This window comes from Komagataeibacter sp. FNDCR2 (assembly GCF_021295395.1).
Lineage (GTDB): Bacteria > Pseudomonadota > Alphaproteobacteria > Acetobacterales > Acetobacteraceae > Komagataeibacter.
In genome coordinates, this window is sequence record NZ_JAIWOU010000001.1 from 1092319 (window position 1) to 1148777 (window position 56459).

Consider the following 56459-nt stretch of genomic DNA (forward strand, 5'->3'; position numbering starts at 1 on the left):
GCCGGGGGGGCGTCCCCCCTTTGGCATGAGTGCGGACAGACCCTGACGCATCAGCCCCTTCACTCCCAACTTGCTGAACCGCTTCATCATGGAGGCCATCGCGTCGTACTGCTTGAGCAGACGGTTGATCTCCTGCACGGTCGTACCGGACCCGGCGGCGATACGCTTCTTGCGCGACGCCTTGATGATGGAGGGCGTGCGCCGCTCCTTGCGGGTCATGGATGAAATGATGGCCTGATGGCGCTGCAGGACGGAGGTATCAAGCTCCTTGTCCCCCAGCGCGTCCTTGAGCTTGCCCATGCCGGGCAGCATGCCGAGGATGCCGGAAATGGAGCCCATCTTGTTGATCTGACGGATCTGCGCCGCGTAATCATCAAGATCGAACTTGCCCTGCATCATCTTGAGGGCGAGCTTCTCGCTTTCCTCATGATCCAGGGTGTCGGCGGCCTTCTCGACCAGCCCCGCGATGTCGCCCAGCCCGAGGATGCGGCCCGCCACGCGCTCGGGGTGGAATTCCTCCAGCGCGTCCAGCTTCTCACCCGAGCCGGTCAGCTTGATCGGCGCGCCGGTGATGGCCCGCATGGACAGGGCGGCGCCGCCACGGGCATCGCCATCCATACGGGTCATGACAACGCCGGTCACGCCCACGGCCTCGTTAAACGCCTTGGCGGTGTTGACCGCGTCCTGCCCGGTCATGGCGTCGACCACCAGCAGCGTTTCCGCCGGGCTGGTCTCGGCGCGGATGGCGCGCACTTCGTCCATCAGGGCTTCGTCGATCGACAGGCGGCCGGCGGTATCGAGGATGACGATGTCATACCCCTCGCGCCGTCCCGTCTCCATCGCGCGCTTCGCGATCTCGACCGGGGTCTGCCCCGCGATGATGGGCAGCGAGGCAACACCCGCGCGCTCGGCCAGCTGGGCAAGCTGCAACTGGGCCGCGGGGCGCTGCGTATCAAGGCTGGCCAGCAGCACCTTCTTGCGTTCACGCTGCGCCAGGCGGCGCGCGATCTTGCCCGAGGTGGTGGTCTTACCCGAACCCTGGAGCCCGACCATCAGGATCGGCACCGGCGGCACGGCGTTCAGGTTGAGCGGCACCGCACCCGCGCCGCCCAGCGCGTCGATCAGCGCGTCATTGACGATCTTGGCGACGGCCTGACCGGGGGAGATGCTTTCCAGCACCTCGTGCCCCACGGCGCGTTCGCGTACCTTGTTGACGAAATCCTTGACGACAGGCAGCGCCACGTCGGCGTCCAGCATGGCCAGACGCACTTCGCGCATGGCTTCCGTAACATCCGCTTCCGACAGGGCCCCGCGCTTGGCGAGGCCATCGAACACACCGGAAAGCTTGCCTGACAGCGTCTCGAACAACGTATTTCCCCAAAAGAGGACGCGCCACTGCGCGAACCCTCGCGAAGTGACGTGCCTGATTGTCGGGCGGATTTATCCCGCGCGCCGCGCGAAGTCAAGCATTGCACGCGCCCACATAAAAAAACGGCTGCCCGACACCGCCGGACAGCCGCCTTTCAGCCTGCGCCGCGCGTGGTGGCGGCGGTGGTGGCGTAATCTTACTTGTGGTCGTCGTCCGACGGCGGCGGCGGCGCGGTCAGCGCGCGAAGCTGCTCGTGCAGGCTGGCGACCTTGTCCTGCGTCTCACGGATCTGGTTGAGCTGGTCCGCGGTCAGGATGTCGTGGATGCGGATGGCCGTCTGCAGGTGGGCGGCCTCATGCTGCTGGTGCAGGGTCGCGATCTGCTGCTGGAGGCTGGTGATCTGGGCTTCATCCACCTTGCCCGGCGTCGCCAGCAGGTCCTGGATCTGCTTGTGAAGCTGGTGTTCCTGCTCCATGTCGGCATGGAAATCGGGATGGCTGTCGTTCAGGATGGCCTTGAGCTTCTTCTGCTGCGCAGTGGTCAGCTGGACATTCGTCAGGAACGGCATGCCGCCGTAGCCGCCCGGCCCACCGGGGAAGCAGCCCGGACCTTTCTGGGGGGCATGATGGGCGGCAAGAGCCTGTCCGGACAGGCCCGCCAAGCCACCAACGAGGGTGGCGGCCAGAATCATTTTCTTCATCATGGGAACCAAGTCTACTCCTGTTATAACTTATTCCATACCCTGCCTGCCCCCGGAAGGTCATGCAAGGCCTGCAAACATAACGCTATAACAGCCGATGCGTTCAATGTGGGCAAACTTGCTACAAAGTGTAAGGAGACCGGGCCGCCCCTATCCGAAACGGCCGGTGATATAATCCTGCGTGCGCTTTTCACGCGGGGCGGTGAACATGCGGTCGGCGCTGTCCACTTCCACCACCTCGCCCATATAGAAGAAGGCGACCTGATCGGCGCAGCGGGCGGCCTGTTGCAGGTTGTGGGTAACGATGGCGATGGTGAAATCGGCCTTCAGTTCATCCAGCAGTTCCTCGATCCGCGCGGTCGAGACGGGATCGAGCGCACTGGTCGGCTCATCGAGCAGCACAACTTCGGGGCGGGTTGCGATCGTGCGTGCGATGCATAGCCGCTGCTGCTGCCCGCCGGACAGGGCCGCGGCCGAATCGTGCAGCCTGTCGCGCACCTCCGGCCACAGGGCGACGCGCCGCAGCACGTCCTCCACCCGCGCATCCATCGCGCCACGGTCCAGACGTTCGTGCAGGCGCACGCCAAAGGCGATGTTGTCGTAAATCGACATGGGGAATGGCGTGGGTTTCTGGAACACCATGCCCACGCGTGAGCGCAGGACGTTCAGGTTCACCTTCGGCCCCAGGATGTTGCAGCCGTCAAAAATGACCTCTCCCGTCGCGCGCTGGCCGGGATAGAGGTCGTACATCCGGTTCAGCACACGCAGCAGGGTGGACTTGCCGCAGCCCGAAGGCCCGATCATGCCCGTGACCTGGCCCTGCGGAAAATCGATGGAGATGTTCCGCAGCGCGTGGTTCGCGCCGTAATAGAAATCCAGGTTACGCACGGCAATCGCCGCGGGCGCCGGGTTCTTTTCCGCGACTGTCATATTCATTTCCTGTTACGTCCCAGCCCCAGCCGCACGGTTATGTTAATCATCAGGATACCCGTCGTAATCAGCAGCGCACCCGTCCAGGCCAGCGCCGTCCAGTCCGCATAGGCCGCGCCGGCGTACTGGTAGATGGTGACCGGCAGGCTGGCCATGGGGGCCGTGGGCGAGACCGACCAGTTCATGTTCCCAAGCGAGGTGAACAGCAGCGGCGCCGTCTCCCCCGAGACGCGGGCAAGGGCGAGCAGGATGCCCGTCGCCACCCCATCGCGCGCCGCGCGCAGGCAGACGGACATGATGACCCGCCACCGGGGCGCGCCAAGGGCGAACGCCGCCTCCCGCATGGAAAGCGGCACGAGGCGAAGCATGTCCTCCGTGGTGCGCACCACAACCGGCACCACCAGAATGGACAGGGCCAGCGCCCCGGCCAGACCGGAAAAATGCCCTGTCGGCACCACCACGATCATGTAGATGAACAGCCCCACCAGAATGGATGGCGCCGACAGCAGCAGGTCGGACACGAACCGGACGGCATTGATCAGCCACCCGTCCGTGCTTGTGAATTCGGCAAGGTAGATACCGGTCAGCAGGCCCACGGGCGCGCCGATCAGCACGGCCAGCCCGGTCTGGATCAGGCTGCCCACAATGGCGTTGGCAAGCCCCCCATCCTGGCCCGGCGGCAGGGTGACATGCGCGAACGTGACCCAGCGCAGCCCCCCGATCCCGTTGCGCACCAGCACGAACAGGATGGAAAACAGCATGAGCAGCACCAGCGCGGTCGCGGCCCAGCACAGGCCTGTGGCGACCCGGTCCACCATGCGCCTGCGCATGTCGGACAGGCTGTTACCCTGCCAGCGCCCCGATGTGCAGCCCGTCTCCACCGGCGCGGCCGCGACCGTCACGTTCTCCGGACCCGTCATCTAGCGACCCGCCGCCTTGCTGCGCAGCAGCAGCCGCGAACAGACCAGCGTTCCAAGGGAGATCAGCATAAGCAGGAAGCCCACCGCCATCAGAGACGAGAATTTAAGGCTGCCCACCGCGCTTTCGGGAAATTCGAGCGCGATCAGCGAAGCGATCGTGTTGCCCGGCGAAAACAGCGACCAGCCGATATGGTTGGCGTTGCCGATGACGAAGGTGATGGCCATCGTCTCCCCCAGCGCGCGCCCAAGCCCGAGCATGACCCCGCCCACCACCGATGTCCGCGACCACGGCAGGATGATGCGGCGCACCACTTCCCACCGGGTCATGCCCAGGCCATAGGCGCTTTCCTTCAGCACGGCGGGCATGGACAGGAAGACATCGCGCATGACGGCGGAAATGAACGGCGTGATCATGACTGCCAGGATCATGCCCCCCGTCAGGAAACCGGTGCCATAGGGCGCGCCACGGAACAGCGTGCCAACACCCGGCAGCCGCCCCAGCGTATGGCCCGCCAGCGGTTCCACGTAATGGGCCATGAACGGCACCAGCACCGCGAATCCCCACATGCCGAAAATGATGGAGGGCACCGCCGCCAGAAGCTGGATCAGCGTGCCGATCACGCCCGCGATGCGCGAGGATGCTATTTCGGTCAGCCAGACCGCGATACCGAAGGCCAGCGGCACCGCCATGGCGATGGCCAGCAGGGACGTGACCAGCGTGCCGAACATGGGGGCGGCCGCGCCAAAGTGCTGGGTGACGGGATTCCAGGCCTTGTCGAACAGGAAACCCGGCCCGAACGTGCCGAACGCGCCGCGCGCGCCCCACGCCATGACCGCCACCATCCCGCCCAGCCCGAGCAGGATCAGGACCGCGCTGCAACGGACAATGGTGGCGAACACGGCATCACCGTTCCCCCTGACCGCCCCCGTCAGGGCTGAAGGGGATGTTGCAGACCGATCCATACAGAAGACCTCCGTGCCGCCACACGTCTCACAGTTTCCAACATTCGCGCCCGCAGGCACACCGGGTTGCCGGGACCAATACTGGACCGGGCGCCGGTTCCGCAACCGTCATGATCGCCCAAGGCCAAAGTTTGCACCAAATCGTTGTATTTTTATGCGGTTCCGCTGGTCCCGCCACTACGCCCGGCCAGCAGCAGTTCGCGCAGCACGCCGCGCCCGGCCTCGACCGACATGCGCTCCAGCACCAGTGCATTGGGCTGCACGCCCGGGGCGCCGAGATGCCGGGCCACCGTCATCCCGCGCGTGAACGTGCCACGGCATTCCACATCCACATGGGCCAGATGCCCGCTGAAGATGCCGGGGCTGAGCAGCGCCAGCAGGGGGGCTGCCGCGCGCAGCGAAATATCCACCCCGCTACCCCGCGCCCCCCCGGTGCGGGCGGCGGCCAGCAGGGCATGCACCCGCCCCGCGACGGAAGCGGGCATCGCGCCCATGGGGGCAAGCTGCTCCATCCATACGGCATCGGCGTTCAGGCGGGCGGTGCAGTCCAGCGGGATCAGGGTAACGGGCACGCCCATGGAAAGCACCGTGGCCGCCGCCTCCGGATCCGCCACCATGTTGCGCTCCGCCACCGTCGTCGCATCCCCGGGGGAAAGGAGCGCACCGCCACTTATGATCACGCCATGCAGGTGCGTGCGGATGTCCGGGGCCTGTATCAGCGCCAGCGCCAGCGTGGTGAGCGGGCCGGAACAGCATATGGTCACGCTGTCCGGCGGGCAGGCCCGAATCGCCTGCACCAGGTACTGCGCGCCCAGACCGTCCTCGCCCTGCGGCGCGGGGCCGGGCATGCCCGCCGGGACCAGCGCGCCGGGACAGCCCGCATGCACGCCCACCCCCGCCATGCCGTACTGGTGCAGCAGGTCGCGCGCCTGCCTGACCGCCCCTTCAACCCGTGACGCCCCGCCACTGAACAGCACCTGCACCGGACGCACATGATCGGGAACCTGCATGGCGGCGAACAGGGCCGCCATGTCCTGCGCATCAGGTGTCAGATCGAGAATGATGGGCCGAGTCATGGGCTTCCTGTCCTGCATGGTTGCGTGGTTCATGGGTGGTGGTGATCTGTTGCAACAGTTCAGTCAATATCCTCGTGCCGGGGCTGCCAGTACAGCGCGCGCACCAGCAGCCAGTCCACGCCCCACCACAGCAGCACCGTCATGGCCGCCAGCACGGCAAGGGCCGCGAACATGAGATCCGTCTGGAAGCGGGTATTCGCGGTTTGCATGAGAAAGCCCAGCCCGGAGGAAGCCCCGACCCACTCCCCCACCACCGCGCCAATGGGCGCGATGGCGGTGGCCATCCGCACCCCCGATGCAAAGGACGGCATGGCGGCGGGCAGGCGCACATGCGCCAGAACCCGCAGCCGGGTCGCCCCCATGGTGCGGGCCAGATCCATCCATCCGGCCTCGGTCTGGCGCAGGCCGTCGCCCAGGGCGGAGGTGACGGGGAAGAAGATGACCAGAACCGCCATGACCACCTTGGACGCCATGCCGAATCCGAACCACAGCACCAGCAGCGGCGCCAGCGCGAAGACCGGCACCGCCTGGCTGAACAGCACCACCGGCATGATCCAGCGCCGCAACGGCGTCCATAACGCCATGGCCACCGCCAGCGCGCTCCCCGCCCCGATCCCCAGCACGAGACCGAGCAGCGTTTCCTCCCCCGTGGTCAGTGCGGCGGGAAGCAGTTGCGCCCGCCCCGTCCACAGCGCGCGCGCCACGGCGGCGGGCGGGGGCAGCATGTAGGCCGGGATGCCACCCCACCGCCCCAGCCCCCACCACAGGGCCACCAGCCCCGCCAGCGTGATGAGCGGGCGCAGGATTTTCCCGGTTCGGGCAGCAGCCACGCCGGTCATTGCAGCATCCGCCGCAACAGGGCGGACTGCGTGGCCAGAACGGCGGGGTCGTCCACCGCGCGGGGCACGCGCCCCCCGGGCACGGTCATCGCGCTGATCATGGCCGGATGGCCCGCCATGAGCAGCATGCTATCCGCCAGGCGACAGGCCTCCAGCGGGTCATGGGTGATCAGCACGACGGTACGCCCCGCCAGCATGCGCCCGGCCAGATCCTGCATGCGGGCGCGGGTCACGCTATCAAGTGCGGAAAACGGTTCGTCCATCAGGATGACCGGGCGGTTCTCATACAGCACGCGGGCCAGCGCCGCGCGCTGGCGCATGCCGCCGGACAGGGTGGCGGGCAGGGCCGCGGCATGGGCCGCCAGCCCTACGCAGTCCAGCAGGTGAATCATGCGCGCGCGATCCGGCGGCTCACCGCGCAGGCGCGCGCCCAGCATGACGTTCTCGGCTATGCTGGCCCATGGCAGCAGCAGATCCTGTTGCCCCATCCATGCGATGCGCCCCGACAGCGGCAACCCGTCATCCGCGACGATACGCCCCCGGCCCGGCGCCACCAGCCCCCCCAGCATACGCAGCAGCGAGGTCTTGCCCACCCCGCTCGCGCCCAGCAGGACGGTCATGATCCCGCCCCCGATCCGCAGGTCCAGGTCCCGGAACAGGGGGGCGCCCCCGAAATCCAGCCCGACGCCTTCAAGATGGATGGCGGGCGCCGCCTGCATCATTTCCTGCGGGTGGGATAGGGAATGCCCAGCGCGTCGCGCGCGCTCGTGGCCAGACGGTCCACGCGTTCGTTGTTCTCATCGCCCGAATGGCCGCGCACCCATTTCCACTCGATCTCATGCTTCGCGCTTACATCAAGCAGGCGACGCCACAGATCCATGTTCGCCACCGGGTCGCCCGAGGCATTGCGCCAGTTGCGCCTGACCCAGCCCGTGCTCCAGCGCATGATGCCGTTACGTACATATTCGCTGTCGGTATGCAGCACCACGCGGCAGGGACGCTTGAGGGCTTCCAGCGCCTCCGCCGCGGCGGTGAGTTCCATGCGGTTGTTGGTGGTTTCCGCCTCGCCGCCGGACAGTTCGCGTTCCTGCCCGCGACAGCACAGCAGCGCGCCCCATCCACCGGGGCCGGGATTGGGCTTGCAGCCGCCATCGGTCCAGATCTCGACCACATCGCTCGTCGCGGCCGGGGTGTCCACCGTGGTCGTGTTCTCACTCATGGCAGAAACCTCTCGCCCATACGGGCGGCGCAGAATTCCATCCGCGCCAGATAGTCCAGTGGATCCTTGCGCGTCACCAGCGCATCGGGCGGGGTGTTGATCCAGTCGTACAGCCGCGTCATCGTGAAGCGCAGGGCCGCGCCGGTGGCAAGCGTGGCCAGGGCCGCTTCCTCCGCCACTTCCAGCGGGCGGACGCTGTTGTAGCCCGCCACCATGGCGGTCGCGCGCGCGGGCACGAAACGCTGCGCGTCGTCAAAGCACCATGCATTGAGGGCGATGGCCAGGTCATAGGCGTACCAGTCGGTACAGGCGAAATAGAAGTCGATCAGCCCCGACAGCCTGCCATCGCGGAAGAACACGTTATCGGGGAACAGGTCGGCATGGATCTGCCCGCGCGGCAGGGAGGGATTGTTCCCCGTGCCGGGCCATGCGGGCAGGACGCGCGCCAGTACATCGCCAATCTCGCGCACCAGGCCGGGGCGTACCTCATCCCCCCGCGCCCGGCAGGCTTCCAGCAGCCCGGTCCATGACTGCGGCCCCATGGAATTGGGACGTTCGGCCACGTAGCCTTCACCCAGCAGGTGCAGGCGCGCCATGGCCGCCCCCACCTGCGCGCACATATCCACATCCACCCGCCGCGACCATGCGCCGGGCAGGAAGGTGGTGATCGCCGCGGGCCGGCCCGACAGCATGCGCAGGGTCCGCCCCTGCCTGTCCGCCACCGGCAGCGGGCAGGACAGCCCGTGTTCGGCCAGATACTGCATGAGCCCGAGGAACCACGGCAGTTCATCGGGGTTCACGCGCCGTTCGTACAGCGTCAGGATAAAGGTGGCCTGGGTGGTCTTCAGCAGGAAATTGCTGTTTTCCACCCCTTCCGCAATGCCCTGGCAGGCGACGGGCCTGCCGATGTCATAGCCTTCCAGAAACGCAGCCAGCGCATCTTCCGGCACTTCGGTATAGACTGCCATGCCCTGATACGGTTCAGCCCAGCGGCGCCGGCAGGCGGAAGGCCACGTTTTCTTCCTTCACGGTGATTTCCTCGATCTCAAGCGTGAAACGCTTGGCAAGGGCGGCCACCATTTCCTGCACCAGCGATTCCGGCGCGGACGCCCCGGCGGTGATGCCCAGCGTGCCAACCCCGTCCAGCGCCGACCAGTCCAGCGCGTTGAGCCGGGGCACCAGCAGGGCGCGCGGCGCGCCGCTGCGCTCGGCCACTTCGCGCAGGCGCTGCGAATTGGAGGAGTTGGGCGAACCGATCACGATCACCAGGTCACAGCCGGGGGCGATGGCCTTGACCGCTTCCTGCCGGTTGGTCGTGGCGTAGCAGATGTCCTCCCGCCGGGGGCCCTCGATCTGGGGGAAGCGGTCACGCAGGATATCGACGATCTCGGCCGTATCATCGACCGACAGCGTCGTCTGGGTAATGAAGGCGAGCCGCGTGGGGTCGGCGGGCTGCACCGTGCGGGCTTCCTCCGCATCGTTGATGAGCGTGACGGCGCCGACGGGAAGCTGGCCCATCGTGCCCACCACCTCCGGATGGCCCGCATGGCCGATCATCAGGATATGGCGGCTTTCCGGCCCGCCATCGGCAAAGTGGCGTTCGGCCTCGCGGTGCACCTTCGACACCAGCGGGCAGGTCGCGTCCAGATAAAGCAGGTTGCGGCGCTCGGCTTCCGCCGGGACGGTCTTGGGCACGCCATGGGCGGAAAAGACGACGTGGCCATCGGCCGGCACTTCATCGAGTTCCTCGACAAAGATCGCGCCCTGCGCCTCAAGCGCCTCAACCACGGTGCGGTTGTGGACAATCTCGTGGCGGACATAGACCGGCGCGCCGTAGCGGCGGATCGCTTCCTCCACCACGCGGATGGCGCGGTCCACACCGGCGCAGAATCCGCGCGGACCGGCAAGCAGTACTTTCAGGACACGGGGCGGTGCCTCGGCGGGGGCAATGTTATCGGGTGTATGAATCATCTGGTCGGGCATGGTGTTCCCCAAACGTCCGGCGAGCGGTATAGGATACGGACCGCGATCTGCTAGAGTTCCGGCGCCGGTATCCCGTGCGATGGTCCGGCCCTACGCAAACCGTGGCAATGACGCAAGCCATTTTCCCGTTGACCCTAACGTATTCTGCCATGCCTGTCCTCCCCCGTTACCCGGCCATCTGCCTGTCGCCCCCCGCCGCATCTGGCCCGGCGGGATTCTGTCCACCCCTGAACGACCCGGAATAGCCGCATGAGTCCTGCCCTACCGCTGGCGCGCCTGCGCCGCATGGCCCTGAAATTCTGCATGGTGCCCACACTTGCCGCGGTTGGCGGGTGTTCCAGCGCAACCGATTCGATTGATTTCGCGCCAGCCTGCCCCGTTGTGGAAATTCCCAGCGAGGCAGCCGATTACTACCAGTATTCCGGCACGGACCACGACATCACCCACCTGATCGCGCGCGCCAGCCTGACACGCGTGGTCGGCTCGTGCGAGGCCGGGTCGCAACGTAATGTGATAACGGGGCTGAAAATCGGCCTGCATGTGGAGCGCGGCCCGGCCTCACGCGTCAATTTCGTCAATATTCCGTATTTCGTGGCGGTCGTGTTCAACGGGGACATCAAGAGCAAGAAGGAATTCGTGGCCCATGTCTCCTTCGAGGACGGGCGGATGCAGGACCTGACCCATACGGGCAACATCCCCATCGCCCTGCCCGTCTCGCGCCGCGTGCATAGCGACCAGTACCATATCGAGATCGGCTTCCAGTTGACCAAGGCGCAGCTTGACTTCAACCGCGCCCATCTGGTCATGCCCACCTTCCACAAGATGTAAGGGGGCGCGCGCTTTTGGCCCCGCACCCGCCCCCCCGGGAGCTGACATGGCGCGGCATGGTGATCGGCGCGCTGATCACGGTGGTCTTCACCGCGTCCAATGTCTATCTGGGCCTGCGGATCGGGCTGACGGTCGCGACATCCATTCCCGCCGCGGTCATTTCCATGGCCGCGCTGCGGCTGCTGGGCGGCGGCACGATACTGGAGAACAACCTGGTCCAGACCCAGGCATCGGCCGCGGGCACGCTGGCCTGCGTGTTCGCCAGCCTGCCCGCGCTGGTCATGGCCGGAGCCTGGCGGCACTTCCCCTACCTGCAGACCGCGGTCCTGACCGCTGCCGGTGGCATGACCGGCGTCCTGTTCACCATCCCGCTGCGCCGGGTCATGCTGGCGGATCCGGCCCTTCCGTTCCCCGAAGGGGTGGCGGCGGCGGAAATCCTGCGCGCGGGGGCGAACCGGGAAAATACGGGCAGCATCCGCGCCCTGCTCCATGGGGGGGGACTTGCCGCCCTTCTTACCTTCGCCTCAGCCGGGCTGCGGGTGCTGGGGGACGGTATCAGCGCCACCGCGACATGGGGGCTGTCCGCCTTCCGGCTGTCGCTCGGGTTCTCGCCCGCCCTGCTGGGGGCGGGGTATCTGGTCGGCCTGCCCGGCGGGATCGCCATGGTCGCAGGCGCGGTGCTGACATGGGAAGTGGCCATTCCCGTCATGGCGCAGATCGTGCCGCACCCCGCCGGGATGGAGGCGGGGGATTTCGCTACCCTTATCTGGAAGGACAAGGCCCGATTCATCGGTGCGGGGCTGATCGGGGTCGCGGCGATCTGGACCGTGCTGCGCATGGGCCGCCCCCTGCTGTACAGCGTGCGCGCCCTGCTGGCGCGCCCTGCGGCGCATCTGCGCCCCGAACGCACCGAAACCGATCTTTCACCACGCGCCATACGCACCGTCGCGGCCCTTGTGATGGTGGTGATCGGCGGCATGTTCTACCTGTTCGCGGCGGGCCGCGTCGCCCCCCTGCCCGCACTGGCCGCGACACTGGCGGGCCTTGCGTGGTGCGCGGTCCTCGGGCTGCCGATGGCGGCGGCGTGCGGCTACATGGCGGGACTGGTGGGGTCGTCATCCTCCCCCATTTCGGGGGTGACGATCCTTGCGGCCATCGGGCTGTCGTGCCTGTTCGTGCTGGTGCGGGCGACGGGGCTGTTCGCCGGGGCGCAGGGGCAGCATTTCGCCATCGCCTTCTGCCTTTACGCGCTGACGGCGGTCACCGCCTCCGCCGCGATCGCGAATGACAACCTTCAGGATCTCAAGACCGGCAGGCTGGTCGGCGCCACACCGTGGAAGCAGGAAGCCGCACTCCTGATCGGCTGCGTGAGCGGGGCCATGATCATCCCGCCCGTGCTGAACGTGCTGTACCAGACTTACGGCTTTGTCGGCACGATGCCGCGCGCGGGCATGGACGCGACACAGGCGCTGGCCGCGCCACAGCCAGCCCTCATGCTCATGATCACGTCTGGCATCTTCCTCCATCAGCTTGACTGGAGCATGCTGCTGCTGGGCGCGGGGGCGGGATGCGTACTGATCGGGCTGGACACCGCCCTGCGCCGCGCGGGACGGGGCGCGCTGCCGCCGCTGGCGGTGGGCATTGGCATCTACCTGCCCATGGGCATTTCCATGACACTGGCCACCGGCGCGATCCTGGGGCATGTCGTAACGCGCCTGAACCGGGGCGCGCCAGGCCATCGCGGCACCATGCTGGCGTCCGGCCTGATCGTGGGGGAGAGCCTGACGGGGGTGGTGCTGGCCTGCCTGTCCGCGCTGAGCGGGCGGGACGCGCCGCTTTCGCTCCTGCCGCCGGGCATGGGCGCCATGGTCCCCCAGCTTGCCGGGCTTGCCGCCTTTGGCGCGCTGTGCCTGTGGTTCTGCCGCGCCCAGTACCGCCCGCACGGCAGATAAGTGGCGCGGGGCATGGACGGGGGGCGGAGTCCCGTGGCACCCTGCTGGCATGCCCCGCCATTTTGACAGCCTTGTTTTTCCGCGCCCCGCGCAAGATGCCCTCGCCCTGCGTTTTGGCCAGGTCTCGACCCTGCTGGACCAGGGCAACGTGCCGGACGCGGCGCGCCTGTTCGATGCGATCCGCCGCGATTATGAAAGCTGGTCCGCGCTGGTCAACCTGCGCTTCGCGCAGGACACCACAAGTGTCGAAGCCAAAGCCGAACGTGACTACGCCGATGCCCTGACCCCGCATGTCACCGCCCATGAAGTCGCCCTGAAACGCAGGCTGCTGGAATATCCCGATCCCGTGGCGGTGGGGCAGGTCATCACGCCGCACACGCTTGAACTATGGCGCACCGACATCACCACATTCGACCCCCGCATTGCCGATGCGCTGGAGGAAGAAGCCCGGCTGAGCGGAACCTATACCGCGCTGCTGGCCAGCGCGCGGCTGGAGATCGGGGAGGAATGCGTCAACCTGTCCGGTCTCGCCCCCTATGCCGAAAGCACGGACCGCGCGGTGCGCAAGGAAGCTGAACGGGTCCGGTGGGCTTTTTTCGAACGCAATGCCGGACAGCTCGACGCGCTGTTTGACCAGATGGTCCACCTGCGCCACGGCATGGCCAGAACGCTGGGTTATGACTCTTACATCCCGCTGGCCTACCGCCGCATGCGGCGCTCCGATTACGGACCGGCGGATGTGGCGCGATTCCGGGATAATGTACGCACCCATGTCGTCCCGCTGGTGCATGACATCCTGCGCCAGCGGTGCGAAACCATGGGGTGGGACGTCCTGTATTCATGGGATGAACCGCTGATCGACCCCCACGGCAACCCGCGCCCCGCAGGCGGGCATGACCTGCTCATGACCCGGGCGCAGACCATGTTCGACCGCATGGGCGGGGATCTGGGCGCCTTCTTCGGGCTGATGCGCGATGGGGGGTATCTCGATCTGGTCAACCGGCCCGACAAGGCGGGGGGCGGGTTCTGCACCTCCTTCCCCACGGTGGGCATGCCGTTCATCTTCGCCAGTTTCAACGGCACGCAGCACGACATCAATGTCTTCACCCACGAAATGGGCCATGCCTACCAGAACTGGAAAAGCCGCGACCTGCCCGCCATCGACCTGTTATGGCCGACCATGGACGCGGCCGAGGTCAATTCCATGGCGCTGGAATTCCTTACATGGCCGCATATCGACCTTATGGTCGCACCCGGTCAGGGCGAACGCTTCCGGCGGATGCACCTGATCTCATCCCTCTCGTTCCTGCCCTATGGCGTGTGCGTCGATCACTTCCAGCACGAAATCTATGCCCGCCCCGACATGACCCCCGCCCAGCGGCATGAAACATGGCGCGAGATGGAGCGGCGCTACCTGCCATGGCGCGATTATGGCGGCCTGCCGCATCCCGCGCGGGGGGGCCGGTGGCAGGCGCAGGGGCATATCTACCGCTCCCCCTTCTATTATATCGACTACGCGCTGGCGCTGTGCTGCGCCATGCAGTTCTGGATCCGCAGCCGCAGCGACCCGCGCGGCGCGATGGACGCCTATGTCGCGCTGTGCGCAAGGGGCGGCGCGCAACCTTTCACGCGGCTGGTCCGTTCAGCGGGACTCAACTCCCCCTTCCAGCCGGGCGCGCTGGCCGATGTCGTGAGCACGGCGCGGGATATCCTGAACACCTGAGGCCGCGCCTCTCCCGCAACCCGCATCCATGGGCAAGAGCATGACCACACATCCCGCCCCGACACCTTCGGTCGCGCGCACGCTGTACAAGACGCTGGCCGTTGTCGTGCTGAGCGCGCTTTTCATGCTCAGCCTGCGCTTCAGCGCCACGGTCGCGGGGCTGGTGGACCGGATGGCGGGCACCGGCCTGTGGCTGGCGGTCTACCGCCTGGCCGGGGCCAACGACGCCACCGGACAGGAGCGGCTGATCGTGATGGCGGTCGCCCTTGTATGCTGCCTGCTGGCCGTTGGCGTGGTGGAAGTGGCGGACAGGCTGATCAGCCGCCGCAACACCCCGTCATGACGGGTCACGCTGCCAGAAGAAGGTCAGTTCATGCTTGTTGTGCCACAGATGCAGCACATGGCCGCCGGGAATGGCGGCGAAGGCATCCGCCGTATCGTGATCGGTCTCGCCCTGGAATTTGATGGTCATGACAATGCGCGCCGCCCGCCCCGATGCGATCCAGCGCCGCGCGAGCGCCAGCAGGCGCGCGGGATAGGCGATGATATCGGAAAAAAGCCAGTCCACCGGCGCGCAGCTTTCGGGATCAAGCCCGAAGGCGCTTTCATACCGGCAGGTGACATTGGGCAGGTCCGCGACATTCTGCGCCAGGGGTGAGCGGTCTATGGCCGTGACATGCGCCCCGCAGCCCGCCGCGACCCAGGTCCAGCCACCGGGACAGGCCCCGAGATCAAGACACGTCTCCCCCGCGACGGGCCACTGGCCAAGGCGCAGGAGCGCTTCCCACAATTTGAGATAGGCGCGTGAAGGGGGATCGGTACGGTTCTCGACAAACGGAACCTCCCCATTCACGAACGGCGAGGACTTGGTGCGTGAAAACAGCATCCGGTCCGGCGCAAGCAGCGTCCATGCCCCCAGATGCGCATCGGGGGCGGTATCGGGAAAGGTGAAGGATCTGGGCCGCAGCGGTGGCAGCGCCGCCGTTATCAGCGCACTGCGGCGGTGAAGCATGGGCACATACCCCGCCCAGTTGCGCTGCACCGCGCGCAGGATGCGCGCCGCCCCCTTGATGGATGGAACATCGTGCATTTCCGGCTCTTGCCACGTTTCAAGCGCCCACAGGCAGGGCACCGGCGGCTCGGCGGACAGGGCCAGACGCCCATGCCAGCACAGTTCCCCCGCATTCCTGCGCGCCAGTTCCTGCGCCATGACGGACTCGAAACCGGGGGCTGCCAGATAGGCCGCGCGCACCGTCCATGGGGGCAATATGACCTCCGCCTGCGTCATGAGCGGATCACGCCCACGGCCAGAAGCAGCCACGCCAGCATGAGCAGGCTGCCCCCGCTGGGCGCGATCGGGCCGGGATGGATGCCCCAGAAGGCGGTCAGCCCCACGCCCACGCTGAACAGCACGGTCCCCACCGCCATGAGACAGCCCGCGACGGAGATGCACGCCCGGCACCCCTGCTGGATCATGAGCACCGAGATCCCGATCAGGGCCAGCGCATGCCACATCTGCATCTGCACGGCCTGCCGCGCCATATCGCGGCCACCTTCGGCAAAGAACTGGTCGGGCAGATGGGCGGTCAGCGCGCCCCCCATGACGGCGGTGAACGCGGCCAGCGCCGCGAAAAACAGAAGAAACCTGACGACAGTGGGCATTCGGGGTATCCGCAAAACATGATGACGATCCGCACGGAACGCGGTCGGCCACCCTACCCCCACCACCGGCCCATCGTATAGGTCAATGAGACGCAATGCCGCCCTGACCCGGCCCCGCATGCCGGAACATTAAATGAATGTGATGACCGCGCACATGGCTGCGGCCTGCAAGCGTATGAATATTTTAGAAATATTGGTTTTATTGTTATTTTTAATAATATTACTTGGGAATATTGGTTATTTCCTTGAAAATAAGGCGGGAATTGTTAAATATTATACATGAAATGTGATGCAACGTTTTTATTTGGCGGATATGTATTCATATTTCACCGCTATGTGCCTGATATGCACCGAATTCGGGCGCTGTCAAAAAGTCCGGCCGGGCGTATCCGGCCCCGCGGATCGTCTTTGTATGGTTGTGCAAAACTGATAAACTGTCACCACGATCAGTAAAAAACCGCCCGGATTTCACCCGTTAGGAAGATGATGACATGAAAAATCGCGCAGCCTGGTTCCTTTTTGCGTCTGTTAGCCTTCTTCCTGCCCTGGGCATGGCCCGCCCCGCCACTCCGCCCGCCCCCGTCGCCGCCGAACCCACGCTTCCCCCGCTGACGGATTCCGATTCCACTTTCGCGGGAAACGTCTCGGCGCTGAACGGTTTTGAAATCACCATCTCCAAAATGGCGATCACGCAGGCCAAGCGCCGCAAGGTGCACGACCTGGCTGAAAACCTGCTCAAAACCCATACCGCCAACCAGAAGGCCCTCTCCGCCCTGACCCTGAAACACGGCCTTGAACTGCACGAGGAAATGAGTTCGGACGAACAGCAGATCGCGGAGCATCTCCAGACCGAAAGCGGTTCCAAATTCGAGCGCGACTTCCTCGACCTTCAGGCGCAGGCCTCAAGCGATGCGCTGGCCATGTTCCAGAACGAGGCGGAATCCGCCTCCGACCCGGAACTCAAGGCCTATGCCGCCGCCACGGCGGATACATTGCAGACCCACCTGACCGATACGATGAAGCTCGGCGCGAACAAACCAAGCCGCTGAAGCGGGGCAGGCACCTTACATGACCATTCGCATTGACCGGATCGTGACCCGTGGCGGCGATACGGGCCAGACATCGCTGGGGGATGGGGCGCGTGTGGCCAAGGACGCGACGCGTATCGAAGCCCTCGGCACGCTGGATGAGGCCAATGCCGTGATCGGCCTGCTGCGCGCCACCCTGCCCGAAGGCCACGACGCGACGTTCGTCGCCTGGGTGCAGGGGCTGCTGTTCGATATTGGCGGGTCCATCTGCATGCCCGCCACACCACCGCCCCCGCTTCCCCACGCGGCGGCGGCGGTGACGGCCATGGAAAACGAGATCACGCGCCTGCGCGCGTCCATTCCGCCGCTGCGCAGTTTCGTCCTGCCGGGCGGCACGCAGGCGGCGGCCCATGCGCATCTGGCGCGCACGGTGGTGCGCCGGGCCGAGCGGCGGCTTGCGACGCTGGCCCGGCAGGCGGAGATCGCCCCCGATATTTCCGCCTGCATGAACCGGCTGTCGGATTACCTGTTCGTGCTGGGCCGCCACCTTAATGACGACGGGGCGAAAGACCTGACATGGCGGCCCGCCTCACCCCCGCCCTGAGCGAAGGCGTCTCCCCGCCCCGCCTTACGTGGGCAGGCGGGACAGGTGGGAGCAGGCCAGATCGGCCAGATGTTCCTGCGGGGCGGTGACGTCGAGTTTCAGCACCACCTCATCATGCATGTCCGGCTCCTCCAGCGTTTCAAACTGGCTGTCGAGCATGGCCGGGGGCATGAAATGGCCGGTACGTTCACGCAGGCGCGGCGCGATATCGTCCTTGCTGCCCTTGAGATAGACAAAGCATACATCCGCGCTGCCGCCGGAAATACGCTCGCGATACTTCCGCTTGAGCGATGAACAGGTCACGATGCCGCACTGCCCCTGCTCACCCCATTCCCGGACCTGTTCCGCGATGCGGTCAAGCCAGGGCGCGCGGTCCGCATCGGTAAGGGGCGTGCCCTCGCTCATGCGGGCGATGTTATCCGCCGGGTGCAGGTCATCCCCCTCGATGACGGGCCAGCCAAGGCGATCACCGATAAGCCGGGCCACCGTACTCTTGCCGCACCCCGAAACGCCCATGACGATCAGGACGCAGGGCCTGCCTGCTTTCCTGAGCCGGTGCGAGAGGGAAACCGAATCCATATTCTGCTGGGTGTCACACATTCCGTATCTGCCGGATAATATCAGGGAAATTCATATCAGCCCCTATCTGGACCACGCGGCGGGCACAATGCAAGTGCGTGGCCCGGGCACAGGGGCAATGGGAAGAACGCAGGCCAGCATCTTCGGGAATATTAAAAAATATTTTCATCATGCCATCCAGCACGCCAGAAGAAATTCCCCGCCTTACGCCCACCAGATGCCCCGCCACCCGCGTACTTTATTTTAAAAAACATTATGTCACGATAATTGCGGCGGTTATTTACTGACAAGCGGGTTATGCCCTTGCTTTGCGCAAGGAAAGGGCGTTATATACGTAATTAATTACCAAAAAACAGCGCCATTAGAATATCGGGCATAGGAATAGATTCCTAAAATACGATTTTAGCCACATTCCTCTTGGCGCATTGAGTTATCGAGAGTTCTGCTGTGTCATCTTATAACGATTTTCTTTCCTTACCGAAGGAAGAAGACCAGACCTCCCATCGGGATGAAGTAAATGAATCAGCATTCCGGCAGGCCCTTGAACGGCTGGGCAAGGGTAAATCCGCGCCGCGCAATGCCGGGGGCGCCAAGTCCGGCCAACCCAAACAGCGCGCCCCGCGCCAGACCGATTCCACGCAACGCCGCCGCAAATTCGTGCAGGATGGCGACGTACGCGTCGAACACTAGTCCCTCGTCACCGGGCGCGCCACACCCCGGGTCATGCATGCCCAGCAGGAAGACCGGAGCGAGACCGAACACCTGCGCCACAAGGTACAGTTTGAACTGAAGCTGCGCGAACAGGCCGAACTGCGCCTGTCCGAAGCCCAGAACCAGATCCGCTCGCTGACCACCCGCATCGGCCATGCCGATGTCATCGCAGCCGAACACAAGGAAAAACTGGCCACCAGGGAAGCCGAAATGCTGGCCCTGCGCGCCGAACTGTTCAACGCGCGCGAGGAAAGCGCCCAGTTGCGTGAAGAACTGAACCGCCAGAAGGTGAAGCCCCGCACGTCCGAAACGCCCCGTGCGCGCCCCGCGGATATGGTGGCGGATACGGACGACACGGCGCAGGATGAGCCCGAACCGGTCAAGTGGTGGCTGCGCTGATCCTGACAGCGCCATCCCGCCGGCATCGCCGGTAAGGCAACCGCATGGATTCCAACGATCCCCGCCACAACCCGGCGGCGCGCCAGCGTCAGATCGGCCTTGTCATTGTTGCGACCTGCACCAGCGCCAGCCTGGCCCTGCAGGTCATGCTGCCGCTGGCAAGCGGGCTGATCAACCTGCTGCGCGATATACTCGGGGTCCTGATCCTGCCCTTTTCCTTCATGTTCGGGCTGGGCGGTGAAATGGGGCAGTCGCCCGCGCTGCTGCGCCTCCTGTCCGACATGGGCATGCAGACACAGATGCATCCGTGGCGGCTGGGTGTCGCCGCCGTTCTGGAACTGGGGGCGGTTTTCCTGTTCGTCATTGCCGAGCGGCTGGGCGGGCGCATCGGCTATATGGGCGCGTGCGTGGCATCGGCCGGGGCTATCGGCTTTTCGGGCCTGCCGCTGGGCATGATGCTGCTGCCCGCCATCGTGACGGAGGGGGTTTTCCTGCTCTGCCCCCCCACGCCCGACCCGGACTGAGCTTTTCCCCTCAGCTCAGCCCTTCGACAAACCTTGCGATACGTGCGCAGGATTCCTTCAGGATTTCATCACTGGTGGCATAGGACAGGCGCAGGTACGGCCCCTGCCCGAACGCGCTGCCATGCACCACGGCCACGTGCTGCTCCGCCAGCAGGGCGATGGCGAAATCCTCGTCCGTTTTCAGGAACTGCCCGCCAGCGGTCGTGCGCCCCATGCACCCGGCCACGCCCGGATAGGCATAAAACGCGCCATGCGGCATGGCACAGGTCAGACCCGGTATGCGCCGCAGGGTCGAAACCACCAGTTCGCGCCGCCGGGCATAGACCGCGCGCATCTGCGCGATAATATCCGCCGGGCCATCCAGCGCCGCCGCCGCCGCCGCCTGGCTTATGGAACAGATGCCCGAGGTCGCGCTGCCCTGGATGGCGGTCATGGCGCGGATCAGGGCTTTTGGCCCGCCCACATACCCCACGCGCCAGCCGGTCATGGCATAGGCTTTCGACACCCCGTTCAGTGTCAGGATACGGTCTTTCAGATCGGGCGCCGCCGCCGCGAACGAGACATGCCGCTGCCCGCCATAAATCAGATGTTCATATATTTCATCCGACAGGACATGCACCTGCGGGTGGCGGCGCAGTACCTCGGCCAGGGCTTCAAGATCGTCGCGCCCCATGGTGCCGCCGGTCGGGTTGTTGGGAAAATTGAGTACAAGCCACTTGGTGCGGGGCGTGATGGCCGCTTCCAGCGCGGCAGGTGTCAGGCGGAAGTCATCGGCCTCGAAACAGTCGGCATAAACCGGCGTGCCGCCAAATATCTGCACGATCAGCGGGTAGCTGACCCAGTACGGGCGCGGAATGACCACTTCGTCACCCGGCTGCACAGTGGCCATGAAGGCATTGAAAATGACCTGCTTGCCCCCGTTGGACACCATGATTTCGGCAGGCGCGTAGTCCAGCGCGTTTTCACGCGCGAATTTGCGGATGACGGCGTCCTTGAGCGCGGGCGTGCCATCGACGGGCGGATATTTGGTCTGCCCGTCCAGCGCGGCCCGATGCGCGGCCTCGATCACGGCGGGAGGGGTCGCGAAATCAGGCTCGCCCAGCGCCAGCGAGAGCACCTTTTCCCCCTGCGCGCGCAGGTTGCGCGCGCGCTGGGCCATGGCGATGGTGGCGGGAACGCCCAGGCGCTCCATCCGCTGCGCGAACAGCGGGTGCGCGCCCTCTCCTTCATTAGGCATGATCCTGCCCCTCAGCGCAGGGCCGCGCAGAAACGCTGGATGCGCCGGCACGCTTCCTTCAGGCTTTCCGTATCGGTGGCGTAGGAAATACGGAAATGCCCGGCGAACATGAACGCGCTGCCATGCACGGCGGCGACGCCTTCCTCATCCAGCAGGGCGGTCACGAAGGCTTCATCCGTATCGATCAGCGTGCCCCCCGGGCTGGTCTTGCCCAGACAGGCGACCAGCGAGGGGAAGACATAGAACGCCCCCTCCGGCACGGGGCAGTGCAGGCCCTTGGCTTCGTTGAGCATGGCCACCACAAGGTCACGCCGCGCCTGATAGGTGGCGACCATGGTGGCGATGAAGTCCTGCGGCCCTGTCAGCGCCTCGACCGCGGCGGCCTGGCTGATCGAACACGGGCCGGAGGTGGACTGGCTCTGCAACTTGTTCATCGCGCGCGTAAGCTGCACGGGGGCGGCGGAATACCCGATGCGCCAGCCGGTCATGGCATAGGCCTTGGATACGCCGTTCATCGTGACCGTGCGCGCGCGCAGGCGGGGTTCGACCTCGACCACCGTGGGGGCGCGAAAGCCGTCATAGACCAGTTTGTTATAGATATCGTCTGTCAGGATCCACACATCGGGGTGGCGGAGCAGCACATCGCACAGCGCACGCAGTTCCCCGGCGGAATAGGCGGCCCCCGTGGGGTTGTTGGGGGAGTTGAGCAGGAGCCATTTGGTGCGGGGCGTTATCGCCGCCTCCAGCGCCGCGGGCTGGAGCTTGAAGCCATGCTCCGCGCCGCACGGCACGATAACGGGCGTGCCTTCGGCCAGCGACACGATATCGGGATAGGACACCCAGCATGGCGCGGGAATGATCGCCTCGTCACCCGGATTGATGGTCGCGACCATGGCGTTATAGATGATCTGCTTGCCACCGTTGGAGACGATCACCTCATCCCACGTGTAATCCAGCCCGCTATCGGCATTGAAGCGTTCCGCGATCGCGCGGCGCAGGGCGGGCGTGCCCGCGACATCGGTGTACTTGGTCTCACCGGCGGCGATGGCGCGCATGGCGGCCTGCTTGATCGTGTCCGGTGTGTCGAAATCCGGCTCACCGGCGGAAAGGCTGATAATGTCCTTTCCCGCCGCCTTGAGCGCACGCGCCTTGGTTGAGATGGCGATCGTCTGGCTGGGGCTGATCCGGTCCAGCCGGGCGGCGGTGAGATCCATGGTATCAAGATCCATAAAACAGTGAATGACATCCGGCACGCTGCCGGGCGATGCGGCAGCAGCCTAGAGCGAACCCACGGCGGAGGAAACAGCGCAGATGTGATCGGACGCCCCGGCCGCATTACATACCTGCTGCGGTGTCATGCCTGCCATACGCATGGCACGTACGGAAACCGCGCCATCGCGCTTGGCCAGCCGCCGCCCCGTGGCGTCGCATAGCAGCGGATGGTGGCGGTAACGCGGCGCGGGCCAGCCCATGATGTGCTGCAACAGGCGATGCAGCGCCGTCGCGGCCCTGAGATCCTCCCCGCGCGTGACAAGGCTCACGCCCTGCATGGCGTCGTCATGGGTCACGCACAGGTGGTAGGAGGCGGGTACGTCCTTGCGCGCCAGCACGACATCGCCAAATTGTTCGGGCTGGCATGCCTGCGGGCCATGCCCCAGTTCATGCCATGTCAGGTCCCGCGCGCCGGGCAGGCGCAGGGCACGCGCCATGTCCAGCCGCAACGCATGGGGCGCGCCCGCCGCCAGCAGCGCCGCGCGGCGGCCCGGATCCATGTTACGGCAGGTGCCGGGATAGACCATGGCCCCATCGGGCGCGTGGTGGGGGGCGCCTGCGGCCTCCATGATATCACGCCGGGTGCAGAAGCACGGGTAAAGCAGGCCGCGCGCGTCCAGTGTGTCCAGCACGTGGCGGTACTGCGCCATGTGCCGGGACTGGCGGCGCACGGGCCGCGGCCACGACAGGCCCAGCCATTCCAGATCCGTGTAAAGGTCGGCGATGAATTCCGGCTTGCAGCGCACCGTGTCGATATCTTCCACCCGCAGGAGGAACGTGCCGCCCGACTCCATGGCCGCGCGCCACCCCGCCAGCGCCGACGCGACATGGCCGAGATGCAGATGCCCCGTCGGACTGGGGGCAAAACGGGTAATTTCTGTCATTCCCATGGCAAAACAGGTATATAGCGAAAAACCGCCCCTGTTTCCTCTTTTCGTGGGCGCGGAACCGGGTGGATGCGGCCTGGCCGCCACGGGTTGCCACACCCGGCGGGGTCTGCAATTAATTCGGAAGTTACCTGACGACGACGCACTTCACAGGCGTTCGCTTCGGAACAGAGTATGCCTGAGAACTGTGCGTCGGCATTCGGAAAGGAATGCGTCCGTGCCTTGTGACAGTCAATACCTGCCCGCCCTGGTCCTGAATGCCGATTTCAGGCCGCTCTCCTATTACCCGCTATCCCTGTGGTCATGGCAGGACAGCATCCGCGCCGTATGGCTCGACCGCGTATCGGTGCTGAGCGAATATGACACGGTTGTCCGCTCCCCCACCCAGAGCCTGCGCCTGCCCAGCGTGATCGCGCTGAAAGACTATATCCCCGCCGCCCGCAAGCCCGCCTTCACCCGCTTCAACGTCTTCCTGCGCGACAATTTTTCCTGCCAGTACTGCAATACCCGCTTCCCCACGCAGGAACTGACATTCGACCACGTCATTCCCCGCAGCAAGGGGGGGCGCACCAGTTGGGAAAACGTCGTGACCGCGTGCAGCCCGTGCAACCTGATCAAGGGATCGTACATGCCGCACCAGATCCGCATGTACCCCAACCGCACGCCCATCCGCCCGTCCAGCCGCAGGCTACAGGAAAACGGCCGCGCCTTCCCCCCCAACTACCTGCATGAAAGCTGGCGCGACTATCTGTACTGGGATACCGAACTGGAAAACTAGCCGACCGGCTATCTGGTGTAGCTGTAGTCGTACTGGTCCGCCAGCTTCTGCAGATCCGGGGCGCCACGCAGGTTGAGCGGCAGCGGATGCGTGTGCTTGTTTTCAGCGAAGATGATGTTGTGGTCGCTCATGCGCTGGCAGGTATTGGCCGCGATGGGGAAGCTGAGCTGCATGGCCGTGCCCATCTGCTCACGCAGGCATTTTACGTCGTTCTGGAACGGTTTGCGCCCGATTTCGGGTGTACATGCGCCCAGCACAACCAGACCGCATGCCAGCAGCCCGAGCCGGACGGGCAGTTTTTCCACAAGTTTCAGCTTCATCTCGACCCCGTCGCTTAAGCCGCGCCACACTGCCACGAAAGCGCCAGCGGCGATAGGGGACACAGCCCCGCCCCCGGCCCGCCGTGCCCGCAATGCATGGGTGCCTTACGTGAAATGCCGGGTACGGAAATCAGTCCCGCCACGCAGGGAATACCACAAATCGTGCATAGGTATTATCTGGATGCATAGGTGATATTACCGTGAACCGGATGACAGCGGGCGGTTATATTGCCACCCTCACTCGTTATTCTGATTTTTTGTAAATCATGCGTGATATATAAGAATTATAAATACAGGACTACCTGACTGTAAATTTGCTTCAGGATTGCGTATGCCTGTCACGCATTGTCACCGTCCCCCATCGATGCCTGAGGTAGAAGAATGAGATTACTGGCCGTCCATCCAAGCTCACTCATGTACACAAAGGTCTTCCTGCGTCTCGAACCGCTGGGGCTTGAACTGGTTGCCGGCGCCGCGCGCAACAAGGGACATGAGGTGGACATCATCGACCTGCAGGTCGAAAAACACGCGGATTACTGGGAGCGTATCGAAAAGTTCAGGCCACACGCGGTCTGCTTTTCGGGCAACTACCTGGCCAATGTTCCCGAAATCATTGACCTGTGCAAGGAAACGCGCCGGCGCCTGCCCAACGTGTTCCTGTTCCTGGGTGGGCATTCCATCTCGTTCATCGCGCGTGATGTGCTTTCCCTGTCCGACGGGGCGGTCAACTGCATCCTGAAGGGCGAAGGCGACGCCACCGTCGGCCCGCTGCTGGAAGCATGGGAACAGGGCCGCGACCTGACCACCGTGCCCGGCGTCGTGACCATGGATGGCGAAGGCCCGCCGCCCATCTTCGTTGAAAGCCTTGATGAAGTCCGCCCCGCGCGTGACCTGCTGCGCCATCGCCGCAAATACTTCATCGGCACGCTGGATCCGGCGGCGTCCATCGAATTCGCGCGTGGCTGCCCGTGGGACTGCACGTTCTGTAGTGCATGGACCTTCTATGGCCGCTCCTACCGCACCGCCAGCGCCGAGGTGATTGGCGAGGAACTGCAGGAAATCAAGGAGCCCGGCATCTTCATCGTGGATGACGTGGCCTTCGTGCATGCCGAACACGGCCTGGCCATCGCCAACGAGATCAAGCGCCGCAACATCCAGAAAGAATATTACCTTGAAACCCGCGCGGACGTCCTGCTGCGCAACAAGGAAGTGTTCCGCGTCTGGAAGGAAATCGGGCTGAGCTACATCTTCATCGGGCTGGAAGCGGTCGATGCGGAGGGGCTGAAGCGGTTCCGCAAGCGCGTGTCGATGGATCGTAACTTCGAGGCGCTGGATTACGCGCGCTCGCTGGACCTGATCGTGGCCATCAACCTGATCGCCGATCCGTCATGGGACCGCGAACGCTTTGAGGTGATCCGCCAGTGGTGCCTGGAAATCCCGGACATCGTGAACATTTCGGTCACCACCCCCTATCCCGGCACCGAGATATGGGAAAGCGAGTCCCGCAAGCTGACCACGCGCGACTACCGCCTGTTCGACATCCAGCACGCCGTGATGCCGACCACCCTGCCGCTGAACGAGTTCTATGAGGAACTGGTCAAGACCCAGCAGATCCTGAACAACAAGCATCTGGGCTGGAGCGCGATCAAGGACACGCTGGGCATTGCGCTGCGTCTGGCGCTGCGTGGGCAGACCAACTTCCTGACCATGATCTGGAAGTTCAATTCGGTCTTCAACCCGAAGCTGCAGATGGCCGACCACGCGCAGAAGCCGAAATATGAAATGCCGCTCAAGCCCGAAGGCACGGACCAGCAGGTCGATCGCACGACGCTGTATGTCCATGGCCCGGCTGGCCGCAAGTCGCGCAAGCTGGATGACGATACCGAAAAGTTCGTCGATGAAACCCGCATGAGCACGGTTGACTGACCGCGCGGACAGACTGGAATGAAAAAGGCCGGTGCATATGCACCGGCCTTTTTTCATGCCCTGGGGTCCTGTTGACGGATACGCTATGGAATATCGGGCGCTTTTTCCATCATGAGCGATAACATAAGGAACGGGCGCAGCCCGGCCTTTACGCGACCGGCAGCGCCGCCGCGGCCTTGCGGATGGCCTGCGCCATGGCTTCCACCCCGTTGCCCCGATTGGTGGACAGCGCCTGCACCAGCCCGAGGTCGCGCAGGAAGCCCGGATCCGTATTGAGAATTTCCTCCCGGCTGCGACCGGAATAAACCCGCAGCAGCAACGCCACCAGACCCGACACGATGGCCGCGTCCGACGCCCCGGCCAGATACAGGACGCCGTCCCCTGGCTGCGCTTCCATCCATACCTGGCTCTGGCAGCCCGGCACGCGGTGCGCGTCATCCTGCCACTGTGGCGGGAAGGGCGGCAGCTTGCGGCCCAGTTCTATGATGTACTGGTACCGCTGCATCCAGTCATCGAACAGGGCCAGTTCATCACCAATCTCGGCAATGGCGTCGGCGGCGGTATCGTCCTCGGGCTTTACGAAGGGGTCGGTCATCATCTTTCCTGTTACGCGTGAAATCGGTCGGGTCCTGCCCACCGGCATCCGGCCCGACCGTGGCCTTCCATGTATCCGCCTTACAGGATAAAGCGGCTCAGATCACCCTTGCTGGCCAGCGGGGCAACCTTGTCGCGCACGTCGCCTGCATCGATGACAACGGCCTGCCCCGCGCGGTCGGCGGCGGTGAAGGAGACCTCTTCCAGCAGGCGTTCCAGCACGGTGGCAAGACGCCGCGCGCCGATATTCTCGACCCGTTCATTGATGTCCGCCGCCAGTTCCGCCAGCGCGTCGATCGCATCGTCGCTGAAGGACAGCGTGACCTTTTCCGTGCCCATCAGCGCCACGTACTGCTGAAGCAGCGAATGTTCCGGCTCGGTCAGGATGCGACGCAGGTCCTCACGCGTCAGCGACGCCAGTTCCACCCGGATGGGCAGCCGCCCCTGCAATTCGGGCAGCAGGTCGGAGGGCTTGGCGATATGGAACGCGCCGGAAGCGATGAACAGGATATGATCCGTGCGCACGGGGCCGTATTTGGTGGAAACGGTCGTGCCCTCGATCAACGGCAGCAGGTCGCGCTGCACCCCTTCACGCGAGACATCGCCACCGCGCGAGCCGCCTTCGGATGCGCGGGCGCAGACCTTGTCGATCTCGTCCAGGAAGACAATGCCGTGATCCTGCGCATGGATGACGGCCTCACGCGTCAGGGCGTCGGTATCGAGCATCTTGTCCGCTTCCTGCCGGATCAGGGCGGCGCGGGCGGCGGCGACCGTCATGCGGCGCTGCTGCGGCATGCGGTTCATGAAGCCCTTCATCATGTCGGAAAAATTGATGACGGCCCCCGGCGTCATGTTCGGCATGTCCGCGGGCGACGGAGTGCCGCCCTCGGCTATCGAAATCTCGACTTCCTTGGCCTCCAGTTCCCCCGCGCGGAGCATGCGCCGGAACTTGTTCTTCGTCTCGGCGGAAGCCCCCTCCCCCACCAGCGCGTCCAGAAGCAGGTTTTCAGCCGCGAGTTCGGCCTTGGCCTCCACATCCTTGCGGCGCAGGTCGCGCAGCATGTTGATCGAGACCTCCACCAGGTCGCGCACGATGCTTTCCACATCGCGGCCCACGTACCCGACCTCGGTGAATTTGGTGGCCTCGACCTTCAGGAACGGGGCCTGCGCCAGCCTGGCCAGACGGCGTGCGATCTCGGTCTTGCCGCAGCCGGTCGGCCCGATCATGAGGATGTTCTTGGGCACGACCTCCTCACGCATCGCATCGGGCAGTTGCGCGCGCCGCCAGCGGTTGCGCAGCGCGATGGCCACCGCCCGCTTGGCGTCACCCTGGCCGATGATGTAGCGGTCGAGTTCGGATACGATCTCGCGCGGGGAATGATTGGGAAGTTCCATTACGCCGCTCCGTCCTGCGTATCCGTGCCCAGTGTCTCCACAATGACGGAATGGTTGGTATAGACACAGATGTCACCGGCGATTTTCATGGACCGCCGTGCGATATCCACCGCCCCGAGCCCCTCGATCCCCAGCAGCGCGCGCGCGGCGGACAGCGCGTAATTGCCGCCCGACCCGATGGCGATGATGCCGTCTTCAGGCTCCAGCACATCGCCATTGCCGGTCAGGGTAAAGGAGCGTTCGGCATCGGCCACGGCCATCATGGCTTCCAGCCTGCGCAGGTAGCGGTCGGTTCGCCAGTCCTTGGCCAGTTCGACACAGGCGCGTTCAAGCTGGTTGGGGTAGCGTTCGAGCTTGTTTTCAAGCCGTTCCAGCAGGGTGAAGGCATCCGCCGTGGCCCCGGCGAACCCGGCAAGGATCTGCCCCGTGGGGCCGATACGGCGCACCTTGCGCGCATTGCCCTTGATGATGGTGGCGCCCAGCGTCACCTGTCCATCGCCGGCCATGGCCACCTGGCCTGCGCGCCGGACACACAGAATGGTCGTACCATGCCACCCGACCGGGTCATGGGAAGATGAATGATGATCTTGCATGGTGATAGAGATAAAACCTTCTCCTGCCAGCGCAAGGGGCATCCACCCCATGCAGGCATGCCCTCATGCCTCCTGCGCCGCGCGGCTCATGATCCGGTCGATATGGGCGGCAAGGTCGGCGCGGGTGAAGGGCTTGTGCATGACATCGGCGCTGCCCGCGGGCAATGCGCCCGCATTGGCGTAGCCGGTCAGGTACAGCACGCGCAGGCCGGGACGCAGCGCCTGAAGGCGGTGCGCCGTCTCCAGCCCGCCCATGCCCGGCATCATGACATCCATGATCACGAGATCGATCGGTCCCGGCCCCTGCTCCATGGCGCGCACGGCGTCCGGGCCGCTGGCGTATTCGCGCACGTCATGCCCGCGCGCGCGCAGGAACCCGGCCGTGACCGCCCGCACCCCCGGCTCGTCATCCACCACCATGACATGCAGCGCCCGGTCCGCCCCGCCCCGGGCCGCGACCAGCGCGCCACCCGCGGCCGGGGCGTCACCACGCGCCGCACCGGCCTGCACGGGCAGGCACAGGTCAACGCGCGTGCCCGCCCCCGGCTGGCTGCGCACCTGCACCTCCCCCCCCACATGGCGGATGAAGCCATAGATCATGGACAGGCCCAGCCCGGTGCCACGCCCCACGTCCTTGGTGGTGAAAAACGGTTCGAACACACGGGCCAGCGTTTCAGGGGACATGCCCACACCCTGATCGATGACGGAAACCATGATGTATTCACCGGGCACCAGATTCGTGCCCGCCACGATTTCCTTCACCCGTTTCAGCGCGGTGGAAACCCGGATCACGCCGCCGCCGGGCATGGCGTCCACCGCGTTGATGCACAGGTTGAGCACCGCGAGTTCGAGCTGGCCCGCATCCGTGCTGACCGGCGGCAGGACACCTTCCGACGCGGCGGTATCCACCACGATGGTGCATGGCGCGCCACCATCCTTGCCCTGGCGGGAGACCACGGTCTGGGCCAGCAGATCCTTCATGCCGTGCAGCAGGGCGTTCACATCCACCGGCTCAAGGCTCAGGTCGCGCGGGCGGCTGAAATTGAGCAGCCGCCGCGTCAATGACGCCCCACGCTGGGCGGCGGCGGAGGCATTGTCCAGAAGCCGCGCCATCGGCCCGCTTTCCGGCCCCATGTCGCGCACCAGTTCAAGCGAACCCAGCACGGCGGTCAGCAGGTTGTTGAAGTCATGGGCGATCCCGCCCGCAAGCGTGCCCAGCGCCTGCATCTTTTCCGCCTGCCGCAGCCGGGCCGCCATTTCCTGCTGGCGGGTGACATCGCGGTTGATCACGACGGAACAGGCCGTGCCATCCCCCAGCGCGCCCAGCACCACGCGCGTGATCTCGCGCCACCGCCCCTGCGCGCCGCCGCGTATATGGGCGGGCAGTTCAAGGGTTTCCTCGTCGCGGCCCTCGGTGCGCAGGCGTTCCTGCGCCGCACGGATGATGGGCAGGAGTTCGGCGTCGCACAGTTCCTCTTCCGTCTGGCCAAGGCAGGCGGCGATGTCGCGGCCATAAAAGTCGGCCGCCTGCTGGTTGATGCGGATGAAGCGGCCCTGCGCGTCCTTGAACCCCAGGCCAGAGCGCAGGTTGTCGAGCAACCCATGCAGCAGCATGCGCTCGGTACGCAGTTCACGTTCCAGCCTGTGGTAATCCGCCGCCTGCACGATCATGGCGCGCAGGGCGTCGGGATCCCATGGCTTGTGGGAATAGAACGAAATACGCCCCTGATTGAGTGCCGCCGCCACCGCGCCGATATCGGCATAGCCCGTCAGCAGGATCGCCTGCGCGTCGCAGGTCTCCCTTGCGCGCGCCAGCATGACATCGCCGCCCATTTCAGGCATGCGCTGGTCGGACACGATCACATCCACATCATGGCGCGTGGACAGGATTTCCAGCGCCGCGAGGGGGGATGTGGTGGACAGCACGGTAAAGGTGTCTTCCAGCAGGTCCGTCAGGGCGACGAGGATCTCCGCCTCGTCATCCACCAGCAGGACAACGGGGCGCGGCTGTGCGGCGTGGTCGGTCTTCATTGGTCTGCAACTCCCTGCCGCAAGGATTCGGGACGCGGGGGTTCGGGATGCGTCCGGTGGGCCGGATCTGGGGTGGCGGCCGGACCCGGTGGCAGGCTCTCGCCGCCCGGCCCCGCGTTCCACGGTACGGAAATGGTGAAGCGCGCGCCACCCTGCGGCGCCCTGCTGACGGAAAGGCTGCCATGATGCGCCTGCACCACGCTGTAGGCGATGGCCAGCCCCAGCCCGGTGCCCGCGCCCACCGGCTTGGTGGTGAAAAACGGCTCGAAAATGCGTTCCTGCACATCGGGCACGATGCCGGGGCCGCTATCGGTAATGACGAAGACATAGCTGTCCTGCCCGCCTTCCCTGTGCGCAAGGAAGGTGTGAATCTCGATCTCCCCTTCCGCGATGCCGCTGCGGGCGGACATGTCATCGGGCTGGGCGGCGAGGATCGCGTCGGCGGCGTTGCTGATGATGTTCATGATGACCTGGTTGAGCAGGGCGGCCTGACAGTACAGCCGCTCCGGCGCCTCGTAACGCCGCCGGACCACGATGCCGCTACCCAGCTTCTGGGTCAGGAGCGCCATGACCGTTTCCAGCGCCTCGGGCACGTCGATCAACTGGAACAGCCCTTCATCCAGCCGGGAGAATTTACGCAGGTTCAGCACGAGGTTCTGGATGCGCCGCAACCCCATGTTCATCGACCCGATCCGGTCGCAGCATTTGTTCAGGATGGCCTCGCGGTCCGCAAGCCCGTCATCGGTGCAGGCCGCTTCCAGCCCCTTCAGCCGTTCCAGCCCGCGCGCCACGGTATCCTTGTGCGCAAGAATGAAGGCGAGCGGATTGTTGATCTCATGCGCGATCCCGGCCACCAGTTCACCCAGCGAGGCCATCTTGGCCGTCTGCACCAGCTTGCCCTGTGTCTCGATCAGCTTGCGGTTGGCGTCGGCCAGTTCGCGGTTGGCCTGTTCCAGCGCCTCCGCCAGGGATGCCTTGGAGGCGATGGCCGCCGCCTGCGCGCGCGCGCTTTTGACCGCGACCTCACGCGCCTGGCGCTCCATCTCGATCCGGCGCACGTCATCTTGCAACAGCTTGCGCCGCACCAGCACGCGAATGCGCAGCGCAAGGGCCGCCGGCCCCACATCGCGTGAGACGAGATCGTCTATCCCCGCCTCGAACACCCGCGCCGAGAACGCGCGCGCATCCGGGCGCGGGCCGCCATCCACCCCCAGGATGCGCGGCGGCACGTTGCCCGACAGCAGATCCTCCTGCCGCCACCCATCCAGCCTGCGGCACACTTCCAGCCCGTCGAATTCCTGACAGGCCAGGTCGATCACCACGCAGTCGGGCACATGGTCGGGGTCGTGCAGCAGGGATGGCTCAAGCCGCGCCGGGTCGTGACACAGCGTGACGATATGCCCGTCGCGCCGCAACTGCCCGATCAGTTCGGGCACCGCCTGCTGGCATGTGGGTTCGGGGGCGATGACCATGATGCGCGCGCGGCGGAAGACCCGCTCGGGCCGCAGGCTGGGCGCATGGGCCGCATGTTCGCGCAAAAGCGCGCGGATACGGAAGACGATCAGCGCCGGATCGGAGGATTTGGGAATATAGGCGTCCGCCCCGCTTTCCAGCCCCTCGCGCTCCAGCCCCGGCTCGATCCCTTCCGTCAGGATCAGGACGGGAATGGTGCGTGTCACCGCGTTCATGCGCAACTGCCGGGCAAGCTGGCCGCCATTCATGCCCGGCAGGTGATAGTCCGCGATCACCAGCCCCGGCAGGCGCTCATCCAGCGTGTCGAGCGCGTCCTCCCCGCTGGCCACGCGGTGGACGTGAAAGCCGTGCCCTTCGAGCATGCGGCGGATGCGCAGCGCCTGTGTGTCCGAATCCTCGACCAGCAGCAGCGTATCCGGGTCATCCTTTCCATTGGTCAGGGGCATGGGGGCGCGATCATCCTTCCAGAAGTCTGTCGATGGGCGCCTGGCTGCCCGCCAGAAGCCTGAGAATATGCGGGCCGATCTCATGCACCGGCAGGCTTATGCACGCCGCATCCGCCTGTTCGGCGGCGCCGGGCATGCCATGGATGACCGAGGTGCTGCGGTCTTCGGCAATCGTGTAGCCCCCGCGTGCGCGGATGCGGCCAAGCCCTTCCACGCCGTCTTCTCCCATGCCTGTCAGCAGCACGCCAAGACCATCGGCCCCGAAGACCCGAGCGACGGAGGAAAACAGCACATCGGCCGAAGGGCGCTGCCCCTGCACCTGCGCGTCGTCATGCAGCACGGCCTCGCCATGCGTGCCCACCGTCATGTGCCGGTTGCCCGGCGCCACCAGAACCTGCCCGCGCGCCAGCGGCGTGCCATGCCGCGCCAGCATGACCGGCAGGGGAACCTGCTGGTCCAGCCACTGGGCGAAGCCTTCCATGAACGGTTCGCCCATATGCTGCACCAGAACCACCGGCAGCGCGAAATCGGCGGGCAGGTCCCCCAGCACGCGCGCAAACGCGGTCGGCCCCCCGGTGGAGGCGGCAAGGGCGAGGATACGGGGGTGAATATCCAGCGGGCGGGCCCGCGCGCCCTGCGGGGGGAACGGACCGGCCTGGGGCAGGCGGCGGCGGATGACCGGGACCTGGCTCATGATATAGAGCTGTGTCGCGATCCCCGCTGCCGTGGCCCCCCCGCCGGACAGGCCCTGCGGTTTCTCGACAACCGCCAGCGCACCCGAGCGCAGCGCGTTCATGGAGACATGTGTGCTCTCGCCCCCCACCGTATCGCTCACGATCACGATGGGGGTGGGAAAATGCGCCATGATCTGGCGGGTGGCTTCCAGCCCGTCCATGCCGGGCAGGCAGATATCCATGGAGATCACGTCGGGGCGCAGGTGCGGAACCAGGCGCAGGGCTTCTTCCGCCGTTTCCACGGCCTGAAGCAGTTCAAGGCGCGGATCGCTGGCGACCACGCGCATGAGCAGGTGCCGCAGGACCGCCGAATCCTCCACGATCAGCACGCGGCGCGGGGGGATGGGCAGGCTCACAACAGGCCCCTTATGGTATCGATCAGTTCGCCCTGATCGAATCTCTGCTTGGTCAGGTAGGCGCGCGCGCCGCCTTCCATGCCCCGGCGCACGTCCTCGCCCTCATCGCGCGAGGTCATGAGCACGACCGGGATATCCGCCAGATGCGGGTCGGCCCGCATGGCGGCCAGCAGGTCGAAGCCATCCATGCGCGGCATTTCCACATCCGTCACCACCACATCGACATGCCGCGTGGACTGCTGGAGTTGCGCGAGGGCTTCCTCCCCATCCACCGCGAGACAGACATCATAACCATGGGACTGGAGGATCGTTTTCTGCAATGTCCGGGTCGTGATCGAGTCGTCCACCACCATGACCAGCGGCGCATGGCGCACCGGCGCCACGGCGGCCGCGTCATCCACATCGCTGAAGCGCACGGCCCCCCCGTTGCCGCGCAGGCGCCAGCGCGCGAACAGCCGGTCGGGGCTGAGCACGAAAACCGGCTGGTCCTCACGCGGCCAGGCGATGCCGGGGACCAGTTCACTGTCAAGCCCCACGGCGGTGGCGTCCGACACCAGCAGGGTGCGCACATCCACCATGCGCTCCACGGCAAAGCCGCAGCGCACGCCATCAACCTCCATCACCGCGACGCTGACCGCGCCATCACGCACCGGCAGGGGCGCGTCCTCATCCCCCACGAAAGCCAGCAGCGGGACCAGCGGAACCAGTTCTTCCGCCTGCCCCGCGGTCTCGCGCGCGGGCTGGACGCCATCGGGCGGGCGCGGCACCACGCCGAAGGGCAGGCCGTTGAGCATGCGGATATCCTCGCGCCGTATGCGCAGCAGGTGGCGGATGACCCGCCCCGGCAGCCCCAGCGTCTGGCCCGCGTTTTCCACCAGCAGCACCGTGCGCTGGCGCTGCGAGACCGGCACGGTCAGGGTGACCGTGGTCCCGGCGGGCTGGCGCTGTTCCATGCGCACGGTGCCGTGCAGGGCACGCGCCGCTTCCGCCACGACCGACAGGCCCACCCCGCGCCCGGCCAGGCTGTCGGCCTGACCGCGCGTGGAAAAGCCCGGTTCGAACACGCGCGCCAGCAACTGGCGCGCATCCAGCGGCGCATCGGCATGGACCAGCCCCTGCCCCGCCGCGCGCGCGGCAATGGCGTGCAGGTCCGGGCCACGCCCGTCATCACTGACCGCGACCTGAAGCCGCACCCCGGTCAGGGTGACGGAAATGGTGATGTTGAGCCGTTCGGACTTGCCCGCCTTCAGCCGCTGGGCGCGCGTTTCGTACCCATGGACGATGGCGTTGCGCACCAGGTGGATGACCGGGTCGCGCAGCGCCTGCATCACGCGCCGCTCGGTCTGGACCCCCATGCCGTGCATATGCACATCCACCCCGGCCTCCGGCCCGCCATGTTCACGCGCGATGCGCCGCGCCATGGGGGCAAGCGAGCCGAACACGCTTTCCGCCGGGACGAGGGTGACGGCATGCACTTCCTCCCCCAGCCGCAAGAGCGCGCGGTCGATCTGGCCGGCCATGAGTTCACGCTCCCGCCCCACCGCCATGAGCCTGCGCGTCATGCGGCCGAATTCGGCCACCGGGTCGGCGCGCATGCGTTCGGGCGCATGCATGACGGCGCGTGAATCCGCCAGCAGGTCCATGACCCGCGCCCACAGCCGCTCATGCCGGTCCGCGACCGACATGAGATCATGCACGGCGGAGGCCAGCGCATCGAGCCGCGCCACGGGCACCTGCACATAGGCCGCGTTTTCCGCGGGCAGGGGCGCGTCAGGCGGGACGTCGGCTGCCGGTGGCGCGGATGTCATGATCAGGTCGATCTCGTCAAGCGTATCGGCAATGGCCTTCAGATCGGCCGCGTCGGGCAGGGTGCTGGCGGCCAGCAGGCCGGACAGGCGGTTTTCCAGCGTGTGGGCCACGCCTTCCACCCCCGGCAGTTCCACCGCGCGGGCCGCTCCCTTCAGGGAATGGATGCGGCGGAATATTTCCGCCACATCGCGCCGGCTGGTACAGCCCGACGCCATGACGGCCCGGATGGCGCGCAGGTGGTCGCGATATTCGGCGTCGAATACCGCCAGCAATTCGTCCCGAAGGCTCTCCACGGCCTTGCCGTCAGGTCCGGTAGCGCGCGGAGATGGTCAGCAACTGCTTGGACAGCTTGCCCAGGTTGCTGGCGGATACTTCCAGGTTGCGGGTTCCGGCCGATGTCTGCTGGCTGGCCTGGCGGATGCTCTGGAGCGCCGTCATGACCTGTTCGATCCCGATCTGCTGCTGGTTGGTCGAGGCCACGATCTGCTGGAAGGCATGCACCCCTTCCTCGATCCCGCCGGTCATGCGCTCGATGGTGCGATACGCGATGTCGGTCCGTTCCCGACCGGCGGAAACGCGCTTGACCGCCTCCTCCGTCAGCATGACGGAGGTGTTGATGCCGCGCTGGATGTCACCCAGTATGGCGCGCACGTTCTGCGTCGCGTCACGCGACTGGTCGGCCAGGATTTTCATCTCGGCGGCCACCACGGCGAAGGACCGCCCGTGCTCGCCCGCCGCCGCCGCCTCGATCGCGGCATTGAGCGCGAGCAGGTGCGAACGCTCCGACAGGTCATTGACGGTGGCGATGATCTCGCTGATCGCCTCGGTCCGTTCGGACAGGGCCACGATGTTCGAGGCCACGGCCTCGGCCCCGTCATGGGTATGGGCCATGGCGCGGGCGGTTTCCTCCACCGCCTCGAGGCCGCTGGCCGAACTGTGGACGATCACCTCCGCCGAGGAAATCACCTCCCGCGCGCGCTTGCTGATCTGCGCGCCGGAATGGGTGATCTCGTCCACCGTGGCCGCCGTTTCCTGCACGGCGGCGAACTGTTCCTCCACGCTGGCGGCCTGCTGCTGGGTGGAGGCGCGGATCTCGGCCACCGCCGTATCCAGGTTCTGCGTCACCTCGCCACTCTGGCGGGCGATTTCGCGCAGGCCGTCGATCATGCGGTTCAGACCCGCGGCAAGGCGGGCGACCTCATCGCGTTCCTCGCCCATGCCACCTACCTTGGCGCGCGTGGCCAGATCGCCCTGCCCCACGCGCTCCATCACATGCATGATGGAGGAGATCGGCTCCATGATGGAGCGCCGCGTCCAGAACGTGACGATCAGCGCCACGACAACGGCCAGCCCCATGCCAATGGCCAGTGAGCGGCGGCTGTAGTCATAGGAGGCGGCGCCCTGCGTTTCCGCCACCTGCACGCCGTGGTCCAGCAGGGAGGCGGCCCGGCTGACCAGCAGGTCGATGGACTGTTCGCGACTGTCGATACGCGACGCCTGTTCACGCACGCTCGTGTCGTTCGCCGCCCGCATGGCCTGGAACAGCATGCCCGCCGCGCGCGTATCCATCTGGAACTGGCCGGAAATATCACGCAACTGCGCGGCGACGGTATTGAACATCTCGCGCTGGTCGTCGCTGCGCGCAAGGCGTCCGGCCTCTTCCGAGCGGGAAAGCACGCCCGCCAGCAGGCCCTCGGCCTCACGCGATTTTTCGTCCCAGCTTGCAATGGCGTCTTCCAGCACAGCGGGCGCGTTCTCGAAATCATGCGCGTAGTAATGGGCGAGGATGGCAAGACGGCGCGCCACCAGATCGTTCTCGTTGGCGCGGATATGCGTCAGTTCGCGATAGACCGACAGATCCCGCGTGACGATGAGGGTCATTTCATCGCGCACCTCACGGATCTGCCCCAGCGCGTAAATACCCAGCGAGACCAGGAGCAGGACACCGACCATGAAGCCGAACAGCAGGCGATTGGCGATTGTCACGGGATTTCACACTCCGACATAACGGGAAGAAAACAGGCGCGCGGGGTCGATAACGGTCAGGCCGCGCCCATCGGGCAGGTGCGCCTGCGGAAAGCCAGATGGGGTGAGCGGGGTGGGTGTTCCGGCAATTTCCACCGTGCCGGTCGCCGCCGTGGCCAGCAGGGCGATACGCCCCAGCGGAATACTGGAAACCGAGCGCAGCAGCAGCATCACCCCCGGATTGTCCAGCCGCGCCCCCCCCAGCAGCACCGACAGGTCGAACACGGTGTACAGATCGCCCTGATAGCCATGCACGCCCCGCACGCCCGGCGGGCAGTCGGGCCTGCGCGGCATGTCGCTCCAGACCGGGTCGGTCACGCGCAGCACGGCGTGCAGGTCCACCCCGCAGGACTGTCCGGCAAGGTCAAGCATGACCAGCGGGCGGCGCGCCGTGGCGTCCGCATCATACCCACGCGCGGCCATGATGCGCGCGCGTTCGCGCAGCACGCGCCGGGCGAACGCGTCGCCCCCGGTGGGGGAATGGTCGGGGCCCTGGGCCTTCATGACGGAACCCGGGCCTGCTGGATGGCGGGCCTGTCACTGATCTGGCGCACCAGGCGCAGCAGGCCGCCCGCCGTCAGGCCATCCCCATCGGGCAGGACCATGTCGGGGGGGCAGCGGCGGACAAGATCGATCATCTGCTGGCGCAGCCTGCGCGCCTGCGCCCAGCCGCCACTGTCTTCAAGCATGCGGGCAAGGTAGCAGCGCGCCATGACATGGTCACGACACAGGTAGATGACACGGCGGAACGACTCCTCGGCCTGCAACAGCGATCCTTCACCCCACGCCAGCACGGCGAACAGGAAATGGATGCGGGCATCGACCGGGTGGCGGGCCAGATAGTCACGGCACATCTGCATGCCGCGCCGGACATGCCCGCTATCGGCCACACGCCGGATCTCGGTGGCGATGGCGGTGCTGTCCGCCACGCGGGCGGGCAGCGCGACCGGCGGGGCGTCGCGCCGGGGCGCACGCGGCGCCACGGGTTCGGGCGGCTGGCCCGTGGCCGGGCGGGCGGCGCGGAAGGCCAGCGTGCCCGGCAGGCGCACGGTCTCGAGAAACGGGCTGAAATCGGACACCGGCTCCGAATGGCCCTGCAGCAGCCAGCCGCCGGGGGCCAGGCGGTCCGCCATGGCGCGTACCAGCCCCACCGCCTGCGCCTGCGCGAAATAGATCAGCACGTTGCGGCACAGGATCAGGTCGAACGGACCGGCGGGGCCGCCATCGGGCCGCAGCAGGTCAAGGATGTTGCTGTAGCTGAAACGGACCATGCGGCGGTAGCGGTCATGCAGCCGCCACGTGCGCGCGCCGACCGGGGCGAACCAGGCCTGCCGCCGGGCGGGGGGGATGTCACGCAGGGTCCAGGCGCTGAATTCCGCCTGCCGGGCCTGTTCAAGCGCGCGGTCGCTGATATCGGTGCCCAGAATTTCGATGTGCCAGTCCGCCACCACCATGTCCGCCTCTTCCAGCAGGCGCGTGAGCAGGATGGCCAGTGAATAGGGTTCGGCGCCGTTTGAGCAGCCGATACTCCATACCCGCAGGTGCCGCGTCGCCGCCGCGCGGCGGATCAACTGTGGCAGGATGGTGTGTTCAAGCGCCTGGAACTGCTCGGCATAGCGGAAGAAGAAGGTCTCCCCGATGGTAATGGCCGATTCCAGCTCGCGCCATTCGGCATCGCCCCGCGCCTCATCGGACAGCAGCGCCAGATAGTCGTGGCAGGTAAGACAGCCATGCAGCCGCATGCGCGCGCCGACCACCTGTTCCAGCAGGTCGGTCTTGTCCACATAATAATGCAGCCCGGTACGCAGGGTCACGGCATTGACCAGCCGCCGGAAACCGGCGGGCGGAAAGGCGGCCGGTCCGGTCATGGATGGCCCTCCGCCTCATCCCCGGCGCCCGCCCACAGTGCGGCGCGGGCGTGCGTGCGCGCCATGAGGTCATCGAGCCGCATGCGCTCGCCCCGTGTCAGGATGTCGGCCATGCGCAACATGCAGGCAATACTGCCATCCTTCAGTTCCAGTTCCTGCCCCGCACACTCCACCTCCGGCCCCGCGCCGTCAACAGGCCCCGCCGTCAACAGGCCCGCGCGCGTCACCTCACGCGCGCCGTCCACCAGCAGCGCCACATGGCCACCGCCCTCCAGCTTGCACAAAAGCAGCGGGCGGTAGAGCAGGTCCACCGGCTGGCTGACCGCGCGCGCGCGTTCGCCCAGCAGCACGCCCAGGTCGAGCACCACCACCCTGGCGGCCCCCAGCCTGAACCAGCCCGACACATGCGGCAGCGCCACCGCCAGCGGCAGCAGTTCGGGCACCGGCATGCATTCGCGCACGACCTGCCCTGCGGGCAGGCCATAAAGCCGTTCCCCCACGCGAAAGACCATGACCGGCGCGATTTCCGCGCGGTCCGGCCCGGGCCCGCCGCCCTGATGTGCCGTGGCGTGATCCATATGGTTACGCAACCTGCTGTTTCCCATATGCACAAGGCAGAAGTTTGCATTTAATACAAGCCATCGCTACCTCGGGCAGGAATGCGTTTCCTTCAATTCGGGGAAGCTGCCCCGTGGCCGGAGTCTTGTTTCGATGGACAGTCCCATTTCCAATCCCTCACCGGAGCGCGCGCCCGCACGGGCGAGCCGTGGCATCAACATAGCGCGTATCCTGCGGGTGACGGTGTGGTCGGTTTTCTATTTCCTGTTCTATCTGGTCCAGCAGGTCTCCGAACTCGTCGCCCCGCTTGTCCTGATCCTTGGCATCGGCTGGAGCCTGCTGCCGCATGTCATGGGCATCGCGACCAACGCCGCCGGCAGCGACCCGCAGACGCGCGACATGATCGCACGGGTGGCGCATTCCATTCCCGACCATCTGGAAGTGGGCACGCACCTGCTCACGCCGTCGGCGCTCGTGTTCGACGGGCTTGCGCTCATGGCCACGGCCGCCCTGTGCGCCACACTGTCCACCATCGCCGCGCGCACCATGTAAAGACGGGACGGACCCAGCCGCATGTTCCGCCTGCATGATGTCAGTTACGCCTATGGCGACAGCCGCACGGGGCAGGCCGCGCTGTCGCATGTCAGCCTTGATGTGCCGCAGGGTGAATTCCGCTGGCTGCTGGGGCCATCGGGGGCGGGCAAGTCATCGCTTCTGTCCATCCTTTCACTTGAGGCGCAGGCCAGCGCGGGAATGGTCGAGATACTGGGCGTGCCGGTCATGCAGGCGCGCCGTGGCGCGCTTGCCCGCCTGCGCAGGCGCATCGGCAGTGTGCATCAGGACTTCCGGCTGCTGCCCGACCTGAACGTGTTTGACAACGTGGCCCTGCCGCTGCGGCTGCAACACCGCGCGGAAGCCGAGATCAGCCATGAGGTCCATGCCATCATGAAATGGGTGGGGCTGGAAAACCGGCTCGACGCGCTGCCCCCCCAGCTTTCGGGCGGGGAGCAGCAGCGTGTCGCGATCGCACGCGCCGTGATCTACCGCCCGGCGCTGCTGGTGGCCGATGAACCGACCAACGCGCTTGATGAACGCCAGGCCGCGCGCCTGCTCATGATGTTCCACCGGCTGGCCGAACTGGGCACCACCATCGTCGTGGCCACCCATAACGACGCGATAGTACGTAAATACCCCGCCCCCGCCATTGAACTGGCGCACGGCCATCTGGTGCAGGAGTACCGCTGATGGCCCGCAGGCGCTACCATGACGGGCTGGCCCTGCATCAGGCCCTGCCGGGGCGCTTCCTGCCCTTTCTCGTGGCGGCCATGTCCTTTCTGGCCGCGCTGGCGCTGGCGGGCGGCATCGCGGCGCATTCCCTGTCCCAGCGCTGGACCCATGGGGCGGGCGCGGTCACGACCGTACAGGTGCCCGCCCCCGACGAACCAGCCAGCCGCCCGGCCGCTACCGGCCCTTCCGGCCCGTCTTCCACACGCATAACCGTGGTGCTGGATCTGCTGGCCACCACGCCGGGCGTTGTCAGCGCCCACCGCCTGAGTGACGCAGAACTGCGCGCCCTGCTGGCCCCATGGATAGAACAGGCCGGCGGGCAGGCGCTCCCCCTGCCCGCCGTGATCGAACTGCGCACCCTGCCGGGCCACAATCCGGCGCCCGACCTGCTGGACCGGCTGCAGGCCCGCGCGCCGGGGGTGATGATGGAGCATGACAGCGTGTGGAGCGACCGGCTCGCGGCCCTGGCCCGCAGCCTTCAGGGCTGCGCGCTTCTGGCGGTCCTGATCGTGATGACGGTGGCGGTGTGCGTGGTGATGGCCGCGACCCGCGCCGGGCTCCAGACCCGGCGGCAGGCCATTGCGCTGATCCACGCGCTGGGCGCGTCGGATGGCTATATTTCAGGCCGCTTCGCTTCGCGCGTGACGCTGCTGGCGCTGGGCGGCGGCCTGTGCGGCAGTGTGCTGGCGCTTCCCATGCTGCTGGTCATGTCGCAGCTTGCCGCCCCGTTCACCACCCTGACCGACCCGGCGGTCACGGCCCCGATGGACTGGCACGACCCATGGGACCGGATCGACGCGCTGCCGCATGCGCTGTTATGGATGCTGCTGGCCCTGCCGCCCGCGGCGGGGCTGACCGGGTGGATCACGACCCAGATGACCGTGCGGGCCTGGCTGCGCCGCCTGCCATGAAAAGATCCCGCCATTACAGGCGCGCACGCGCAAGCTGGCGCTGTTACGTGCTGCGCGCCTGCCTGCTGGCCACGGCCATGGCATGGGGCGTGGGGCTGGCATGGTTCGTTCACGACGCCATGCGCCCGCCTTCTCCCCCGCCGCATGCGGACGGGATCGTGGCGCTGACGGGTGGGCAGGGCCGGATCGAGGAATCGCTGCGCCTGCTGGCGGATGGCGATGCGGACCGGCTGCTGATTTCGGGCGTGGACCTGCACGCGACGCTGGAGGATTTCCTGCACCGCCTGCCCCAGCCCGTTCCCCTGCCGCTATGGACCCGCACCACGCTGGGCCGGCGCGCCACTTCCACGCTGGGCAATGCGGACGAGACGGCGGGCTGGGTCCACGCCAACAACATCCACAGCCTGATTGTCGTAACGGCGGGGTATCACATCCGCCGCGCCCTGCTGGAAATATCGCGCACCATCCCCGATGTCCGGCTGTATGGTTACCCCATACGCTCACCCGCGCTGCAACACCTGTTCCACCCCGCGACGCTGCGGCTCATGGTTGTGGAATATGACAAATGGCTGCTGGCCTGTCTGGACCTGCCACGCCTGACCCGTCCGCTGCACAGCCTGGTCCACCGTTCCGATACGCGCGCCGGAATTCCCGAGGGGCTGGGCTGATCTGGCGCCCGGCTTGTCGTGGCGGTCGTTTTCTGGTGTTAGGATAGCCGCATTCCACCCTGATGGACCTGTTTGCAATGACCCTACTGCGCGCGCTTGTGTTCAACCTGTATTTCGTGCTGCTGACCATCGTGATGGGCGTTGTCGCGTTTCCCATCCGGCTGTTCGCGCCGGGCCGCGCGCTGGCCTATGCCAAGCTGTGGACGGGGCTGACCCTGCGGGGGCTGCAATGCATCTGCAAAATCCGCATACAGGTCAGCGGCAGGGAACATCTGCCCGGCGGTTCCTGCCTGCTGGCGTGCCAGCACCAGTCCGCCTTTGACACGCTGGTGTGGATGAACCTGGTGCCGCGCCCCACCTATGTCATGAAACGCGAACTGGAGCGGATCCCGCTGGTCGGCCCCATGCTGCGGCTGAGCGGCATGATCCCGGTGGACCGTGATGGCGGGGCCAGGGCGCTGCGCGCGCTGCTTGCGGCAACCGACACGGCCGTGGAGGACCGGCGCCAGATCATCATCTTCCCCGAAGGCACGCGCACGCCCCCCGGCGCGCCCGTGCGCCTGCAACCCGGCATTGCGGCGCTTGCCGCCCATACCGGCGTGCCGGTCATTCCCGTGGCGACGGATGCGGGGCTGCACTGGGGGCCCAACGCGCTGGTCAAGCATCCGGGCACGATCCATATCGTCATCGGGGCGGCGCTGCCATCGGGGCTGCGGCGCGCGCAACTGCTGCCCGCCATCGGCACGGCGTGGCGCGGGCTGTGCGCCAGTCACAACCTGCCCGTCCCGGCCCCCGAGGTCAGGCCCGCCGCGTAGTTACGGGGCGCGAGCGGTCAGGATTGCCCGTCGCGTTGCGCCTGAAGGGCCGCGACCTGCTGGCGCAGATCCATGATTTCCTGCAACAGGTTTTCCACCGTACGGTCGCCCGCATGCTCGCCCGCGTAAAGCGATGTGAACAGCGACATGACGTGGCGCGCCACGGCGTCGTTCTCCCGCCCAGGCGCCTCCAGCCCGCCCGGGGTGGCCGTTGGGGGCTGGCGGTCCATGAACCCGGCCATCATGCGTTCCAGATAGTCCGAGACCTCGCCCTGCCGGCTTTCGCCATAGCAGCGGATGAGCTGGCGCAGGAAGGCCACCGGCAGCATGGCGCGGCCACGGGTTTCCTCCTCCAGCATGACCTGGGCGAGAACTCCACGGGTTATGTCATCGCCCGTGCGGGCGTCGAGAATGACAAAGGCACGATCCTGCTTGACCATGTCCATCAGGTTCTCAAGCGTGATGTATGCAGAAAGCTCGGTATCGTACAGCCGCCGATTTGCATATTTCTTGATGACAACCGGGGCAGAAGATACCGACAAATGCCTACCTTTCGCATGGATCGGGCGCGGCACGCGCCAATCCGCCATGGCCCTAGCGCCCACGGACCGCGGGCAACAGGGCTACCTGTTCATACAGCATAACACACTGGCGGGCCATGCGGCGAAGGGTCGATCCGGCCTCCGGGCGCGAAACGGTACCCGCTTTCCCCCTTGTAACGCATCTTCCCGCCCGATGGTTACGGACCGCCCATCCCCTGTTTCTCCTTACCTGCCTGCCTGAATTCAGGGAAACACGCGGTCGGCTGTCGTTGCGGGCGCGCTGGATCGTGACGTATTATGTCAGAACCTGTCCTTCTCTTTACGTAACCGCGCCAGCGCCGCGACATCGGGCGCGCGCAGGAAGGGATTGGTCGCCCGCTCCACCGCCAGCCGCACCGGCAGCGTGGGCAGGCCCCGCCGCCGCAGGTCGTCCACCCGCGCCGCGCGCTCCCGCAGCGCGGCATTCGCCGGATCGACATGCAGCGCGAAACGCGCGTTGGACTGCGTATATTCATGCCCGCAGCAAAGCAGCGTATCATCCGGCAGGGCGGAAATGCGCTGGAGGCTCGCGAACATGTCCGCCGCCGTGCCCTCGAACAGTCGCCCACACCCCATGCTGAACAGCGTATCCCCGCAGAACAGGGCGGGACCGGCGGGAAAGTAATACGAAACCTCGCCCGATGTATGGCCCGGCGTTGCGATGACCTCCGCCGCCGCCTGCCCCAGATGAACCACATCACCATCGCGCACCGCGATGTCGAGCGGGGGCAGGCGGTACGCATCCGCCGCCGCCCCCACGATCCGCGCGCCATAGCGGGCACGCAGGGCGGCGGCGGCGGCAATATGGTCGGTATGGTGATGGGTAAGGAAAATCAGGTCCAGCCTGCCTCCTGCCGCCTCTATGGCCGTGACCAGGGGTGTTTCCTCCGCCGGGTCGATCAGGCCCGCGGCCCCGGTCGCGCCGTCATGGACGAACCATGCGTAATTGTCCGACAGGATGGGAATCGCCCTGATGGAAAGCTGCTGTGTCATGACTGTCCTCCATGCCCGTATCGTATTCGTCCCACCCCCGGCCATGGCATGATAGCGGCGGCCACAGGGTGTGCTAGTATGCGCCGATGCCAGCCGAACTGCATATCGCCGCAAATTTCTATGCCTCCCGCCGGGGGCGGATCGCCGCACGGCTGCTGGCCCAGCGCATGGCCGCCTTCTGGCCGGAAGGGGGGGCGGGGCGTATTCTGGGCCTTGGCTACGCGCTGCCGTTCCTGCCGCTGTGGGACCGGGCGGAGACACCCTGCCTGTCCGCCCGGCTTGATACGCATGTAACGCGCCAGGCCCCACCGTGGCACGGGCGGGACTGCGTTGCCAATGGCCTGTCCCTGCCGTTCGAGGATCTGAAGTTCGACCGCATCGTACTCATCCATGCCCTTGAGGTCTGCGAGGACAAGAGCAGCCTGCTGCGGCAGGTCTGGAAAATACTCAAGGATGACGGCAGGCTGCTGCTCGTGGTGCCCAACCGGGCCGGTTTGTGGGCGCATGCGGACAACTCCCCCTTCGGGCAGGGCACGCCGTTTTCGCGCCGCCAGATCAGCCGCTGGCTGGGGGATGCCTGCTTTCATGCGGAGCGGCATGAAGACGCGCTGTACATTCCCCCCGCCGGCCCGTGTCCCGCCGGGCCGGTCGGCATGGTGGAATGGACGGGGCGCACCCTGTTCCCCCGCCTTGGCGGTGTATGCATGATCGAGGCGGTGAAGGACATCTATGCCGGTATTCCCGCCCGGCCCGCCGCCATGGTGCCCGCCGGGCTGGGCCTGCGGCGGGCGCGGGTTTTCCCGCGCCTGTTCACGCCCCGGCCACCGCCGGGGGATGCGCAGAATACTTGACCAATTTTACTGAAATCTTCATGAACATGGTCCCATGTCGCTGATTCAATCCCTCAAGCTCGTCATTGCCCCGCCGCACCCGGCCGCGCGCCCCTTTCTCCTGGCCTCCGGCGTGGGGGCCGTGGTCGGGCGGCTGCTGCCATTCAGGCTGACAAAATGGCTCGGCACGGCCAGTGGCCTGTTCTTCGGGTTCTGCCTGTATTTTTTCCGTGACCCCGAACGTGTCACGCCCGCAGCGCCCGATGTGGCCGTCGCCCCGGCGGACGGGCATGTCGTCTCGATCCAGAAGATCGCGCCGCCACCGGAACTGGACATGGGCGATACCCCGGTGTGGCGTATCGCGACCTTCCTGTCCGTGCTGGACGTGCATGTGAACCGCATGCCGGTTGCCGGGACCGTCACACGGGTCGCCTACCATCCGGGGCAGTTCCTGAACGCCAGCCTCGACAAGGCATCGGAACTCAATGAACGCAACGCCCTGCGCCTGAGCCTGAAGGACGGGCGGCAGGTGGCGGTCGTGCAGATCGCGGGGCTGATCGCACGGCGCATCCTGTGCGACGCGGAAGAAGGCATGCAGTATGAAACGGGCGAGCGTTTCGGCCTGATCCGTTTCGGCTCACGCACGGACCTGTATTTGCCCGCCGATGTCACCCCGCTGGTCGAGGTCGGGCAGACCATGATCGGTGGCGAAACCGTAATGGCGCGGCTCTGATCGGGCATGGCCGTCCCTTCCCCCGGTTCCACGCGTCCCCCCCGCCGGTTGAAAAAGCGCCAGCGCCCCCGCGTGCGCGGCCTGTCCTTCAACCGCATGATCCCGAACCTCATGACCATGCTGGGCCTGTGCGCGGGCCTGACCGGCATGCGATTCGGGCTGGAAGGGCGGTTTGGCAATGCTGCGGCCGCACTCCTGATCGCCGCGTGCATCGACGGGCTGGACGGCCGTATCGCGCGCCTGCTGCGCGGCACCAGCCGGTTCGGGGCGGAGTTCGACAGCCTGTCGGACTTCCTGTGCTTCGGCGTTGCGCCCGCTTTCGTGCTGTACCTGTGGGCCCTGCATGAAGGGGGGCGGTTTGGCTACATTCCGTGCATCATGTTCACGGTGTGCATGGCGCTCCGCCTGGCGCGCTTCAACGCCAGCCTTGATGATGACGCGGACCAGCCCAAATACGCCAGCAGCTTCTTTACCGGCGTTCCCGCCCCGGCCGGGGCCGGTCTCGCGCTGTTCCCGCTATTCCTGGGGCTGGAGGCGCAGCACCTGCACTGGGAGTGGCTGTACAACCTGACCCGCATGCCCATACTGCCCGCGCTGACACTGGGGGGCACGGCCTTCCTGCTCGTCTCCACGCTGCCGGTATGGTCGTTCAAGAACTTCAAGGTCCCCGCCCCCATGATCCTGCCCACCATGCTGGGCACGGGGGCCTATGCCGCCATTCTGGTGGCCGAACCCTGGGGCGCGCTGGCGGCGGCGGGCGTCATCTATATCCTGCTCCTGCCGATCAGCCGCATGAGCTTCCATCGCCTGCGCCGTGAGGCCGAGGCGCTGCAGGAAAGTGACGAGCCCACGCCCGCCACGCCAGGCTGAACGGGAACCACCCTCTAGGCGCTCTCATCGCCACCATCACGCGCCTGCCAGCCTGTCAGGGCCGCCAGTATGTCTTCCGGCGTGGGCGGGCAGCCCGGTAGCGAAAGGCTGGTGCGCGCATGGGCGCCCACCCCGCCCAGCGTGGCGTAATTGGGTGGGAACAGTCCGCCATCGACCGCGCAGTCCCCCACCACGGCAAGGACACGCGGCCCCGGCATGGCCTGCCACGCCATTTCCACCACGGGGGCCATCTCCACCGTCAGGCTGCCCGTCAGCAGCAGCATTCCGGCCTGTCGGGGGGTAGCGACAAAGCGCACCGCACCGGAGGCCGCGACAAGTCCACGCCCGAGCGCACGCAGTTCAAGCGCGCAGCCCGTGCATCCACCCGTTTCCACATGGAAAATGTCCAGCGGCGCCATACGGGGCAATGCCGCGCCGCGCCGCCGGAACAGATGCATATACGCCATCACCCGCCCCTACAGATCCGCGCCCGCCGCCGATAGCCCGAGCGAGGTCAGGACCAGCGTGACATCGTCATACATCGCCCCGGACAGAATATCGGGCAACGCCTGTACGTGCGCAAGCGCGGGGTCGCCACACCACCATGCGGCAATACGCCCGCCATCCAGCCGCAGCCAGTGCCAGACCGGCCCATTCGGTCCTTCCGCACAGCCAAGACCTTCTCCCGCCCCGTAATCGGGCACGGGGGGAAACGGCGGCATCGGGGCACCACCTGACGCGGCCAGTATATGCGCGCTTTCCCCGATCTCATGCAGGCGAATGGCAAGGCGGCTGGCGACATCGCCGTCCGTCCGGACATGGTCCGCCAGACATTCCGGGCGGGCGGGGGGCATGCTCCGCCGCGCATCCGCCTCGATACCACTGGCCCGCGCCACGCAGCCTGCGATGCCCCATCGGCGCGCGACGGGAGCGGCCAGAATTCCCCTGCCTGCCGCCCGCATGGCCAGTCCGCGCGGACGGTGGAAAAGGCGCGTCAGTTCCTCGCTCCCGTCATGCAGCGACTCCGCCAGTCCCGCCGCCAGCACCGGGTCATGCACCGCGCCCGGCGCAGGCGGCAGTACGTCGAACAGGAAGCGCCTGCCGCATAAATCACGACAGGCCTGCCGCACCTGCCCCAGCAGCGACGCGGCAAGGGTGGCAAAACGTGCATCGGCCCCTATATCGGCAGCCTGCGTCAAAACCTCCAGATGGGAGGCGACGCGTTCCAGTTCGCTCAGGAACGTGGCCGTATTGCCTTGCCCCTCTGCCCTGTTTCCCACAGCCTGTGCCAGCGCCTGGGCGAAGGCGGACTGATGGGCGACACTTGCCGCCGCATCAATCCGGGCGACCAGTCGCGCGCCCTCCATCGGCGTGCGGCCCCGCATACGTGCGCACAGGCCCCGATGGGCATAGCCCATACGGACCGAAACCGTTCCGATCCGCGCGCCCGGCAGGCCCAGCCGCAGATAAAGCGGGGCCTGAAACCCGCCATCCGCCGGACCATGACCCAGCATGACGCCACCCGCCCCGCGCACAACCGCGCCATCCGCGAACTCCACCCCCTCCGGCGGGGTGGGAGCCGGGGGCGGGCGTTCGCGCAGCGGCCACGTAACCGGCCAGTGGCCCTGATCCAGCCAGGGCGCGCCACCCTGCGCGCCCATGGCTTCGATGCCCCACAAATCCCGGATAATGCGTTCATACGCGTCCGCCCCGGCCCGGACAGGCGACAGGGCCTGATAACGCCCCTCCGGCACGGTGACGCTGGCAATCAGCGGCCTGCCTCCCTCCATGAACAGGGCATGGACCTGCGCCCCGTCGGTCCACAGGCCAGACAGCGGCAGAGATGCATGGCGCAGCCCCTCCACCATGTCGCGCCATGAATCGGGTGTAAGCACGAACCGTTCAGCGCACGCGGTCCGTGCCCCTGCCCGGATAAGGGCGCATACCTCGCGCGTCATGGCTGGACCATGCCCCTGTACGCCACGATGGCGAGCACCATGCAGCCAAGCGCCAGCAGCAGGCCCCCCTGCCCCCGCACCGTAACCTGAACCTGCCCGCCCCCGGCAAGGAACGGCCATAACGAAACGCCCGCCAGCAGCGCCACCGGAAGGGAAGCCCGCATTTCCGCCACCAGTACAAGCACCAGCGCCATACCGGGCAGGAAGGGGGGCCATGGCGTCACGCGCCCGCCATTTTGAGGGGCCTGCCCCACGGGGGGCGGACAGGCCAGCATGAGCAGGCAGGCGGCCAGGGGCAATGCGGCCTGACCCGCAGGCAGTCCCGCCGCCATAACAGCCCAGCCACTCCAGTTCAGGGAACGCGACGCCCCGCCGGGTCGTGGCGGCAGCGACCAGAGCAGGCAGACCCCGCCAAAAAATGTCAGCACCGGTGTAAGCTGGGGCCACGACCCGGCCGCGCGCGCAATAATCGGCAGCACCATGAGCCCGTTCATGTTCCCCTCCGGCTGACCCGCCGCCGGGGGGGACAGCAGCCCGCAGGCCATGAGCAGCCCCCCCACCAGCAGGACCGCCCCGGCCTGCCCCGGCATGGGACCCCACCCGGCCCGCAGCACGAACAGCCCGCCCTGTGCCAGGATCAGCCCGCCCAGTGTCGCGCGCAACAGCCGCCACCCGTCCCGACCCGGCCCACGCGGCCCCCATGCTCCCGCCAGCCGCACGACCAGACTGATGCCGATAAACACTCCCAGCAGATCACAACGCCCCAGCGCCAGGGCAAGGGACGCATTGCCGGACAGGATGAAAGGCCGCAGCGCTTTCCACCCCGATCGGCCGCCACCCCCTCCACGGCATGTCTCCACGCACAGCGCCAGGGCGGGGCACAGCGCCATCAGCGCCTGCGCGGCATCCGCCACCGGAATATGCCCCGCCCCGCACAGCCCCAGCAGCACGAAGGCCAGCACACCGCGTGAGAGGGAAGATGCGCCGGTGGCCAGCAGGGCGGTAAGCGCCAGGACCATCCAGCCCGCCAGCAGGCTGACATAGAGCGGGAGCGACATCATACGCGCCCGCTCCCGCCGCGCTGGACGGCGGCCATGAGCATGTTCAGCCCCACGACCGCCGCGACCGCCTGCCCCATCACCAGCAGGCTACCTGCCCGCGCGCCCAGAAGCATCACACCATCCAGCCCATAGGCCAGCCCGGCGCAGAGCGCGACCGGGGCACGGGCAAGGCATGCCCCCCACACCCCGCACATGATGGCGGCAAGGCCAGCCAGCCCCGCAAGCCGGGCCGTCATGTCGGCCGGGCCATCCTGTACCATCACCTGCGCAAGCACCGCGACACACAGCAGCCCACCAGCGGGACGGACAGCCCCCCACGCGCGCCCATCCGCCGGAACCCGAGACATCTGCACCGCCAGCAGCCCGACCAGAACCGCCATGACCCCGGCCAGCACGCAGGGCACGACCCCCGGCCCCGCGTGGAAAAACCAGATGCACACGGCGGTCAGGACGGCATGCCAGACCAGCCCCCCCATCGTTCCCCCCGACCCCGCGACCGACAGGATAACCAGAACGCCAAGCAGCAGTACAAGCATGGTCAGCCCGCCCCCCGGCTTGCAAAAAGCAGCACCCCGGCCATGATGGCGCAGAGCAGCGCAAGCCCCGCCCGACCGGCTCCCCGCCACCGGCCGGGCAGGACAAGAACCCGCAGGCCGGCCACACACCCGCAGGCCAACAGCATGTGGCCAAGCCATGAACCAACCGCCACCCCGACCGGCAGCAGCCCCCATGCCCGGGCCATGGACTCCGGTTCGACTATACTTTCCGGCCAGACCAGATCCCGCGCCAGCATCATCCACGCAACCGCCAGCAGATCGCGCGCGTACTGCGCCGCCGCGCGGTCGGGACCGGCCAGATCCTCCACCATGGTTGAAAACAGGGGCGCGGATGTCGCCCCCTCATCCAGCCCGGCCAGAAGCAGCGCGCCCGCCACCAGCGCCAGCGGCACACGGATCATGTTCATGTCCGCCACATGCGCCTGGCGCACCAGCCCCACCAGCGTACCCTCGGGCAGGCACATCCCCAGCACGGCGCAGGACAGCAGCAGCACTGGCTGGATCATGACCCCGCCCACCATGGCACGCAGCCCCGCATGGCCCGGCCGGGCCAGACCCGCCGCAAGGGCCACGACCACCAGCGCCACGAACCCCGTTTCCAGCAGCCCGCCCACCGCCAGCAGGTCGGACAGATCCCCCCCCGGCATGCCAATGCAAAAGGAGGGCACAAGCAGCACCGCCCCCATTCCCGCCGCCAGCGCCAGCCATGGGGCCACCGCCGTCACCCGCGCCCCGGCCGCCGAACGCACGCCAGCCTGCCGCCATGCATGCCGCAGGGCGCGCCACCGCGCCATAGGATCGGGAGGGCGTCGCGCGCCCTCCATGGTGGCGGCCATCCAGTCGAGCAGGGCCATCCATACCGGCGCCGTCGCCACGACCAGCGCCACATGGCAGATCGCCAGCACAAGCGATACCGTCATGCCCGCCTATCCATGCCACGCAATGAACATGAGCGCGCTCACACAGGCCACCATCACCGCCACCGGGGCGGAAACCGCATGCCCGCGCCATGCTTCCACCCCACACCGCACAAGGACGGACACGCCCCGCCGCCCGCGCCGCAACAGGCGCGCATAGCCCCGTACAAACCGCAGGCGAAGGGAAGCCGCCACCACCATATCAAGCACCATGCGTGGCGGATTTCCCGGCCCGACCTGTGTCAGCGGATCACCAAACACCATCCATGGCGGCACGGCAGGCGCGCCCTGCTGCCAACTGGTGACCTGGCGCGCGGGCCGGGGCCGCAGGACATGCCGCAACCCCGCCACCATTCCCCCCGCCCCAGCCACAAGCAGGCACAGCCGGGCGGGATGGAGGCTGGCCGCTCCATCGGGCGAAGCCAGCATGATGTTCCGGATCGCGGGCCAAAGCCCCCCCGCCATGCGCGGCCCGGTATTTTCCATAAGGCCCAGCCAGTATCCCGGCCAGATGGACACCAGCACGAAGGGCAGGCAGGCCAGCGCCACGCCCGCCATCTCACGCCCCTGCGGGTCACGCGCGCCCGCGCAGCGTGGCGTGCGTGGCCGCCCGCACAGCATGACGGCCACGACCCGCACAAGGGCCAGCATGCGGATCGCCCATCCCGCCCCCAGCGCCCCAAGGGCCAGCAGCAGCGGCAGGTCGCCCGCCAGTCCGCCCGCATGCGGCATGGCCGCCAGCAGGTGCGCCAGCATCCAGATAATGGAAAAACCCAGCAGCGGCGGCAGGCCGCTTTCCGCCAGCAGCCCGAGGGCGAAAACCCCGCACAGACGGGGCATGAGCATGCCAAGCCCCCCCAGGCGGCACAGCATGAGCGCGCCTGCCTCACGCTCCATGACAGCCACGGCGCACGCCATGAACACCCAGACCAGCAACGACCCCGCGACCAGCATGAGCGTCCGGCTGGCGCATACGGCCATGGCGGGCAGGTCATCGGCCCGCGCCAGCACCATAAGCCCCGCAACCACCACCACCAGCGCCCCGGTACCTTCCATAAGCCCGCCCATGACCCTGCGGGCATCCATGGCGCACAGGGAACGCCACGAGGCCATTGCGTACAACACGCAGCCCGCCCCGATCAGGAGAGCACCCCAGCGGATGTCGATCCCCCGCCCATCCGCCAGCAGGTGCGTCCACAAGGCCATGCCCGCGATCAGCCCGGCAATATCACCCGTCCGGAACGGGCGCAGCCCGCGCGCGGCCACGCGCGGGGAAAGGGACAGCCCCAGCAGGCCGCGTGTCGCAACCCAGCACAGGCAGGGCAGCAGGTTCGCGCCCATGCCCGGGCTGGCGGGCGCGCCCGCCAGAAGCAGGAGGCCGATCATGTCGGATGCCTGCCGCGCGGGCCTGGCGTCCTCACGCGCCAGCAGCACCCACCCCGCCCCCATGCAGGACAGGACGCTCCCCCCCGTTACCGCAAGGGCCGCCCCGGCACAGGCCACGAGATCACGCCGGTCCGGAGCCGCAAGCCCCACCAGCCCCAGCGGCAGGAGCAGGGCCACACCCCCCGATGGTGCGAAAAAGTCCGGCCACCGCACCACGCCGCCCGGCAGGGTGCCCCCACACGACACGATCACCGCCAGAAGGCCGACAATCCCCCATCCCCCCCGGATACACACCACCTGCCGGGGCAGGCGGAGCGGAAGGGCGCAGGACAGCCCGACCAGCAGCACGGTAGCGACAAGGAGGACAGGAATGACGGTGGCCCTTCAATCGCCGGGGGAAACCGGACGGGTCAGATCATGGCCAGCGGCTCCTTGCGGCGCGGCGGCGCGATGGCTCCATCAATCTCCGCCAGATCATCACGCGTCAAGGTGATCTCCTGTGCCGCGAAGTTTTCGCGCTGATGTTTCGGGCTGCCCGCCTTGGGAATCGCCAGCACATCGGGTTGCCGCAGCACCCATGCAAGCGCCACCTGCGCCGGGGTGGCCGGGCCGAGCGATGTCGTATGCCGCTGCGCGACGCGCGCCAGAACCGGCGCGCGCAACAGCTCGCCCCCCTGCCCCAGCGGGGAATAGGCCATGCTCACCACGCCCGCCGCGCGGTCATGGTCCAGCAGGTCGAACTCCACACCCCGGTAATCGAGACTGTACAGCACCTGGTTGGCGGCGCATGGCGTGGGCGAGCGGATGCTTTCCACCGCGCGCATGCCGTCCGTATCGAAATTGGAAACGCCCCAGCTCCGGATCAGCCCGGCATCCACCAGATCCGCGAATCCGGCGATGGTTTCCTCCAGCGGGAAACTGCCTTCCCAATGCAGCAGGTACAGATCGAGCCAATCGGTGCCCAGCCGTTTCAGCGAGGCCTCGCATGCCCTGCGCACCCCGCTGTGAGACGCGTTGGAGGGCAGGACCTTGCTGACAAGGAACACGTCATCGCGCAGGTCCCTGATCGCCTCGCCCACCAGTTTCTCGGACCGGCCGGAGCCGTACATTTCCGCCGTGTCCACCACGCGGATACCGGCCTCGAGCCCCGCGCGGATGCTTGTGATCTCATCAGCGCGGCGGCTGTCGTCATCCCCCATGTTCCATGTGCCCATGCCCAGGGCGGGCACCTGTGTACCATTGGGGAAAATAACCGTCTTCATCAGCAAACCTGCCTTTCGTCCATGCCGCGCGGCCTGTGGCCGGCCCGCGCGGGGGTGACTATTTCCGACGCGCCCACCCCTTGGGCTGCTGCTGCCAGTAGCTCAGCTCATGCCCGCCCTCACGCCCCGCCAGCCAGCGGCGGCGCGCGGCGGCGACGGCGGCCTCATCATGGCCATCGAACAGGTCGAACACCCGCGTGAACGCCGCAAGGTCCGCGGCCTCCACCCCATCGAGCAGGAAGAGGAACAGCGCCCCGTTGGGCACATCCGCGCCCGCGGTCAGCCAGATGGGCTGCCATGGCCCGTGCCCCATGGCCTGCGTGCCGTGGGGCAGCCATAGCGGGTCGGTGGCGCGCCATAGCCCGTCATCAAGTTCCTGAACCCGCTCGGCCGTCGCGCAGCGCACGACCGCGCGCTGGCCCGCCGCCAGGGTGCGGCCCAGCAGCGCGGGCAGGACTTCCAGCGCCGGGGAACGCGTCAGGTGATAGAAGCCGATCTGCGCCATGGAGTTCCCTGTTCTGTCCTGACCTGCCACGCGGGGCAGGTATCACCCCTCGTAATACGTGCCGACCATGCGGTCGAGCAGCCGCACGCCAAAGCCCGTCGCCCCCTTGGGTGCGTGCGATGTCGCCTTGGTGGTGAACGCCACCCCCGCGATGTCCAGATGCGCCCATGGCACCTCGTTCACGAAGCATTCAAGGAACTTCGCCGCCGTGATCGACCCGCCGGGACGCCCGCCGATGTTCTTGAGATCTGCAATATCGGAGCGCAGGCGTTCAAGGTAGGCGGCGTCCAGCGGCATGCGCCACAGCTTCTCCCCCGTCGCCTCGCCCGTGCCGGACAGGTTGGCGGCCAGTTCATCACTGTTCGAGAACAGGCCCGCGCGCTCATGGCCAAGGCCGACCACGATCGCCCCCGTCAGCGTGGCGAGATCGACCATGAGACGCGGGCTGAAACGGTCCTGCGTGTACCACAGCACATCCGCCAGCACGAGCCGGCCTTCCGCATCGGTATTGAGCACTTCCACCGTCTGGCCCGCGGCGGTGCGCACCACATCGCCCGGGCGCTGGGCATTGCCGGACAGCATGTTCTCCACCAGCCCCACCACGCCCACGGCGTTGACCTTCGCCTTGCGTCCGGCCAGCGCCGCCATGGTGCCGACCACGGCGGCCGCACCCGCCATGTCGGTCTTCATTTCCTCCATGCCGGCTGCGGGCTTAATCGAGATGCCGCCCGAATCAAACGTCACGCCCTTGCCCACGAACGCGACCGGGGCGTCCCCTTCCGCGCCGCCATTCCAGCGCATGATGACCGTGCGC

At 66.7% G+C, this 56459-nt stretch carries 59 protein-coding genes (2 of these 59 only partly in view); 18 read left to right on the forward strand and 41 right to left on the reverse strand.

Annotated features, from left to right (window positions below; genetic code table 11):
- The 11 genes from ffh to ispH all read right to left on the reverse strand — a co-directional run.
- Positions 1-1368, reverse strand: the 5' portion of a protein-coding gene (ffh, locus tag LDL28_RS05190; RefSeq protein ID WP_233057518.1) for a signal recognition particle protein. It extends 27 nt beyond the left edge of the window; only the first 1368 of its 1395 coding nucleotides appear in the window; the start codon lies at positions 1366-1368; the stop codon falls past the left edge of the window.
- 197 nt (positions 1369-1565) lie between these two features.
- The gene (locus tag LDL28_RS05195) at positions 1566-2072 is read right to left on the reverse strand and encodes a Spy/CpxP family protein refolding chaperone (protein ID WP_233057519.1); all 507 of its coding nucleotides are present in this window, start codon (positions 2070-2072) and stop codon (positions 1566-1568) included.
- A 147-nt stretch (positions 2073-2219) separates the two neighbouring features.
- Positions 2220-3005: a phosphate ABC transporter ATP-binding protein PstB gene (pstB, locus tag LDL28_RS05200; protein ID WP_233057520.1), complete on the reverse strand. Its 786-nt coding sequence runs from the start codon at positions 3003-3005 to the stop codon at positions 2220-2222.
- Positions 3002-3919, reverse strand: a complete 918-nt coding sequence (gene pstA / locus LDL28_RS05205) for a phosphate ABC transporter permease PstA (protein WP_233057521.1) — start codon at positions 3917-3919, stop codon at positions 3002-3004. The genes pstB and pstA overlap by 4 nt, the downstream gene beginning before the upstream one ends.
- A complete protein-coding gene (gene pstC / locus LDL28_RS05210; RefSeq protein WP_233057522.1) occupies positions 3920-4882 on the reverse strand; it encodes a phosphate ABC transporter permease subunit PstC in 963 nt (320 codons plus the stop codon). It lies immediately after the preceding gene.
- Between the two features lie 152 nt (positions 4883-5034).
- Complete coding sequence (locus LDL28_RS05215) at positions 5035-5958, reverse strand: nucleoside hydrolase (RefSeq protein ID WP_233057523.1); 924 nt, start codon at positions 5956-5958, stop codon at positions 5035-5037.
- Positions 5959-6017: 59 nt separating this feature from the next.
- Entirely contained in the window at positions 6018-6797 is a 780-nt protein-coding gene (locus tag LDL28_RS05220; protein ID WP_233057524.1) for an ABC transporter permease, read from the reverse strand.
- On the reverse strand, positions 6794-7519 hold the full coding sequence (locus LDL28_RS05225) for an ABC transporter ATP-binding protein (RefSeq protein WP_233057525.1): 726 nt from the start codon (positions 7517-7519) through the stop codon (positions 6794-6796). The genes LDL28_RS05220 and LDL28_RS05225 overlap by 4 nt, the downstream gene beginning before the upstream one ends.
- Entirely contained in the window at positions 7516-8016 is a 501-nt protein-coding gene (gene rnhA, locus LDL28_RS05230; protein ID WP_233057526.1) for a ribonuclease HI, read from the reverse strand. The genes LDL28_RS05225 and rnhA overlap by 4 nt, the downstream gene beginning before the upstream one ends.
- Positions 8013-8984 (reverse strand): homoserine kinase, encoded by a 972-nt coding sequence (locus LDL28_RS05235; RefSeq protein ID WP_233057527.1) that lies wholly within the window; start codon positions 8982-8984, stop codon positions 8013-8015. Before LDL28_RS05235 ends, rnhA begins: the two co-directional genes overlap by 4 nt.
- Positions 8985-8997: 13 nt before the next feature.
- Positions 8998-9987: a 4-hydroxy-3-methylbut-2-enyl diphosphate reductase gene (gene ispH / locus LDL28_RS05240; RefSeq protein WP_233059193.1), complete on the reverse strand. Its 990-nt coding sequence runs from the start codon at positions 9985-9987 to the stop codon at positions 8998-9000.
- A gap of 261 nt (positions 9988-10248) precedes the next feature.
- On the opposite strand from ispH, the gene LDL28_RS05245 reads away from it, so the two are divergent.
- Genes LDL28_RS05245 through LDL28_RS05260 form a run of 4 tightly spaced genes read left to right on the forward strand, consistent with a single transcriptional unit; the run spans position 10249 to position 14845 of the window.
- The gene (locus LDL28_RS05245; RefSeq protein ID WP_233057528.1) at positions 10249-10827 is read left to right on the forward strand and encodes a hypothetical protein; all 579 of its coding nucleotides are present in this window, start codon (positions 10249-10251) and stop codon (positions 10825-10827) included.
- Between the two features lie 14 nt (positions 10828-10841).
- Positions 10842-12779, forward strand: a complete 1938-nt coding sequence (locus LDL28_RS05250; RefSeq protein ID WP_255663095.1) for an OPT family oligopeptide transporter — start codon at positions 10842-10844, stop codon at positions 12777-12779.
- Positions 12780-12828: 49 nt separating this feature from the next.
- The gene (locus LDL28_RS05255) at positions 12829-14502 is read left to right on the forward strand and encodes a M3 family oligoendopeptidase (RefSeq protein ID WP_233057529.1); all 1674 of its coding nucleotides are present in this window, start codon (positions 12829-12831) and stop codon (positions 14500-14502) included.
- A 40-nt stretch (positions 14503-14542) separates the two neighbouring features.
- Positions 14543-14845, forward strand: a complete 303-nt coding sequence (locus LDL28_RS05260; protein WP_233057530.1) for a hypothetical protein — start codon at positions 14543-14545, stop codon at positions 14843-14845.
- On the opposite strand, the gene LDL28_RS05265 is transcribed toward LDL28_RS05260, so the two are convergent.
- Positions 14840-15790, reverse strand: a complete 951-nt coding sequence (locus LDL28_RS05265) for an SAM-dependent methyltransferase (protein WP_233057531.1) — start codon at positions 15788-15790, stop codon at positions 14840-14842. The genes LDL28_RS05260 and LDL28_RS05265 overlap by 6 nt on opposite strands.
- Positions 15787-16164, reverse strand: a complete 378-nt coding sequence (locus LDL28_RS05270) for a DUF423 domain-containing protein (protein ID WP_233057532.1) — start codon at positions 16162-16164, stop codon at positions 15787-15789. The genes LDL28_RS05265 and LDL28_RS05270 overlap by 4 nt, the downstream gene beginning before the upstream one ends.
- Before the next feature lie 491 nt (positions 16165-16655).
- Between LDL28_RS05270 and LDL28_RS05275 the strand changes: the two genes are divergently transcribed.
- Both LDL28_RS05275 and LDL28_RS05280 read left to right on the forward strand, forming a co-directional pair.
- Entirely contained in the window at positions 16656-17213 is a 558-nt protein-coding gene (locus tag LDL28_RS05275; RefSeq protein WP_233057533.1) for a DUF4142 domain-containing protein, read from the forward strand.
- Between the two features lie 19 nt (positions 17214-17232).
- A complete protein-coding gene (locus tag LDL28_RS05280) occupies positions 17233-17796 on the forward strand; it encodes a cob(I)yrinic acid a,c-diamide adenosyltransferase (RefSeq protein ID WP_233057534.1) in 564 nt (187 codons plus the stop codon).
- Between the two features lie 24 nt (positions 17797-17820).
- On the opposite strand, the gene LDL28_RS05285 is transcribed toward LDL28_RS05280, so the two are convergent.
- Together LDL28_RS05285 and LDL28_RS05290 are read right to left on the reverse strand one after the other, a co-directional pair.
- Positions 17821-18375 carry a gluconokinase gene (locus tag LDL28_RS05285; RefSeq protein ID WP_233057535.1) on the reverse strand — a complete coding sequence of 185 codons (555 nt, stop codon included), beginning with the start codon at positions 18373-18375 and terminating at the stop codon, positions 17821-17823.
- A 522-nt stretch (positions 18376-18897) separates the two neighbouring features.
- Positions 18898-19104: a hypothetical protein gene (locus tag LDL28_RS05290; RefSeq protein ID WP_233057536.1), complete on the reverse strand. Its 207-nt coding sequence runs from the start codon at positions 19102-19104 to the stop codon at positions 18898-18900.
- On the opposite strand from LDL28_RS05290, the gene LDL28_RS05295 reads away from it, so the two are divergent.
- Both LDL28_RS05295 and LDL28_RS05300 read left to right on the forward strand, forming a co-directional pair.
- Positions 19099-19485 (forward strand): hypothetical protein, encoded by a 387-nt coding sequence (locus LDL28_RS05295; RefSeq protein WP_233057537.1) that lies wholly within the window; start codon positions 19099-19101, stop codon positions 19483-19485. The genes LDL28_RS05290 and LDL28_RS05295 overlap by 6 nt on opposite strands.
- A 44-nt stretch (positions 19486-19529) precedes the next feature.
- Positions 19530-20009 carry a hypothetical protein gene (locus tag LDL28_RS05300; protein ID WP_233057538.1) on the forward strand — a complete coding sequence of 160 codons (480 nt, stop codon included), beginning with the start codon at positions 19530-19532 and terminating at the stop codon, positions 20007-20009.
- A 10-nt stretch (positions 20010-20019) separates the two neighbouring features.
- Here the strand turns inward: LDL28_RS05300 and LDL28_RS05305 are convergent, their stop codons facing one another.
- From LDL28_RS05305 to gluQRS, 3 genes are all read right to left on the reverse strand, one after another.
- Positions 20020-21246 carry a pyridoxal phosphate-dependent aminotransferase gene (locus tag LDL28_RS05305; protein WP_233057539.1) on the reverse strand — a complete coding sequence of 409 codons (1227 nt, stop codon included), beginning with the start codon at positions 21244-21246 and terminating at the stop codon, positions 20020-20022.
- A gap of 11 nt (positions 21247-21257) precedes the next feature.
- Positions 21258-22460, reverse strand: a complete 1203-nt coding sequence (locus tag LDL28_RS05310) for a pyridoxal phosphate-dependent aminotransferase (RefSeq protein ID WP_233059195.1) — start codon at positions 22458-22460, stop codon at positions 21258-21260.
- A 63-nt stretch (positions 22461-22523) separates the two neighbouring features.
- A complete protein-coding gene (gene gluQRS / locus LDL28_RS05315) occupies positions 22524-23402 on the reverse strand; it encodes a tRNA glutamyl-Q(34) synthetase GluQRS (RefSeq protein WP_233059196.1) in 879 nt (292 codons plus the stop codon).
- A gap of 220 nt (positions 23403-23622) precedes the next feature.
- On the opposite strand from gluQRS, the gene LDL28_RS05320 reads away from it, so the two are divergent.
- On the forward strand, positions 23623-24183 hold the full coding sequence (locus tag LDL28_RS05320) for an HNH endonuclease (RefSeq protein WP_233057540.1): 561 nt from the start codon (positions 23623-23625) through the stop codon (positions 24181-24183).
- Positions 24184-24191: 8 nt separating this feature from the next.
- Here the strand turns inward: LDL28_RS05320 and LDL28_RS05325 are convergent, their stop codons facing one another.
- Complete coding sequence (locus LDL28_RS05325) at positions 24192-24503, reverse strand: hypothetical protein (RefSeq protein WP_233057541.1); 312 nt, start codon at positions 24501-24503, stop codon at positions 24192-24194.
- Between the two features lie 381 nt (positions 24504-24884).
- Here LDL28_RS05325 and hpnR point away from each other — a divergent pair, with 381 nt between their 5' ends.
- Positions 24885-26429: a hopanoid C-3 methylase HpnR gene (hpnR, locus tag LDL28_RS05330; RefSeq protein WP_233057542.1), complete on the forward strand. Its 1545-nt coding sequence runs from the start codon at positions 24885-24887 to the stop codon at positions 26427-26429.
- Positions 26430-26577: 148 nt separating this feature from the next.
- Here hpnR and LDL28_RS05335 read toward each other — a convergent pair whose 3' ends face one another.
- From LDL28_RS05335 to LDL28_RS05385, 11 genes are all read right to left on the reverse strand, one after another.
- On the reverse strand, positions 26578-27024 hold the full coding sequence (locus LDL28_RS05335; RefSeq protein ID WP_233057543.1) for a SufE family protein: 447 nt from the start codon (positions 27022-27024) through the stop codon (positions 26578-26580).
- Positions 27025-27104: 80 nt separating this feature from the next.
- Positions 27105-28418, reverse strand: a complete 1314-nt coding sequence (gene hslU / locus LDL28_RS05340; protein ID WP_233057544.1) for an ATP-dependent protease ATPase subunit HslU — start codon at positions 28416-28418, stop codon at positions 27105-27107.
- The gene (gene hslV, locus LDL28_RS05345) at positions 28418-29011 is read right to left on the reverse strand and encodes an ATP-dependent protease subunit HslV (protein ID WP_233057545.1); all 594 of its coding nucleotides are present in this window, start codon (positions 29009-29011) and stop codon (positions 28418-28420) included. Before hslV ends, hslU begins: the two co-directional genes overlap by 1 nt.
- A gap of 63 nt (positions 29012-29074) precedes the next feature.
- Positions 29075-31042 carry a response regulator gene (locus LDL28_RS05350; protein WP_233057546.1) on the reverse strand — a complete coding sequence of 656 codons (1968 nt, stop codon included), beginning with the start codon at positions 31040-31042 and terminating at the stop codon, positions 29075-29077.
- The gene (locus tag LDL28_RS05355; RefSeq protein WP_233057547.1) at positions 31039-32961 is read right to left on the reverse strand and encodes a response regulator; all 1923 of its coding nucleotides are present in this window, start codon (positions 32959-32961) and stop codon (positions 31039-31041) included. Before LDL28_RS05355 ends, LDL28_RS05350 begins: the two co-directional genes overlap by 4 nt.
- 10 nt (positions 32962-32971) lie before the next feature.
- Positions 32972-34051, reverse strand: coding sequence for a chemotaxis-specific protein-glutamate methyltransferase CheB (gene cheB, locus LDL28_RS05360; protein ID WP_370636236.1), 1080 nt, complete (start codon positions 34049-34051; stop codon positions 32972-32974).
- On the reverse strand, positions 34048-36153 hold the full coding sequence (locus tag LDL28_RS05365; RefSeq protein WP_233057548.1) for a response regulator: 2106 nt from the start codon (positions 36151-36153) through the stop codon (positions 34048-34050). Before LDL28_RS05365 ends, cheB begins: the two co-directional genes overlap by 4 nt.
- Before the next feature lie 10 nt (positions 36154-36163).
- Positions 36164-37846 (reverse strand): methyl-accepting chemotaxis protein, encoded by a 1683-nt coding sequence (locus LDL28_RS05370; RefSeq protein WP_233057549.1) that lies wholly within the window; start codon positions 37844-37846, stop codon positions 36164-36166.
- 6 nt (positions 37847-37852) lie between these two features.
- Positions 37853-38389, reverse strand: coding sequence for a chemotaxis protein CheW (locus tag LDL28_RS05375; protein WP_233057550.1), 537 nt, complete (start codon positions 38387-38389; stop codon positions 37853-37855).
- Positions 38386-39753 carry a protein-glutamate O-methyltransferase CheR gene (locus LDL28_RS05380; RefSeq protein WP_233057551.1) on the reverse strand — a complete coding sequence of 456 codons (1368 nt, stop codon included), beginning with the start codon at positions 39751-39753 and terminating at the stop codon, positions 38386-38388. The genes LDL28_RS05375 and LDL28_RS05380 overlap by 4 nt, the downstream gene beginning before the upstream one ends.
- A complete protein-coding gene (locus LDL28_RS05385; protein ID WP_233057552.1) occupies positions 39750-40343 on the reverse strand; it encodes a chemotaxis protein CheW in 594 nt (197 codons plus the stop codon). The genes LDL28_RS05380 and LDL28_RS05385 overlap by 4 nt, the downstream gene beginning before the upstream one ends.
- 121 nt (positions 40344-40464) lie before the next feature.
- On the opposite strand from LDL28_RS05385, the gene LDL28_RS05390 reads away from it, so the two are divergent.
- The 5 genes from LDL28_RS05390 to LDL28_RS05410 all read left to right on the forward strand — a co-directional run bounded on the left by LDL28_RS05390 (position 40465) and on the right by LDL28_RS05410 (position 43992).
- Positions 40465-40863, forward strand: coding sequence for a hypothetical protein (locus LDL28_RS05390; RefSeq protein ID WP_233057553.1), 399 nt, complete (start codon positions 40465-40467; stop codon positions 40861-40863).
- Between the two features lie 21 nt (positions 40864-40884).
- Positions 40885-41556, forward strand: coding sequence for a cell division ATP-binding protein FtsE (locus LDL28_RS05395; protein WP_233057554.1), 672 nt, complete (start codon positions 40885-40887; stop codon positions 41554-41556).
- Positions 41556-42509, forward strand: a complete 954-nt coding sequence (locus LDL28_RS05400; protein WP_233057555.1) for an ABC transporter permease — start codon at positions 41556-41558, stop codon at positions 42507-42509. The genes LDL28_RS05395 and LDL28_RS05400 overlap by 1 nt, the downstream gene beginning before the upstream one ends.
- Entirely contained in the window at positions 42488-43177 is a 690-nt protein-coding gene (locus tag LDL28_RS05405) for a YdcF family protein (protein ID WP_370636364.1), read from the forward strand. Before LDL28_RS05400 ends, LDL28_RS05405 begins: the two co-directional genes overlap by 22 nt.
- Positions 43178-43254: 77 nt before the next feature.
- The gene (locus LDL28_RS05410) at positions 43255-43992 is read left to right on the forward strand and encodes a 1-acyl-sn-glycerol-3-phosphate acyltransferase (RefSeq protein ID WP_233057556.1); all 738 of its coding nucleotides are present in this window, start codon (positions 43255-43257) and stop codon (positions 43990-43992) included.
- 17 nt (positions 43993-44009) lie between these two features.
- On the opposite strand, the gene phaR is transcribed toward LDL28_RS05410, so the two are convergent.
- The gene (gene phaR, locus LDL28_RS05415) at positions 44010-44534 is read right to left on the reverse strand and encodes a polyhydroxyalkanoate synthesis repressor PhaR (RefSeq protein WP_233057557.1); all 525 of its coding nucleotides are present in this window, start codon (positions 44532-44534) and stop codon (positions 44010-44012) included.
- A gap of 300 nt (positions 44535-44834) precedes the next feature.
- Entirely contained in the window at positions 44835-45566 is a 732-nt protein-coding gene (gloB, locus tag LDL28_RS05420; RefSeq protein WP_233057558.1) for a hydroxyacylglutathione hydrolase, read from the reverse strand.
- Between the two features lie 86 nt (positions 45567-45652).
- Between gloB and LDL28_RS05425 the strand changes: the two genes are divergently transcribed.
- The 3 genes from LDL28_RS05425 to LDL28_RS05435 are packed head-to-tail and all read left to right on the forward strand — an operon-like array spanning position 45653 to position 47999.
- Positions 45653-46417, forward strand: coding sequence for a methyltransferase domain-containing protein (locus LDL28_RS05425; RefSeq protein WP_233057559.1), 765 nt, complete (start codon positions 45653-45655; stop codon positions 46415-46417).
- 34 nt (positions 46418-46451) lie between these two features.
- Positions 46452-47129 carry a phosphatidylserine decarboxylase gene (locus LDL28_RS05430; protein WP_233057560.1) on the forward strand — a complete coding sequence of 226 codons (678 nt, stop codon included), beginning with the start codon at positions 46452-46454 and terminating at the stop codon, positions 47127-47129.
- 6 nt (positions 47130-47135) lie between these two features.
- Complete coding sequence (locus tag LDL28_RS05435) at positions 47136-47999, forward strand: phosphatidylcholine/phosphatidylserine synthase (protein WP_370636238.1); 864 nt, start codon at positions 47136-47138, stop codon at positions 47997-47999.
- A 14-nt stretch (positions 48000-48013) separates the two neighbouring features.
- Here LDL28_RS05435 and LDL28_RS05440 read toward each other — a convergent pair whose 3' ends face one another.
- From LDL28_RS05440 to LDL28_RS05480, 9 genes are all read right to left on the reverse strand, one after another.
- The gene (locus tag LDL28_RS05440; RefSeq protein ID WP_233057561.1) at positions 48014-48466 is read right to left on the reverse strand and encodes an NADH-quinone oxidoreductase subunit B family protein; all 453 of its coding nucleotides are present in this window, start codon (positions 48464-48466) and stop codon (positions 48014-48016) included.
- Between the two features lie 9 nt (positions 48467-48475).
- Complete coding sequence (locus tag LDL28_RS05445; RefSeq protein ID WP_233057562.1) at positions 48476-49894, reverse strand: NADH-quinone oxidoreductase; 1419 nt, start codon at positions 49892-49894, stop codon at positions 48476-48478.
- A gap of 59 nt (positions 49895-49953) precedes the next feature.
- Complete coding sequence (locus LDL28_RS05450) at positions 49954-51018, reverse strand: hypothetical protein (RefSeq protein WP_233057563.1); 1065 nt, start codon at positions 51016-51018, stop codon at positions 49954-49956.
- A complete protein-coding gene (locus LDL28_RS05455) occupies positions 51015-51554 on the reverse strand; it encodes a hypothetical protein (protein WP_233057564.1) in 540 nt (179 codons plus the stop codon). The genes LDL28_RS05450 and LDL28_RS05455 overlap by 4 nt, the downstream gene beginning before the upstream one ends.
- A 2-nt stretch (positions 51555-51556) precedes the next feature.
- Positions 51557-52495 carry a hypothetical protein gene (locus LDL28_RS05460; protein WP_233057565.1) on the reverse strand — a complete coding sequence of 313 codons (939 nt, stop codon included), beginning with the start codon at positions 52493-52495 and terminating at the stop codon, positions 51557-51559.
- A 6-nt stretch (positions 52496-52501) separates the two neighbouring features.
- A complete protein-coding gene (locus LDL28_RS05465) occupies positions 52502-54226 on the reverse strand; it encodes a hypothetical protein (protein WP_233057566.1) in 1725 nt (574 codons plus the stop codon).
- Between the two features lie 62 nt (positions 54227-54288).
- On the reverse strand, positions 54289-55140 hold the full coding sequence (locus LDL28_RS05470) for an aldo/keto reductase (RefSeq protein WP_233057567.1): 852 nt from the start codon (positions 55138-55140) through the stop codon (positions 54289-54291).
- 58 nt (positions 55141-55198) lie between these two features.
- The gene (locus LDL28_RS05475; RefSeq protein WP_233057568.1) at positions 55199-55645 is read right to left on the reverse strand and encodes a DNA polymerase III subunit chi; all 447 of its coding nucleotides are present in this window, start codon (positions 55643-55645) and stop codon (positions 55199-55201) included.
- Positions 55646-55687: 42 nt separating this feature from the next.
- A protein-coding gene (locus tag LDL28_RS05480) for a leucyl aminopeptidase (protein ID WP_233057569.1) crosses the window boundary here: on the reverse strand, positions 55688-56459 show its 3' portion. It continues 698 nt past the right edge of the window; only the last 772 of its 1470 coding nucleotides appear in the window; its start codon lies off the right edge, out of view — the gene reads right to left on this strand; its stop codon occupies positions 55688-55690.

Coding starts and splice junctions, on each gene's coding strand:
- LDL28_RS05290 (WP_233057536.1), bottom strand. CDS start 19,104: ATGCATGACCCGGGGTGTGGCGCGCCCGGTGACGAGGGACTAGTGTTC.
- LDL28_RS05270 (WP_233057532.1), bottom strand. CDS start 16,164: ATGCCCACTGTCGTCAGGTTTCTTCTGTTTTTCGCGGCGCTGGCCGCG.
- LDL28_RS05450 (WP_233057563.1), bottom strand. CDS start 51,018: ATGATGTCGCTCCCGCTCTATGTCAGCCTGCTGGCGGGCTGGATGGTC.
- LDL28_RS05470 (WP_233057567.1), bottom strand. CDS start 55,140: ATGAAGACGGTTATTTTCCCCAATGGTACACAGGTGCCCGCCCTGGGC.
- rnhA (WP_233057526.1), bottom strand. CDS start 8,016: ATGAGTGAGAACACGACCACGGTGGACACCCCGGCCGCGACGAGCGAT.
- LDL28_RS05305 (WP_233057539.1), bottom strand. CDS start 21,246: ATGCCTAATGAAGGAGAGGGCGCGCACCCGCTGTTCGCGCAGCGGATG.
- LDL28_RS05195 (WP_233057519.1), bottom strand. CDS start 2,072: ATGATGAAGAAAATGATTCTGGCCGCCACCCTCGTTGGTGGCTTGGCG.
- LDL28_RS05455 (WP_233057564.1), bottom strand. CDS start 51,554: ATGCTTGTACTGCTGCTTGGCGTTCTGGTTATCCTGTCGGTCGCGGGG.
- pstC (WP_233057522.1), bottom strand. CDS start 4,882: ATGGATCGGTCTGCAACATCCCCTTCAGCCCTGACGGGGGCGGTCAGG.
- pstA (WP_233057521.1), bottom strand. CDS start 3,919: ATGACGGGTCCGGAGAACGTGACGGTCGCGGCCGCGCCGGTGGAGACG.
- gluQRS (WP_233059196.1), bottom strand. CDS start 23,402: ATGACAGAAATTACCCGTTTTGCCCCCAGTCCGACGGGGCATCTGCAT.
- LDL28_RS05275 (WP_233057533.1), top strand. CDS start 16,656: ATGAAAAATCGCGCAGCCTGGTTCCTTTTTGCGTCTGTTAGCCTTCTT.
- hslU (WP_233057544.1), bottom strand. CDS start 28,418: ATGGAACTTCCCAATCATTCCCCGCGCGAGATCGTATCCGAACTCGAC.
- LDL28_RS05300 (WP_233057538.1), top strand. CDS start 19,530: ATGGATTCCAACGATCCCCGCCACAACCCGGCGGCGCGCCAGCGTCAG.
- LDL28_RS05400 (WP_233057555.1), top strand. CDS start 41,556: ATGGCCCGCAGGCGCTACCATGACGGGCTGGCCCTGCATCAGGCCCTG.
- LDL28_RS05215 (WP_233057523.1), bottom strand. CDS start 5,958: ATGACTCGGCCCATCATTCTCGATCTGACACCTGATGCGCAGGACATG.
- LDL28_RS05310 (WP_233059195.1), bottom strand. CDS start 22,460: ATGGATCTCACCGCCGCCCGGCTGGACCGGATCAGCCCCAGCCAGACG.
- LDL28_RS05350 (WP_233057546.1), bottom strand. CDS start 31,042: ATGAAGACCGACCACGCCGCACAGCCGCGCCCCGTTGTCCTGCTGGTG.
- LDL28_RS05335 (WP_233057543.1), bottom strand. CDS start 27,024: ATGACCGACCCCTTCGTAAAGCCCGAGGACGATACCGCCGCCGACGCC.
- LDL28_RS05280 (WP_233057534.1), top strand. CDS start 17,233: ATGACCATTCGCATTGACCGGATCGTGACCCGTGGCGGCGATACGGGC.
- ispH (WP_233059193.1), bottom strand. CDS start 9,987: ATGATTCATACACCCGATAACATTGCCCCCGCCGAGGCACCGCCCCGT.
- LDL28_RS05235 (WP_233057527.1), bottom strand. CDS start 8,984: ATGGCAGTCTATACCGAAGTGCCGGAAGATGCGCTGGCTGCGTTTCTG.
- LDL28_RS05425 (WP_233057559.1), top strand. CDS start 45,653: ATGCCAGCCGAACTGCATATCGCCGCAAATTTCTATGCCTCCCGCCGG.
- LDL28_RS05295 (WP_233057537.1), top strand. CDS start 19,099: ATGCATGCCCAGCAGGAAGACCGGAGCGAGACCGAACACCTGCGCCAC.
- LDL28_RS05475 (WP_233057568.1), bottom strand. CDS start 55,645: ATGGCGCAGATCGGCTTCTATCACCTGACGCGTTCCCCGGCGCTGGAA.
- LDL28_RS05410 (WP_233057556.1), top strand. CDS start 43,255: ATGACCCTACTGCGCGCGCTTGTGTTCAACCTGTATTTCGTGCTGCTG.
- LDL28_RS05375 (WP_233057550.1), bottom strand. CDS start 38,389: ATGAAGGCCCAGGGCCCCGACCATTCCCCCACCGGGGGCGACGCGTTC.
- LDL28_RS05260 (WP_233057530.1), top strand. CDS start 14,543: ATGACCACACATCCCGCCCCGACACCTTCGGTCGCGCGCACGCTGTAC.
- LDL28_RS05380 (WP_233057551.1), bottom strand. CDS start 39,753: ATGACCGGACCGGCCGCCTTTCCGCCCGCCGGTTTCCGGCGGCTGGTC.
- LDL28_RS05460 (WP_233057565.1), bottom strand. CDS start 52,495: ATGACGGTATCGCTTGTGCTGGCGATCTGCCATGTGGCGCTGGTCGTG.
- pstB (WP_233057520.1), bottom strand. CDS start 3,005: ATGAATATGACAGTCGCGGAAAAGAACCCGGCGCCCGCGGCGATTGCC.
- LDL28_RS05265 (WP_233057531.1), bottom strand. CDS start 15,790: ATGACGCAGGCGGAGGTCATATTGCCCCCATGGACGGTGCGCGCGGCC.
- LDL28_RS05390 (WP_233057553.1), top strand. CDS start 40,465: ATGGACAGTCCCATTTCCAATCCCTCACCGGAGCGCGCGCCCGCACGG.
- LDL28_RS05440 (WP_233057561.1), bottom strand. CDS start 48,466: ATGGCGTATATGCATCTGTTCCGGCGGCGCGGCGCGGCATTGCCCCGT.
- LDL28_RS05355 (WP_233057547.1), bottom strand. CDS start 32,961: ATGCCCCTGACCAATGGAAAGGATGACCCGGATACGCTGCTGCTGGTC.
- LDL28_RS05255 (WP_233057529.1), top strand. CDS start 12,829: ATGCCCCGCCATTTTGACAGCCTTGTTTTTCCGCGCCCCGCGCAAGAT.
- LDL28_RS05430 (WP_233057560.1), top strand. CDS start 46,452: ATGTCGCTGATTCAATCCCTCAAGCTCGTCATTGCCCCGCCGCACCCG.
- LDL28_RS05395 (WP_233057554.1), top strand. CDS start 40,885: ATGTTCCGCCTGCATGATGTCAGTTACGCCTATGGCGACAGCCGCACG.
- LDL28_RS05285 (WP_233057535.1), bottom strand. CDS start 18,375: ATGGATTCGGTTTCCCTCTCGCACCGGCTCAGGAAAGCAGGCAGGCCC.
- LDL28_RS05325 (WP_233057541.1), bottom strand. CDS start 24,503: ATGAAGCTGAAACTTGTGGAAAAACTGCCCGTCCGGCTCGGGCTGCTG.
- LDL28_RS05435 (WP_370636238.1), top strand. CDS start 47,136: ATGGCCGTCCCTTCCCCCGGTTCCACGCGTCCCCCCCGCCGGTTGAAA.
- hpnR (WP_233057542.1), top strand. CDS start 24,885: ATGAGATTACTGGCCGTCCATCCAAGCTCACTCATGTACACAAAGGTC.
- LDL28_RS05220 (WP_233057524.1), bottom strand. CDS start 6,797: ATGACCGGCGTGGCTGCTGCCCGAACCGGGAAAATCCTGCGCCCGCTC.
- LDL28_RS05225 (WP_233057525.1), bottom strand. CDS start 7,519: ATGATGCAGGCGGCGCCCGCCATCCATCTTGAAGGCGTCGGGCTGGAT.
- gloB (WP_233057558.1), bottom strand. CDS start 45,566: ATGACACAGCAGCTTTCCATCAGGGCGATTCCCATCCTGTCGGACAAT.
- LDL28_RS05245 (WP_233057528.1), top strand. CDS start 10,249: ATGAGTCCTGCCCTACCGCTGGCGCGCCTGCGCCGCATGGCCCTGAAA.
- hslV (WP_233057545.1), bottom strand. CDS start 29,011: ATGCAAGATCATCATTCATCTTCCCATGACCCGGTCGGGTGGCATGGT.